This is a genomic window from Flagellimonas onchidii (assembly GCF_004804315.1).
Lineage (GTDB): Bacteria > Bacteroidota > Bacteroidia > Flavobacteriales > Flavobacteriaceae > Flagellimonas > Flagellimonas onchidii.
This window is the reverse complement of record NZ_SRXX01000014.1, coordinates 1-57671: the sequence shown is the minus strand read 5'-3', so window position 1 is coordinate 57671 and position 57671 is coordinate 1. Positions and strand designations below refer to the sequence as shown.

Sequence of the window (57671 nt, the reverse complement as noted above, 5' to 3'; positions counted from 1 at the left end):
GTAGCTGAATTTGTAACAAATCAGCATAACCAAATACTAATACTTCGAACTAAATACCAACCGATGTTCAAGCGATTTATAGACCTTCAGTGGAAAGCCTTTTTCAGATCTTCTTCCTTTGGGAAGAGCCTAGCGCTAAAAATTATCATGATTTTCTTTGGGATTTGGATGCTTGTTTCCTTGTTAAGCATGGGAGCTGGTCTATATTTTATTTTGCGGGATGTGTTTCCTCACGAGAACCCCATGTGGATATTGAGCAAGTACCTAGTGTATTGGGTGTTAATCGAACTCTTTTTTAGGTATTTCATGCAAAAATTACCTGTAATGGACGTTAAACCCCTGTTGTCCATGCCCATTAAAAAAAGTAGCATTTCACATTATATTTTGGGACGTTCCGGTTTCTCGGGGTACAACATTTTGGCCCTGTGTTTCTTTGTTCCTTTTGCTATTGTTTTAATGATCAAGGGATATCCCTCCTTAAATGTAGTGTTCTGGCTGGTTTCAATATTGTTCATTGTATTATGCATCAACTATGTAAATTTTATTGTTAACAAAAGTGATAAAGCCTTGATTGTTATAGGCGGAATAATTGCGGTTCTCTATGGGCTTGATTACTTTCAGGTTATTGCTGTAAAAGATTTCTTTGGACCCATTTTTCATGGGCTTTACCAATATCCCATAGCCGTGGCTGTTCCCATTTTGTTGGCAATCATAACCTACTGGATTAACTTTAGGTATTTGAAGAATAAGTTGTTTTTGGATGCCTCGTTACACATCAAAACAAAAGTGGCCAAGACTTCAGAATTGGCTTGGACAAGACGTTTTGGAGATATGGGCACCTTTTTACAGCTGGACCTTAAGATGATCTGGCGGAATAAAAGAACAAAAGTGCAAGTCTTTATTTCCTTGTTGTTTGTATTCTATGGACTCATTTTTTACCTGCAAGACATTTACGCCACCATGGTGCCCATGTTTGCATTTTTGGGGATTTTTATGACCGGTATTTTCGTTACCAACTTTGGACAATTCATTCCAGCTTGGGATAGTAGTTATTATAGTATGATGATGTCGCAAAACATCCCACTTCGTAAATATTTGGAGTCAAAAGCAAGCTTAATTTCCGTAAGTGTGATTACCATGTTTTTACTTACCATTCCTTATGTATACTTTGGATGGGATAAATTGGCCATAAACTTTGGAAGTGCCCTTTACAATTTAGGGGTCAATATTCCGATGATCCTATACTTTGGTTCCTATAATAAAAAACGAATTGATCTTGAGAAAAGTCCGGTTGGGAACATGCAGGGTTCCAGCGCAATCCAATTTCTAGTAATAATTCCAGTTTTGGGATTGCCCATTTTAATTTTTTCAGCATTTTATTACCTGATTTCTTTAGAAGCTGCAGTGTTGGCCCTCTCTCTTTTAGGAATCATTGGATTCGCTCTAAAGAACAAATTGTTGAATACAATAACCGAGCAATATCGAAGAAAAAAATATGGGATGATAGCCGGATTTAAAGAAAAGAATAGTTAAAAATATTGTTCCCGATTACTGAGCGTAGTCGAAGTATGAGAGAGCACTTAAAACATTGATAAATTATAAGATATGCGTCATTCTGAACTTGTTTCAGAATCTCAATCGATTAATTGTGAGACCCTGAAATGAATTCAGAGTGACGCAATAATTTGAAAATAAAAACTATATGATTACAACTCAAAATCTAACCAAAAAATATGGCTCACAACTGGTATTGAATGTCGAAGCCTTGGAAATCCCGAAAGGACAAAGTTTTGGATTGGTTGGAAACAATGGAGCAGGGAAAACTACTTTTTTTAGCTTATTGTTGGATCTAATTCAACCCACTTCAGGCAAGATCATCAACAATGAGGTGCAAGTAGACCAGAGCGAGGCATGGAAACCTTTTACATCGGCCTTCATCGATGAAACCTTTTTGATCGGTTACCTTACTCCAGAAGAATATTTTTACTTCATAGGGGACTTACGGGGTGCAAATAGGGCAGATGTTGACAAACTGCTATCCTCTTTTGAAGATTTTTTCCATGGTGAAATCCTTGGACAGAAGAAATACCTCCGAGACCTTTCCAAAGGAAATCAGAAAAAAGCAGGTATTGTTGCCTCATTTATAGGTAATCCGGAAGTGGTCATTCTGGATGAACCTTTTGCTAATCTTGACCCAACAACCCAGATTCGGTTAAAAGCCATTATCAAGGATTTGGCCGCTAAGCAGGATGTCACCGTTTTAATATCAAGCCATGACTTGATGCATGTGACGGAAGTTTGTGAACGTATCGTGGTTTTGAATAAAGGTGAAATTGTAAAGGATATCCAGACCTCTGCGGAAACCCTGAAAGAGCTTGAAACCTTTTTTGGAGAATAAAAAAGGCGATGGAACACATCGCCTTAATTGATTTAATATCTAAGGTTATGCGCCAAATACGGATGGATCATAAAAAAATTGTGCCTTTTTTATTTTTCCGTTTTCCACTTGGTACATGCAAAACTCTTCCATATTAACTCTTCCACCTTCTTTAAAAGTGACATCACTTGTCATGGGTACTACAAAGTGATTGCCCACAACAATCGGGTCTCCCACGGTTCCTCCATGGGCTTCTTCAATGGAACTGGCCCAATACTCATAACCTTTTAAAATATTATCGCGCCCTGTTGTGACCTCATTGGGTACTCCTGTCATTTCTACGCTAGTAGCGTCATCGGCGTATAGATTATACGCTTCTAGGTGTTTTCCTTCCCGGCAAAGACTTACTAATTTGTTTGCGACTTCTTGTGTTGTCATTTTGTACTTGTTTTTATGATTAATAAATAAACTTGTTGTCATTCGAACGCTTGGTTCAAATAGGTGTTCAAAGGTTTGATGGCCTTAAAATGGTTCAAGATCTCCTCTTCCAAATTTTCTGAATCGTAAAATGGCTCTAGTGGAAATTCGGCCATGGCGTAAAATTGTTTGTTATAGATCAAATCTGTTTTTTCTGCCGTCGGAAGCAAACTTTTATCCAATCGTTTTGCTTTTTCTCCACTTAACTGCCCAAAATTTTGAACAAATGCTGAATCGGTTGTGATTTTGATTAATTCGGAAGCGCTGGCCGCAATATGGTTTCTCAGCTTTGAAAGCTCAGGGGGGCGTAGCATAAAAAGACCGCCCCCAACATGGATACTAGTGGCATCAATGCCTAAATAATATCCCGGAAGGATGGATTTTTTTCCATTAGGTGAAAACCCCGCCTTTAAAATGTTATGGTATGGGGTTTTGTCTTTGGAAAAACGAACGTCCCTATTAATTCGGAACATAGCTTTTTTTGGGTCGGCAAGAATACGGTGATCCCAATTAGTAAGATTGCTCAATAAGGCTTCTAGAAGACCAAGAAAAGGTTCTTTGACATCATTTTCATATCGCTTTTTATTGGCGTGGAACCATTCCTTATTGTTGTTCTTGGCTAATTCTTTGAAAAAAGAAGTGTAGGTTTTGCTAATCATATGACCTGCATTTTAGTTGATTTCATTTTGGGTAATCGGTTTGGGCATAATTTCACATAAGGGATATAAGACATCCGTAAATTCCCGACAGTACGTGCTCTTTTTATGAAGCATTTCTGCTTCCGAATCCGTAAAGGTCATCACATGGGTAAAATAGGTTGGATCATCCTGTTGCTGAAATGATTTGTAAAACAAAGTCCCAGGTTCATTTTTTTCAATTTTTGAAATAAATTTCCCTACAATTTCTTTTACCGTTTCAATAGAATCCGGCCTCACCTTATAAGGTACAAAAACATGGATCATAGCTTATAATGTTTGAATGGTTTTGAGTGCTAAATGGGCCAGGTTTTCCCAATTGTCATGGTATTTATAGTCAACCTCGAACCATCCGGCCAAAGGCTTTTTCTTTTTGAACGGGTTGAATTCGGACACCTCAACGGTAAGCTTGTCCAAGGGATAGTCTTTCCCGAACCTGAACACCATTTTCTGTTTTCTGGAGAAGAAAGCAAATACCTTTTTGTTGTAATGAATAGCTGGAGAACTCATCATTTTACCTTCGGTTACCTCAGGGTACTTTAAGCAAAACTGTTCTCGGATTTCCATAAATTTTTCTAACTCCATATCCCAAAGCTACAAAAGAGGTTAAGGTCAGAATAAGGGGAAATAAGACACTTTTAAGGGTTGAATGTGCCAAGTATTACCATTACATTTATAACTTTAAATGTGTTGATTATGAAACATGTAAGTATTTTGGTGCCAAAAGGCAATGCCATTTTGAGCAATGTAGTGGGGCCATTTAAGATATTGATGGCAGCAAACCAGTTTTTGAAACAAACAGGAGCGAGAGAAGATGATTTTTTTGATATCCATTTGGTTGGATTGGAAAATGACTATCCCTTGTACGATGGCTTATTCAGTATTCATTGTAAAAGTACCATTGGAGATATAGAAAAAACTGATTTAATCCTTATACCAGCCCTTAGACCGGATAAGTTGGATGACGATTTGGAACAGAACAAAGATTTTATTCCTTGGATATTGCATCAAAGAAACGTTCATAATGCTGAAGTAGCAAGTATGTGTATGGGAGCCTTTGTCCTTGCGCAGACTGGACTGATAGATGGAAAACAATGTGCCACACATTGGGCAGGGATGGAGCTTTTCAAAAAAATGTTTCCCAAAGTGCATTTGGTTTCGAATAAAATTGTCACAGACGAAGATGGCATCTATTCCAGTGGAGGGGCATTTTCTTTTCTAAACCTTATGCTTCACCTTATTGAAAAATATTGCGGTAGGGCAGCAGCAATTTATCTTTCCAAGTTTTTTGAGATAGATATGGATCGTGTGGATCAAAACCAGTTTGCCATTTTTCAAGGCCAGAAAGATCATGACGACTCGGCAATCAAGGAGGCTCAAAAATATATTGAAAGCAATGTAAAGGATAAAATTTCGGTGGAAAAATTGGCCAAAAAGTATGCGATAAGTAGTCGAAACTTTGTCCGCAGATTTAAGAAGGCTACTCAAAACACTCCTCTGGAATATATTCAACGCGTTAAGATTGAAGCGGCCAAACGAAGCTTGGAATCCACGGAGCAAAATGTCAACGAGGTCATGTACCAAGTAGGCTATGCCGATCAAAAAGCCTTTCGCACCGTTTTTAAAAAATATGCAGGAATATCTCCTGTAGCGTACAAATCAAAATACAATCGTAGTAGGGTCAATTTTGAACGTCCCACAGCTTGGTAATGTGTAGTTTTAGATGATTGGATTAATGGAATTTTGAGGTGAAGATTTCCCAGAAATAACTGTAAATCGAGCGGAAGTGCGTTTTGCATAGCAAAAAGGAGCATGGAGCGAATGAATTTACCAGTGGTTTTGTGATTTTAACACAAAAATTTCCTTGAAATCTTCTTGAATTTTTGGTTCGTTTTGTTTCAAGACAAAATGAACGAATCATCCAACGAACCAGAGCGTGATAGCCAAATAATATCTAAACGAAATTATCTTGAACAGATGTTGTTTAGTCGCATGTTTAACTGATAAGATAAAATAATTGCATTTTACCGATGAGCCTTATAATAAACTGAGCGTTTTTCAGTTAAGGTAAAACACGATTACCTATAATTTTGAAGCTTCAACATCAAGTTTTTATAATCTCTCTATTGGCGGGAGTCTTTTTTAACTCCTGTTCCACAAAAAAGGATGCCTTTATAAATCGTAATTGGCATGCCCTAAAGACCAAGTACAATGTGTTGTACAATGGCAATATTGCCTTTGAGCAAGGAAGAGAGGAACTTAATTCAAACTACCGAGATGATTTTTGGGAAATCCTTCCCGTAGAACGCCTCGAGGTTACAGAGGAAATCAAACTAGATTCGGAGGACAATAACCCCAACTTTATAATTGCGGAGGAGAAGGCCACAAAAGCCATTCAAAAACATAGTATGGACATTAAGGATGAGGAACGCAACCCTCAGACTGATGAGGCATTTTTGTTATTGGGAAAGGCACGATACTTCGACCAACGCTATATTCCAGCTTTAGAATCCTTCAATTATGTGCTTCGAAAATATGTTGAGAGTGATAAATTAAATGAAGCCACTATCTGGCGTGAAAAGACCAACATGCGCTTGGATAATCCAGAGTTGGCCATCAAAAATCTAAAAAGACTTTTCAAATATGAAAGCCTAAAAGATCAGGAATATGCAGATGCCAATGCGGTATTGGCCCAGTGTTATATTGATTTAAAAGTCAGGGATACGGCGATACAAAAATTAAAGATAGCCCAAGCTTATACCAAAAAGAATGCTGAAAGAGGAAGATACCTATTCATCATTGGGCAGCTATACAACCAACTAAGACATAAGGATAGTGCTAATTATGCTTTTGACAAGGTGATTGCGTTGAACAGAAAATCGCCACGGGTTTATATGATCAATGCACATCTCAAAAAAATTCAGAACACTGAGGTTACCGATGCAAATCGAGAGGAACTGTTGGAGTACTTGACCGACTTGGAAGAAAATCGCGAAAATCGACCCTTCCTTGATAAAATCTATCGGGAGATTGCCCAATACCATATGGCCAATGAGTCCGACAGCCTTGGCATAGCTTATTACAATAAATCCTTGTCCACCAATAAAACAGAGCGCAAATTAAATGCGTTGAACTATCAAAGTCTGGCCGATTATTATTTTGACATGGATGAGTACAAAACAGCTGGAGCTTATTATGATAGTACGTTGACCAACCTTGTGGTAAACACCAAAAAGCACAGGAGCATAAAAAAGAAGTTGGACAACCTCGAGGATGTAATTAAATATGAGGACATTGTACAGCATACCGATAGTGTGATCACCTTATATGAAATGCCGGAAGCAGAACGCAAAGCTTATTTTGAGGATTTCATTGCCGAACTCAAACGCAAGGAAGAGGAAGCGACCCAAAAAGAATTGGAAAGAACAACGGCTGGGTTTGCGGCCTTTGCCGAAACCAAAGGAGGAAAAGAAAATAGAGGGAAGTTCTATTTCTATAATATTACCAGCTTGGGCTATGGCAAAAATGAGTTTAGGACCCGTTGGGGCAATCGTGCACTGGAGGATGATTGGCGCTGGAGCAATAAAGCAAGGTTACTGCCATCCGAAGCTACAGGACAGGATGTTGCAGCTGGAGTCCAATCCAATACCGACATATCTGAAGATCAGAAATACTCCGTAGATTTTTATTTGGAACAAGTACCTACTGACTTTACCGTTATTGACAGTCTTAGAGGCGAAAGGAACTTTGCTAATTATCAGTTAGGACTGATTTATAAGGAAAAATTCAAGGATAACCTGCTGGCCGCTGCAAAGTTGGAACGGGTCTTAGACCTTGAACCAGAAGAAAGGCTGATACTTCCATCCAAATACAATCTTTTCAAAATTTATGAGGAAACAGGAAGCCCTTTGGCCGACAATATGAAGCAGGATATTATCACTAATCATCCTAACACCCGTTATGCCGAGATATTGCTCAATCCACAAGTGGTTTTGGAAGGTAATGCCGATAGTCCAGATGCTCAATATGCTGCTCTTTATAAATTATATGAAAAGCAACAGTACCTTCAAGTAATAACCCTGTCCCAGGAGTTTATCAATAAATTTACCGGAGACCCGATTGTTCCAAAATTTGAAATGTTGAAGGCAAATGCAATAGGACGTCTACAAGGGTTCGAAGCCTTTAAAGAAGCTCTCAATTATGTGGCATTGACCTATCCGAATAACGTCGAAGGCAAAAAAGCCGAACAAATTGTGGCCAATCAGTTACCTAAATTGGAATCCAAAGTCTTTTTGGATGATGCATCAAAAGGGAATTGGAAAGTAGTATTTCCATTCAAAATACGAGATAACGAAAAAGCTTTGAAACTTAAAAAACGATTGGAAGAATCGATTAAGGATTTGAACTACAAAAACGTTGTTTCCAAAGACATATACAATTTGGAAGATCAATTTGTCGTGGTTCACGGTTTTAGATCTAAGGATTTTGCCCTAGGCTATGCAGAGCTTATAAAAAAGAATAAGGACTACCGAATCAACGATGAGAATTTTGTAGTTTTATCCAACAATTACAAAATCATTCAGGTCCACAAGAATTTAGAATCATACAAAGAACATATTTCAACCCCAAAACCCTAGAACACAATGTTTTCAGATAACAAAAAACCTCGACCTATGACAGAATTTGGAGGACAGCCCAATAGAATTGAAAAGAACACCAAAATAAAAGGAAACATCACTTCCGAAGCAGATTTCAGAATTGATGGGAAATTAGAAGGTAACGTGAAAACCTCAGGCAAGATAGTTATCGGTAAAGATGGCTACATCAATGGAAAAGTAGAATGCGTAAATGCGGATATTGAAGGAAAGTTCAACGGTGAATTGGCTGTTAAGGACTTGCTTTCGCTAAAGGCATCTGCCATCATCGAAGGTACGGTAAGCGTTTCTAAATTAGCTGTTGAGCCAGGTGCTACATTTAACGCAGCCTGTACCATGGGCAAAGGAGTAGTCGAAGCTGCTTCAAGCACATCTAAGCTGCAGTCTGCCAAAGCAAATGAGCCAGCAAAAGTCTCCTAAGAAGAAAAAACCCTTAAATTCCTATGCAAGATTTTCGGGAATTGCCTTCCAAATGATTGCAATTATTGGAGGGGGAACTTATTTAGGTGTTTTTTTAGACGAAAAGTTTCCTAACGAACACTCTGTTTATACTGTTATTTGTTCTTTATTTGCGGTTTTAATTTCTATATATTTTGTGATTAAGCAAATTATAAAGATGTCTAATCGTTGAATACCATGGCAGATTCTTTTAAAAAGCGTCAATTGCTTTTTATAGTGCAATTAGTTGTTGGAGCTGTAATTCTTTATTTGCTACATGCATATTTATTGAATGCCCTGTTTTCTGAAGAGGAACTTATCATACCCTTGTGGAATGTCTATGTCTTTCACACAATATCAGTATTAATAGTCTATTCTATTATTAATTTTCGATTTTCAAATGGGCAAACTCAAGTCTTTAATGCGTTTATTTTATTGATGGTGTTAAAGATGTTTTTGGTTGTTCTATTTCTTTTGCCATTGTTCCTTTCCGAGGCTCCAAATAAGATTGGAGACGTCACTAATTTTTTTATTCCTTATTTCGTTTTTTTAGCATTTGAAGTTTACAGTATTAATCAATTTTTAGCCCATAAATAATCGGTGTTATTATTGTTTGTCAGTTAATATAATGTGATGTACATTTGCACCGAATTTTTAGAAGGGTATTTTTTAATCTGACGAACGAATGCGAATAAGTACTTTTGGCGCAGTTTTTTTAGGACTTTTACTTGCACTGCCTATTGCTGGTTTTGCCAACTATAAAGATGACACAGAATCAGATAAAAAATTTGACCCCAATAAAATGATCATGCATCACGTAAAAGATGCTCATGAATTTCATGTTATCGACTTCAACGGCAAACCTATTTCAATTTCTTTGCCCATAATTTTATGGACGGATAATGGCCTGACATCATTCATGTCAAGTAAGTTTCATCATGATGATAGCGGTAAAGTGGTCGTGGAGAAAAATGGCGAAAAATTTGTCAAGTTCCACGAGAAAATATACAAGTTAAATGAAGGTGCGGCTTCAATAGAATTTGATGACAAACACCATCCTGTAAATGCCTCAAAACCATTAAACATTTCAATTACTAGAAATGTATTGATGATGTGGGTTTCTGTATTGGTGCTTATTATAATATTTACTTCAGCTGCCAGGGTGTATAAAAAATCAGAAAATAATGTGCCTACAGGTATCGCCGGATTTATTGAGCCTTTAATTGTTTTTGTTAGGGACGATATCGCAAAGCCAATGATAGGTGAGCATAAGTATAAAAGGTATATGCCTTATTTGTTGACTATTTTCTTTTTTATTTGGATTAATAATGTTTTTGGACTTATACCAATCCTAAACGGAGCTAACCTAAGCGGTAATATCGCATTTACACTTACGTTGGCTGTTTTCACTTTTATTATTACAATATTTAGTGGCAATAAAAATTACTGGAAACATATTTTCTGGATGCCCGGTGTGCCAGTGCCAATGAAAATATTTTTAATGCCAATAGAATTGATAGGCATTTTTACAAAGCCGATTTCTCTTATGATTCGTCTTTTTGCCAATATAACAGCAGGTCACATTATCATCTTGGCCTTAATGTCATTGATTTTCATTTTTGAAACGATAGCGGTAGCACCAATTTCTGTTTTGTTCTCATTGTTTATTACAGTTATTGAAATTGTTGTGACAGCTATACAAGCATATATTTTTACAATATTGTCTGCCCTTTATTTTGGAATGGCAACAGAAGAAGAACATCATTAATTTAAATTTTGTAGTATGACTATTTATGGAATCGCAGCTATTGGTGCTGGTTTAGCGGCTATCGGAGCCGGTGTTGGTATTGGTAACATCGGAGGAAGAGCTATGGAAGCAATGGCTCGTCAGCCAGAAATGCACGGAAAGATTCAGTCTTCTGCGCTAATTCTTGCTGCTTTCGTTGAAGCGGTAGCGTTATTCGGTGTGGTTGTTGCTCTATTGCAAGCAGCTCCTGCAGCCTAAATGATTTTGATAAGGAAGCAACGGTTGGTTGCTTCCTTATCTATTGCTTATAATAGTTAAGACAAAATTTGAATTAGTTAAAAACACTAAGAAATGGATTTAGTAAGCCCAGGGTTTGGATTGGTCTTTTGGACAGCAATTACATTTTTAATCCTTTTGGGGATTTTAAGAAAGTTTGCGTGGAAACCTATTTTAGGTGCCGTAAGTGAAAGAGAGGAGTCTATAAAAAGTGCATTGCAGTCTGCTGAGGATGCCAAAAAAGAAATGCAAAATCTTCAGGCGGACAACGAACGTATCCTGAAAGAAGCAAGAGCTGAAAGAGACGCTATGCTCAAAGAAGCAAGAGAATTGAAAGAAGGTATCATTTCCGAAGCAAAAGAGCAGGCTAAATCTGAGGGAGATAAGATGATTAAGCAGGCCCAAGCTACTATCGAAAGCGAAAAGAAAGCAGCCGTTGCCGATATCAAAGAGCAGGTAGCCAATCTTTCCATCGATATTGCGGAAAAAGTAATCAAAGAAGAATTGTCCGATAAAAAGAAACAACAAAAGTTGGTTCAGGATATGTTGGGTGATATCAAATTGAACTAGGAAGATGAACGAGAGTAGGGCAGCCATACGCTACGCAAAAGCAACCTTGGATTTCGCTATCGAAAAGAAAGCGGCAGATGCCGTTGAAAAGGATATGCGGGAGATTTCAGCCACCATTTCTGAAAACACGGAGCTCCAGAATCTTTTGGAAAGCCCTGTGGTAAAAGGGGAGGTAAAGAAAAGTTCCTTGCAAAAGATTTTTAAGGGGTCCAGTGAAATCACAAAAGGCCTAATCGGAACTTTGACCGATAACAAACGAATTGCGTTGCTGCAAGAGGTGGCCTTAAAATATATCATTCTACATGAGCAGTTAAAAGGTGAAGATGTAGCCTACGTGACTACTGCGGTTCCTTTGACAGCTGATTTAGAGAAAAAGATTTTGGGAGAGGTAACTAAAATTACTGGCAACAAGGTTACCATTGAAAATAAGATTGATGAAAGCATCATAGGAGGATTTGTACTTCGCGTTGGCGATTTGCAATATGATGCAAGTGTTGCCAACAAATTGAACGGATTAAAAAGAGAATTTACAAATAGTCTATAAAAATGGCAGGAGTAAAAGCCGCTGAGGTATCAGCAATTTTGAAAGAACAATTAGCAGGTTTTGAAGCTACCGCTTCCTTGGATGAAGTAGGTACCGTATTGCAAGTGGGTGATGGTATTGCCCGTGTGTACGGACTTTCCAACGCTCAATATGGTGAGCTTGTGGAGTTCGATGGCGGTATGGAAGGTATTGTTTTGAACTTGGAAGAAGATAATGTTGGTGTTGTATTGTTGGGCCCATCCAAAGAAGTTATGGAAGGCGCGACCGTAAAAAGAACGCAACGTATCGCATCTATCAATGTTGGTGAAGGAATTGTTGGCCGTGTGGTTGATACCCTTGGTAATCCAATTGATGGAAAAGGACCTATTGCTGGGGACACTTACGAAATGCCATTGGAGCGTAAAGCACCTGGGGTTATCTACCGTCAGCCGGTAAACGAGCCTTTGCAGACTGGAGTTAAGGCAATTGACGCTATGATTCCAATCGGTAGAGGTCAGCGTGAGTTGGTTATCGGTGACCGTCAAACGGGTAAGACTACCGTTTGTATCGATACCATCTTGAACCAAAAAGAATTTTTCGATGCTGGTGAACCAGTGTACTGTATATATGTAGCTGTAGGACAAAAAGCATCTACCGTTGCTGCCATAGCAAAGACTTTGGAAGAAAAAGGAGCTTTGGCCTATACGACCATTGTAGCAGCTAATGCATCTGACCCTGCTCCTATGCAGGTATATGCTCCTTTTGCTGGTGCAGCGATTGGAGAATACTTTAGGGATACAGGTCGTCCAGCCTTGATTATCTATGATGATTTATCAAAACAGGCGGTTGCATATCGTGAGGTATCACTTCTTTTAAGAAGACCTCCAGGACGTGAAGCATATCCTGGTGACGTTTTCTACTTGCACTCAAGATTATTGGAGCGTGCAGCTAAGGTTATTGCTGATGACGATATCGCAAAAAACATGAACGATTTACCAGATGCATTGAAGCCAATGGTAAAAGGAGGAGGTTCTTTAACCGCTCTTCCAATTATCGAAACACAGGCAGGTGACGTTTCTGCATATATCCCAACCAACGTAATTTCGATTACTGACGGACAGATATTCTTGGAGCAAGATTTGTTCAACCAAGGTGTACGTCCTGCGATTAACGTGGGTATCTCCGTATCTCGTGTAGGTGGTTCCGCCCAGGTAAAGTCCATGAGGAAAGTAGCAGGTACATTAAAACTGGATCAAGCGCAGTTCCGTGAATTGGAAGCATTTGCTAAGTTCGGTTCCGATTTGGATGCCGCTACGTTGAACGTTATCGAAAAAGGACGTAGAAACGTGGAAATCTTGAAGCAGGCGCAGAATGACCCATTTACCGTTGAAGATCAGATAGCCATCATTTTCGCTGGTTCCAAAAACTTGTTGAAGGATGTTCCTGTTGAGAAGGTAAAAGAATTTGAAACTGATTTTATCGAATTCTTGAATGCCAAGCACAGAGGTGTATTAGATACTTTGAAAGCTGGTAAGTTGACCGATGAGGTTACAGAAACCTTGACAGCAGTTTGTAAGGATCTTTCAGGAAAATATAGAGCTTAAGCCCAATAGATAAATGGCAAATCTAAAGGAAATACGAAACAGGATAGCCTCGGTATCTTCAACGATGCAGATTACCAGTGCCATGAAAATGGTATCTGCTGCAAAGTTGAAAAAGGCCCAGGATGCCATTACAGCGATGCGTCCTTATGCAAACAAACTTACCGAGTTATTGCAAAGTCTTAGCGCAAGTTTAGATGGTGATGCCGGAAGCAAGTTTGCCGATAACAGAGCGGTAAACAAGGTTTTGATTGTAGCCATTACTTCCAACCGTGGATTATGCGGCGCCTTTAATTCCAACATTATAAAACAATCCAACGCTTTATTGGATCAAACCTATGCAGGTAAGCAGGTGGATTTTATTGCGATTGGAAAGAAGGGAAATGACATCATTGGAAAAAAGAACAATGTTGTTGCCAACCATAGCGAAGTTTATGATGACTTGACCTTTGAAAATGTGGCCGTAATTGCCCAAGATTTGATGGACCACTTTACGGAAGGGAATTATGATAGAATTGAATTGGTCTATAATAAATTCAAGAATGCTGCTACACAAATTGTAATGACAGAGCAATTTTTACCTTTAGTTCCTGTTGAAGGGGATACTTCAGGTGCAGCTGATTACATTTTTGAGCCGTCTAAACCCGAAATCGTAGAGCAGTTGATTCCAAAGTCATTGAAGACACAATTGTACAAGGCGATTCGTGATTCCTTTGCCAGTGAGCACGGAGCACGTATGACAGCAATGCACAAAGCAACTGATAATGCTACTGAGCTTAGAGATCAGTTAAAACTGACATATAATAAAGCAAGACAAGCAGCTATTACTAATGAAATCCTGGAGATTGTTGGAGGTGCGGAAGCACTTAACAATTAGATTAAGCAAGGTCTTTTAATATAAAACGGTGCAATTCTTAAAGTTAGAGTTGCACCGTTTATTTTTTGTTCGGATTTTTAGGGAACAATGGGAGTGTAATTGAATTCTTATCAATGGGGAATTTTAATTGTTTCGTTATTTGCGTTTTGCTATTACTCTCTATTTTATTGGGTTCTTGTCTAAACTCGGTTTCTCATGATGAAAACGGGCAACCCAACATTGTATTGATTTTGGCAGATGATTTAGGTTGGTCAGACATAGGGGCCTATGGCGGGGAAATTTTGACTCCCAGCTTAGATCAATTGGCCAAAAACGGAATAAGATATACCCAATTCAGTAATACGTCAAAATGTTTTCCATCAAGGGCAGCATTGCTCACTGGCTTATATGCTCATCAAGTCGGATTTGCAAACACCCACACCAATCCTATTAAAAATGCTATAACCTTAGGCGAGGTATTAAAAACTGCCGGCTATAGAACATTATGGTCCGGTAAGCACCACGGTATTGAAAACCCTTTATCCAGAGGATTCGACAGATATTTTGGACTAGTGGATGGGGCTTCCAATCACTTCAATCCAGGAGAGCAAAGAGAAGGAGAGCCAATACCAGCACAAAAAAAACCTGATAGAACATGGTATATTGATTCTGTCATGCATCGCCCGTTCACTCCAAAGAAAGAGTTTTATACAACAGATGCTTTTACGGACCATGCCTTGGATTGGATGGAAATGTATAAAAACGAAGCCTCTCCGTTTTTTCTTTACCTAGCCTATACAGCTCCCCACGACCCTTTAATGGCGTGGCCGGAAGATATTGCAAAGTATCGCGGAAAGTACAAGGTAGGTTATGAAACGATTCGTAAGCAGAGAATTAGAAAACAAAAAGAAAAGGGGCTTTTAGATGATGCTTTTGGAATTTCCGATGCAGTCTTTGACCCATGGGATTCACTTTCTCCCGAAGAACAGGACAAAGAAGATTTACGTATGGCGGTCTATGCCGCCATGATTGATAGAATGGACCAAAATATTGGAAGAATTATCCAAAAACTGAAGGAACTGAACAAGCTGGAAAACACTGTAATCCTTTTTATGTCAGATAATGGTGCTTCGAGTGAGGTGGTCAACATATCAGGAAATGGTAAAATTGGAACCGTCGGTCATTGGGAATCGTTGGGGGAAAATTGGGCAAATGTGAGCAATACCCCTTTCAAATTTTATAAAAATTATAGCTATCAGGGAGGCATTGGAACCCCCTTGATTATTTCTTGGCCAAAGGGAATAAAGAATCCAAATACGGTAAATGAATCTGTTGGACATTTCATAGATGTATTACCTACTTTGATGGAAGTTGGTGGGGCATCCTATCCGGAAAAACACAATGGACAAACAGTTGAACCCTTTGAAGGAGTGAGTTTTTCTCCTACTTTTTTAGGACTGACCATTAAAAGGGAGAAGCCACTATATTGGAAATGGTCCGATGGTAAAGCCTTGCGTAAGGCAGATTGGAAAATTGTTGCTGAAGGAAAAGATGCTCCATGGGAGTTGTACAATCTTGCCAATGACCCAGCAGAGACCAAGAATGTAGCCGTCGAAAACCCGGGAGTGTTAAAGCAGTTGGATTCGCTGTACCATTTATGGGAGTTGACCCATGGGCAATATGAAATCAAGTCTTCAAATTGATTCAATCAGTGTGCGGTCGCGGTCCTTGCCTTGTGCAAGTCAATATAATGCTGGTTGAGTTCGTCCGAATCTTTATATTGTACACGTAGTTCCTCTAGTTTTTTATGAAGCTCTTTGACCACGTCGGCATAGGCGGGGTCATTATAAACATTATTCATTTCCTGAGGGTCTTTTTTACGGTCGTAGAGCTCCCATTCATCAACATCATAATAGAAATGGGCCAGTTTATAATCAACAGTCACAATACCATAATGCCTCATTACTTGGTGTTCCGCTGGGTATTCATAATAATGATAGTACACAGCATCTCTAGACCAATCATTCTCGTTCGAGGTCAAAAGGGGCATTAGACTCTCACCTTGCATGTCATCCGGAGTTTCAATTTGGGCTGCTTCTAAAAAGGTTTGCGCAAAATCCAGATTTTGAACCATTTCTTCGCTGGTGATACCAGGCTTTATCTTATTAGGCCAACGAATCAACAAGGGAGTCTTAAAAGATTCATCGTAAATAAAACGCTTGTCAAACCAGCCATGCTCCCCTAAATAAAACCCTTGATCCGAAGTGTAGACAACCATTGTATTTTCAGAAAGGCTATTTTCATCCATATATGCTAATAATCGGCCTATGTTGTCATCCACTGAGGAAATACAAGCTAAATAATCTTGCATATAGCGCTGGTATTTCCAAATCATTTTCTCCTCAGAAGTCATCGACGGCCAGTTTTCCTCAAAATCTTTGCTTATGGCATCCAAAAATGGTTTGTATTGCGCTTTTTGTTCGTTAGTGGCACGGCTGTACATATTATTGAATGCGTTTACCAAATCGGGTACTTTGGGTGTTACGCCTCCCATTTTGGCGATGGTTTCTGGCCATACTTTGGTGTCATAGGAATACTTCATATGGGTCAGTAAATTCATTTCTGCCGTCTTTGCAGCTGACCCCCTATTGCTGTAATCATCAAAGAGAGACTCAGGCAAAGGGAACTCTTTTCCATAAAATTCCTCGAATTTTTCAGGTGTTGGCCACCAGGGACGGTGAGGTGCTTTGTGCAAATACATCAACATAAAAGGCTTCTCTGGATTTCGCTTTTTATCAAGCCAGTTCAAGGTAACATCTGTAATGATATCCGTTGCATAGCCAGTTATAGTAGTGTCACCGTTTTGTGTAATGAAGTCTGGGTTGATATACTGCCCTTGACCAGGAAGAATCATAAAATCATCAACGCCTTTTGGGTTATTTCCAAAATGTAGTTTACCGAACATGGCGGTTTCGTACCCCGCTTTTTGAAACAACTGGGGAAAGGTTACCTGTGTAGTATCGAAAGGCATCAAATTATCAACTTTGCCATTGATATGGGTGTGCTTTCCTGTTAAAATAGTCGCTCGCGATGGTGCACAAATGGAATTGGTTACACACGCATTGGTGAATACAATTCCTTCTTTCCCGATTCGGTCAATGTTTGGGGTTTGAATCAAATGATCATTATAAGCACTGATAGCTTGATAGGCATGATCATCAGACATTATAAAAATAATATTGGGCTTTTCAATTGAAACAGTTTTGTGCTCTTTACGCTTTTCAGCACATGAGATTAGGGCAATCGTAAAAAGGATGGTAAAAAATGGTTTTGAAAAGATATTCATTGATTGAATTTTTTTAATGTTGAAAAGGTACAAATTGTTATGGAAATGATGCAACTAAAGGGTTTTCCGTAACTTGTGCGAACCTTATTGATGATTATATAACAAGAGTCTCCATTGAACCCTCTTAAACGGCTTTTTAAACAGACTTTCATCTATGGTTTGGCCACGGTTTTGCCACGGGTGTTATCTTTTCTTTTGTTGCCATTATATACGGCAATACTAGAAAGCGCAGCGGAATATGGGCAATACACTAATATTTATGCGTGGATTGCCATTTTCAATGTGTTTTTGGCCTATGGGATGGAGACCGCCTTTTTCCGATTTTTTCATAAAGGAGAAGACAAGAGAAAGATAATATCAACATCATTGATTTCATTATTAGGGTCCTCACTGTTGTTTTTGGTATTTGCACTATCAATCAAAGACACGCTGGCCAACATAACCAATATTAATGTGGATTACTTAAAATACACCACTTATATCTTGGTTTTGGATGCATTGGTCATTATTCCATTTGCATTGCTTAGGGCGCAGGAAAAACCAATGAAATATGCCGTTTTAAAAAGTGCCAATGTCGTCATAAACTTTTCATTGAACATATTCTTTTTGTTTCTTCTTCCCAAAATGGCACAGGAAAACAGTGAGGGATTTTATTCGGGCATTTACAAAGAAAACTGGGAAATCCATTACGTTTTGATTTCCAATATTATTGCTAGTGGAATCACCTTATTGTTGTTGCTGCCCACATATTTTAAGGTCACTTACAATTTCGATTTTGGAATCTGGAAACAGATGCTTAAATATGCTGGCCCCATTATGGTGGCGGGGGTAGCCTTTACTATTAATGAAGTTTTTGATAAAATTCTATTGACAGAGATGCTACCTGGTGAAGAGGGGGAAATAGCATCGGGGATTTATGGTGCTTGTTATAAACTAGCCCTTTTTATGACTTTGTTTGGAACAGCGTTTCGAATGGGAGTTGAACCTTTTTTCTTTAGTCATTCCAAAACTGAAAAACCTCAAAAAACGTATGCTCAAATTACCAATTACTTTGTAATCCTAGGGAGTATAATCTTGCTTGGAGTTGTGGTCTTTGTTGAGGTGTTGGGAAAACTATTTTTAAAAAAGGAAATCTATTGGGAAGGACTCGATGTTGTCCCAATCATTCTGTTGGGCAGTTTTTGTCTAGGGATATATCATAATCTGTCGGTTTGGTACAAAGTCACTGATCAAACCAAATATGGAGCCTATATTTCTTCTATAGGCGCTTTGATAACATTGGTCATCAACATCGGACTTATCCCTAAAATTGGATATACGGCTTCTGCGTTGGCTACTCTAGCCGCATATGGAAGCATGATGCTTCTCTCTTACTATTTTGGAAGAAAATACTATCCAGTACCTTATAATATGCGCAAGATTATCTTCTATATGTCCACTTCGGTCTTGTTTTCAGCGCTTTCCTTCTACGTATTTCACAGAAATTTAATAGCCGGTAGCATACTACTTTTCTTATTTTTGGGGTTAGTATATAAAATGGAAGGAGATAAATTAAAAGCCATATTTCTAAGACGTGAAAATTAAGATAATAAACAAGTCAAAACATCCATTGCCCCATTATGAAACTGCGGCTTCCGCAGGAATGGACTTAAGGGCAAATATTGATGAACCCATTACTTTAAAATCATTGGAAAGAACCATAGTGCCCACAGGACTTTTTATGGAACTGCCCATTGGTTATGAGGCTCAAGTAAGACCGAGAAGTGGCTTGGCCGCTAAAAAAGGAATTACTGTCTTAAATGCCCCTGGAACAGTGGATGCCGATTATAGAGGAGAAGTTGGGGTCATTTTGGTTAACCTATCTTCAGAAGATTTTATAATTGAAAATGGAGAGCGTGTTGCCCAAATGGTTATCGCCAAACATGAACGTGCGGAATGGGTTAAGGCCGAAGTTCTTTCAGATACCGACAGGGGGGCTGGTGGTTTCGGTAGCACTGGAGTGCAATAAAACTAAACACCAAATACGTTATACTAAAAAACTTATGAAAATTATAGTACCTATGGCGGGAAGAGGTTCCCGTTTAAGACCACATACATTGACAATTCCTAAGCCTTTGATTCCAGTTGCTGGAAAGCCAATTGTTCACAGATTGGTGAGTGACATAGCAAAGGTTTTGGGAGAACAAATTGAAGAGGTAGCCTTTATTTTGGGAGACCCTGCTTTTTTTGGAGATGATGTTGTCAACAGTCTTATACAATTGGCAGAAGGTTTGGGAGCCAAAGGCTCCATTTACAGACAAGATGAGCCTTTGGGTACAGGACATGCCATAATGAGTGCCAAAGATTCTTTGAGTGGTCCAGCGGTTATTGCCTATGCTGATACCCTTATTCGCGCTGATTTTGATTTGGACAAATCAGCTGATAGTGTTATTTGGGTAAAGCAAGTCGATAGGCCAGAAGCGTTTGGTGTGGTGAATCTAAACGATCAAAATGAAATCGTTGAATTGGTAGAAAAACCTAAGGAATTTGTTTCAGATTTGGCGGTAATCGGAATCTACTATTTTAAAGATGTCGGTGTTCTTAAGAACGAGTTGCAATATGTTCTGGATAATGATATCATAAATGGTGGGGAGTATCAGATAAATGATGGCATTAAACGCATGATGGACAAAGGCATGAAGTTTGTTCCAGGAAAAGTTGATGAATGGATGGATTGCGGAAATAAGAACGTAACTGTGGAAACCAATCAGCGTATGCTCGACTTTTTAGAAAAAGACGGTGAGGACTTGATTGCAAATTCTATAAAAACGGAGAATGCCAATATTGTTGAACCATGCTTCATAGGAGAAAATGTAATATTGAAAAACACCACCGTCGGTCCATACGTGTCAATAGGAGACAATACAGTATTGGAAAACTCAACGGTAAAAAATAGCTTGATACAAAGTAAGAGTAAAATTTCTAACGCCAATTTGGACAATGCCATGATAGGGAACCACGTGGTTTTTGATGGCAACTTTGAAGCTATTAGCATTGGGGATTATTCCGTGTTGGAATAATTGCCCTTTTTTCTCCAAAGGAGAAAACAGTATTTATATGAAGAGATTTGTAATTACATGTTTGTTTGTTTTTATATGTTTCTTTTGGGCTTACACCCAAGAGGAAGAACAAAGTGCTGAGGTCTTTTTGGAAGAATATACCGATGAGTTTCAAGAAAACTTTTTTGAAGCGCTAAAACAAAAGGGGATACAAAACTACGACCGTGCGGTTGAGCTGTTCTTGAAGTGCAAAAATTTGGACCCAATGAACAGTGTTGTGGATTATGAGCTGGCCAAAGCCTATTTTTTGGATAAACAATACGTACAAGCGCAAGAATATGCCATTGAAGCCTTAATTTCGGAACCAACGGATTTTTGGTATTTAGAGAGTTTAGTAAACATTCTGGAAAAAGAAGGAGTTCCTTTTGATGTGGTTAAACAAAGAATCCCATATCAAGAAAATAAACTTCGAGAGAACCTCGCAGTGGTTTATTTTAAAAAGAAAAAGTACCAAAACGCCCTTAGCGTGTTGAAGGAAATAGAAAATTCTGAGTTTGCTTCTGACTTGACAAACAAAATCAATGATTCATTGCAACAAACGAGCAAAAAATCTGTTTCCGCGCCTACGGAACCTTCCAATAATGAAGACCCAATAACCAAATATAAAAGTAAGATAGATACCCTATTATCAGAAAGTAACTATCAACAAATGGAAATCACAGCAAAGGAAGCATTGGACCTTTATCCGTTGCAGCCCTATTTCTATTTTGCATATGGAACGGCATTGAATCGAACTTCAAAATCAACGAAAGCAATTGAAGTTTTGGAAAGTGCTTTGGATTATTTGTTGGATGAAGATGTATTGGCTAACAAAATTTACAAGGAACTATCAAAAGCCTATACCGCAATTGGAAATACCTTGAAAGCGCAGGAATATTTGGGTAAAGTAAAACCAGGTTTATAATGAAAAAACAGAATTTTTATAGAGTGGCAAAACCAACTTTCTTGCTTTTGATGCTCATGGTTTTTGGATCCTGTAAGTCGACAAAGTCAATCACAGGGGGAGATGTAGACAACAAACTTTCCACAAAACGAATCATTGAAAACCACTATGCTAATCAAACTGATTTTAAGACATTGAGCGGTAGGGTGAAGATTGATTATAGAAACGGCGATAAGGATCAGGGTGTCAACGTAAGCCTTCGTATGGAGAAAGATAAAGTTATCTGGATCAGTGCACCTTTTGGAGTGGTAAAAGCGCATATAACACCGGAAAAAGTGTCTTTTTACAACAAGCTGCAAAATGAATACTTCGATGGTGATTTCAGTTATTTGAGTAACCTTTTGGGAACTGAGCTTGACTTTGAAAAGCTACAGAATCTGCTTTTGGGAGAGGCTGTTTTCGATTTGAGAAAAGGAAGGTATGCATCAGAAATCAATCAAAGTACATATCAGTTAAAACCAAAAAAGCAACGGGAGTTGTTCAAGATTTTATTTCAAATTGAACCAAGGAATTTTAAAATATCCGCTCAAGAAATCGCCCAACCAGATGAGAATCGCATGGTTGCCGCAAAATATACTTATCAGGATATTTCAGGAAAAGCGCTTCCAGATGAGGTAAATGTGGTGGCCATCGAAAATATGAAAGAGACTACAATCGGATTGAGTTTTAAAAATTTGGAATTGAACAGAACACTTAATTTTCCGTATAAAATTCCGAAAGGGTTTGATGAAATTATATTAAAGTAATATGCCGTTTAAGAATTCATCTTACACATACTTACTTATTCTTGTACTTCTTTTAGGGAACTCATTATTTGCACAGACAAGTGAGCAAAAGGCCTTGGAAGCCAAGCGTGCACGGCTTCAGAAAGAAATAAAGGAAATAAACCGCCTTCTTTTTGCAGAAAAAAAAGAAAAAGGAAATGTGTTGGATCAGATGGAGGCATTGGACCAAAAAATCAATGTTAGACAAGAGTTGATCAGGGTAACAAACCAACAATCCAATTTGCTCAATAGACAGATCAATGTCAATATCCGAAGCATAAGTAAGCTTCGTGAGGATTTGAAACTTTTAAAGGAAGATTATGCCAGACTGATTCAAAAATCATATCAAAATAAAACCCAGAATAACAGATTGATGTTCCTCCTATCCGCGGAGAACTTCTACCAAGCTTTTAAGCGACTTCAGTACATGGAGCAATACGCAAAGCACCGAAAAAAACAGGGAGAGGATATTACCAAAAAAACACAAGAACTTAGTGAATTGAACAAAGATTTGGTGGCTCAAAGAAAATCGAAAGAAAGGTTGTTGGCAGAAAACAAGCGGGTAAAAAATGAGCTTTCCCAAGAAATTAAGGTGCAGAAAGATTTGTTGACAAGTATTAGACAGAATGAATCAAAATACACTCAGGCTATAACCCAAAAACGGAGAGAAGCGCGCAAAATTGATCGGGAAATTGAACGTCTTATTAAAAGTGCTATTGCGAGCACCAATAAAAAAGCAGGAAAAAAGGGAAGCAGCACTAAATTTGTTTTGACTCCAGAAGCTAGGTTGGTCGCCAGCAATTTTTCGGCGAATAAAGGAAAGCTGATTTGGCCAGTGGAAAAAGGGATTAAAAGTCAAGGGTATGGCGTTTATGCAGATAAACTCTATCCAGGCATAAAGCATAGGAACAATGGAGTCACTATTGCTACTGATGAAGGAAGTCAGGCAAGAGCCATTTTTGAAGGCGAAGTAATAGCCATATTAAGTGTTCCTGGTGGGAGCAGAGGTGTACAGATTAAGCATGGTAATTACATAAGCACCTACTATAATCTTTCCAAACTCTATGTAAAAAAAGGAGATAAAGTAATTGCTAAAGAGGTGATTGGCGATATAAATACCAATCGGTTTGATGGCACTACAAAACTTAAGTTTTATCTTTATCAAGACTCCAATCGTCTAAATCCCGAGGATTGGATTTACCAGCTTTAGGGTATACAATTACTGTACAGTTTTATGAGGTAAATAAAGCCTTGAGTTCGGTTGCTTTATTTGGTTCCATCTTGCCCGCCAAAACCAAACTTAATTGCTTTCTTCTAAGCGCTGCAGCAAATCGTTCCTTTTCCAAATCAGTTTCGGGCTGCAAAGGAGGTACTTCTGTAGGTGTTCCGGTCTCGTCAACAGCAACAAAGGTATAAATGGCTTCATTGGCCTTTGTGCGCTCGCCTGTAAAACGATCTTCCATCCAAACGTCAATAAAGATTTCCATAGAAGTTCTAAAAGCTCTTGAGATAGAAGCTTCCACGGTAACCACACTCCCCAAAGGAACGGATCGGTTAAAGGCCACATGGTTGACCGAAGCAGTAACGGTAATTCTTCGGCTATGCCTTCTGGCCGCAATACTGGCCGCTCTATCCATTCGAGCCAACAGTTCTCCCCCGAAAAGATTGTTTAAGGGATTGGTTTCACTTGGCAATACCATATCGGTCATTACGGTACGTGATTCACTTGGAGTTTTCGCGCGCATAAACTTTAAATTTTGCGCAAAGATATTGAAGCGATGATAGGTTTAAAAGAAGGAAGGATTATTTCTCAGAAAGCATCCATGCGTCAGCAGATTCGGTTCGTTTGACCTTTCTTAAAAATTGAAGTGCCTCTTTGGGGTTTTCAAAGCTATCGTATGCAACTTGATGTAGACCAAACCTGTTGGTTCCCAAATAAAATGCATTATAGCCTTTGTCTTTTAACTGAGCCACTTTCTTTTCGGCATTTTGCTCAATTCTAAAGGCACCTGCTATGATGTGGTGTTTGCCAAGTTTTCTTTTGCTCACATTAAGGTTTATAGCAGGCAATTCCAACGGAGCACTTTCAAAAAAGGTAGCCTCTTGGATTAAACGAGAAACTTCTTGCTGCGCATCTTGCTGTACTGTAACCTGTTTCTGTTGCAATTCATCATAGGCACGATACGAGGTTGAACCCAAAGAAACTGCTAACAAAATCACAGCAGCATACTTTAACCAAGGCCTAAAAGAAGATTGTTCCCGTTTTTCAGGAGTAATGATGAATGGAATTTTTTCTTCAAGTTCCTCAACTTCTTCCTTCAATGTTTCACGTTGAATAGGAGTGGCAGTAAATGCGGAAAGTCCAAAAGAGGAGGTTAAAAAGTTGGTTTTGTTCTCAGGTCGAAACTGAATTTTTCGCTCATGGTTCAACCACAGTTTTCCAATACCAAAAAGCTCAATGTTTTCACCTTGGTCCAATCTTTCTTTCCATAATCTGGCAACGCTCTCCACTTCTTCCAAAAGCGCTTCATAACCAAGATGCTTTTCTTTGGCAATATGTGAAACCAACAAACCATCGTTTTTGGTAAGCTGCGCGTTAAAAGAAATGGACTTAGTGGGCGGAATCAATGTGTTGTTGACGGTATCGAGTTCTGCTGATTTGCCATGAGCCAAAAAAGCCCCAAATCCGGGAACGACCACACAATTGTAATCGAACAATAATTTTTCTATGTATGACTCGATTCGCATTGCCACAAATATTGTAAAAAAAGCAAGAGAACGAAATATGCTGGATAACTTTTTATTAACATTTGAATTTCTGTATTTTGTGAACAACTGTTATCCCAAATCGAAATGACTGAACCTGAAATTATTGCGGCACTACGGCTGCAAAACATTCCAAATATTGGTGATATTACCGCCAAAAAATTGATTGCCCACTGTGGAAGTCCAAGTGCAGTTTTTGAGGACAAAAAGCAACATCTTTTAAAAATCGATGGGATAGGTCAAATGACCTTAAAAGGATTGCATGATACTTGCTACAAAAGAACAGCGGAAGCAGAATTCGATTATATTCAGGAAAACAGTATATCACTTTCTTATTTTGAAGATGATGATTATCCACGATACTTGAAACATTGTATTGATGCTCCAATAATTATCTTTCATGAGGGCAACATAAACCTTCAGGAAAGAAAAATTATCAGCGTTGTTGGCACCCGAAACATCACCAGCTATGGCACATCATTTTGTGAGGCCTTTATCGAGGAGATTGCCCCCTTGGATCCAGTTATTGTAAGTGGATTTGCATACGGTGTCGATATAACCATCCAAAAATTGGCCATGGAAAACGGATTACAGACTGTTGGCTGTTTGGCACACGGACTCAATCAGATATATCCCAAGGCACATAAAAAGTATGTTTCAAAGGTTGTTAAAAATGGAGGTTTTATCACAGAATTCTGGAGCACAAGCAATCCAGACCGGGAGAATTTTTTGAGACGAAACCGAATTATTGCTGGAATCAGCGAGGCCACAATTGTAATTGAATCAGCGGAAAAGGGGGGCAGCTTGGTCACTGCAGATTTGGCACATAGCTATAACCGAGATGTCTTTGCCGTGCCAGGAAGGTCAACCGATAAGTTCAGCAAAGGATGCAATGACCTAATCAAAAGACAAAAGGCGCAGATGCTCACTTCAGCAGCCGAATTAATCTATCTTTTAGGATGGGAGTTGAATCAAAATAAAGCGAGTACACCAGTACAAAAAGAACTGTTTGTGGAATTGGACAAAACAGAACAGTCAATCTATTCGTACCTACAGATGAACGGTAAACAACTACTGGACACCGTTGCTTTGGAATGTAAATTGGCTATTCCCAAAACTTCTTCAACACTTTTAGGTATGGAAATGAAGGGTGTAATTAGGCCATTGCCAGGGAAATTGTTTGAAGCAATCTAAGCCATACAAAAAGAAGGACTCAGTAAGTGCTTTATTCAGGTTTTGGATTAACTTTAGGACTTATTGAAATGAAATGAAAAAATATATACAACTCCTGCTTTGTTTTTATGCGTGTGTGCATCAGGGTTTTGGGCAAAGTGAACTAGAATATACTAGTCCTTCCCAAGTAGGGATGAATGAAGCCTATATTGACCACAAGGTAGATTCTATAATGACCTTAGGCATAAAAGAACATGCTTTTCCTGGAGCGCAGGTCCTGGTGGCGAAGGACCACAAGGTGATTTTTCATAAGGCATATGGATACCATACGTACGATAGTGTTCAACCAGTTGGGTTGAATGATATTTACGACCTTGCCTCTGTAACGAAAATCACCGGCCCTTTACCGGCCCTAATGAAGCTAGTGGATGAAAAGAAGCTGGATTTGGATACTCCTTTTAGTAATTACTGGAAACCTTGGGCCAAAAGAAAAGACAAGAAAGACCTTACCCTTAGGCAAATTTTGAGCCATCAGGCAGGTTTGGTTCCCTATATCATCTTTTTGGAAAGGGTAATGAAAAATGGAAAAGTCAAAAAAAGATTTATTCGAAACAAGCCGAACAAGAAGTTTCAAACTAAGGTTTATGATGGTATTTATGTAAAAAACAATTTTTTGAAAAAAATGCATCGTTTGATAAATCGTTCAGAAGTTTCCGAAGAGAAAAAATATAGGTACTCTGGGCTTACCTTTCTCGTTTTTCCTGAACTCATAGCACAACTAACGGGTACAGATTATGAAACCTATATAACGGAAACCTTTTACAAACCCATGGGCGCGCGTACGTTAGGGTTTAATCCCTCGAAAAAAGGTTATTCAAACAAAATTGTACCAGCAGAATTGGACACCGTTTTCAGAAAGACAGTGGTGCAGGGTTGGGTTCATGATGAAAATGCTTCTTTGCGAGGCGGAGTTTCTGGAAATGCAGGCCTGTTTGCCACAGCTGATGATATGGCAAAAATTATGCTTTTCTATCAAAACTATGGAAAAGTTAAAGGCGAGCAGATTGTCTCCGAAGAAACGGTAAAGGAGTTCACCACAATTCAATATCCCGAAAATGAAAATCGCAGGGGATTGGGCTTTGATAAACCTTTGATAGGCAACGATACCTTGCAGTTAAAAGACGCTTATCCAGCTCCGTTGACAAGCCCAAAGAGCTTTGGACATTCTGGATTTACTGGTACTTTTGCATGGGCAGACCCAGAATACCAATTGGTATTTATTTTTCTTTCCAACAGGGTCTACCCTTCTAGGGAACATAGAAAACTATATCAATTGAACATTCGAACGGCATTGCAACAGGTTTTTTATGAGGCTATGCAAAACGATTCGGCACAAAATTGATTCCTATTCATTACTTTAGTATAACTTTATTATATCCATGGGTTTACTCCTTTTTTACGCGTTTATTTCCATCTTTTTTTCTTTCCTATGCTCAATTCTAGAAGCAGTTTTGTTGAGCATTACCCCAACGTTCATTAATGTCAAGAAGCAAGAAGGCAAGGAATATGCTGCGGAGCTTGAGGGGTTAAAAAAAGATGTAGACAAACCGTTGATTGCCATCCTTACCTTGAACACTATCGCGCATACTGTTGGGGCTATTTTGGTCGGAGTGCAGGCAAAAGTGGCTTACGTTAACCTTTATGGCTCTAACACACGAACAATTTTTGGTCTTGAGTTTACAGAAGATTTGATGGTGGGTGTGGTTTCCACAATAATGACCATTTTAATATTGGTCGCTTCAGAGATTATTCCAAAAACCATTGGCGCCACCTATTGGAAACAATTGGCCAATTTCACCGCAAAAGCCCTAAAGTTGATGGTTTTTTTCCTGAAATGGACTGGATTGTTATGGTTGTTGCAACTTTTCACCAAATTGATTGGAAAAAAAGGGCATCATGGAAGCGTTCTGAGCCGAGAGGATTTTACCGCTATGACCGACATTGCGCACGAGGAAGGTGTTTTTCAAGAATCTGAATCCAAGGTGATCAAAAACCTTCTAAAATTTGACGAAATCCTTGCCAAGGACGTGATGACACCCAGAACGGTTATGAAAATTGCTTCGGAAGATACCACTATCCAAGAATTTTTCGATACAAATAGGCCGTTCAGGTTCTCAAGGATTCCGCTATATAAGGACCGTATGGATAACATTACTGGCTTTTTCTTAAAAGATGAATTGTTGGAAGCGATTATCAACAAAAAAGGAAAAGCGAATCTTTCCACATTGAAAAGGGAGATTTTGATTACCAATCGCAACAAACCGATACCAGAGCTTTTTGAAAAATTTGTGGAAATGAGAGAGCACGTTTCATTGGTTGTTGATGAATATGGATCAGTAAGTGGGTTGGTGACCATGGAAGATGTAATCGAAACCTTGCTTGGATTGGAAATCATGGATGAAAGTGACAACGTCGAAGATCTCCAAGTACTTGCTAGAAAGAATTGGGAGAGTAGAGCTAGACGATTAGGAATTATTGAAGCTGAAGATGAAATAAAATAGTGGAAGTTGCTTATCTACAAACCTCTATTGGGTTGGCAAAGTTTGAAGGCGATGAAAAAGGATTGGCTTCTATTAAGGTTTTGGATGGGAATAAACCTAACGGTATAACTCCAGAAGTTTTAGTGGAGGCGGTAAGCCAATTTCAAGAATATTTTGAAGGAAAGCGGCAATATTTCGATTTAAAATTAAATCCATCCGGGACTGATTTTCAAAAAAATGTATGGAAATTACTACAAGAAATTCCATATGGAAAAACAGTTTCGTATCTTGAGCTTTCCAAAAAATTGGGAGATCCCAAAGCCATTCGTGCAGTTGCCTCGGCCAATGGTAAAAACCCCCTTTGGATAGTAGTGCCATGTCATCGCGTAATCGGAAGTAACGGCGACCTTGTTGGTTATGCCGGCGGATTACACCGAAAGAAATGGCTTTTGGAACATGAGAGTCCTGTTAAGCAGACCACTCTCTTTTAATTTTAGATCATGCTTTACAAACTTAACCTGGAGAATATCCTTTTTTTGGATATTGAGACCGTACCCCAAAAACCCGATTTCGACCAACTTGATGAAACTGCCCAATTACTTTGGGAGCAAAAATCCCAATATCAGCGTAAAGATGAAATCACCGCTGAGGAGTTTTACGAACGTGCCGGAATTTGGGCCGAATTTGGCAAAGTAATCTGTATTTCTGTCGGCTATTTTACTTTTAAAGGAGATACTAGAAATTTTAGGGTCACTTCCTTTTCAGGAGAGGAAAAAGAACTGCTAACAGCGTTCAAACAATTACTTCAAGAGCATTTCAGCCTTGCAAAACACCTGTTGTGCGCCCATAATGGTAAAGAGTTTGACTTTCCATACATTGCTCGCAGAATGATTATCAATGGTATTAACCTGCCTTATAAATTGGATTTATTTGGCAAGAAACCATGGGAGGTTCCCCATTTGGATACCATGGAATTATGGAAATTTGGAGATTACAAGCATTATACCTCTTTAAAGTTGTTATCCCATGTATTGGGGATTCCTTCTCCAAAGGAGGATATGGATGGGAGTATGGTAAAGGATGTTTTCTATAAAGACAATGATTTGGACAGAATCGTCACCTATTGCGAATTGGATGTGGTCACTACTGCCCAAGTGTTTTTAAAATTGCGAAACGAGGAACTGCTCAATAATGATGACATCAAAAAAGTATAACCGAAATGACCTTCCAAAGAAATTTGGAGGTTTTTGAAGTATGAGATACAATTTTTAGATAGAACTGCTCCATATTAATTCTTGTAAAACTTGGTGCTTTTTATTCCAGAATGGTCTTGCACAACCAAAACATATAACCCTGAAGCCAAACCGGAAACATCTATGGATGAATGGGCCTTACCATTTTTAATGGTATTTCCTGAAGTTGTAACAACAGAGTATGCAGCATCGGGAGACAACTTTGCATCCAGGGTTAACCAATCCGTTGTAGGATTTGGATAGACCGAAATCTCCAATCCTTCATTATGGGAAAAGGTTTCGTAATCGAAAATTTCAGTATCGGTTCCCTTGAATACAAATTGAATCCCATCCGAAAAATCGGATACAATATTCTCCGTACAAATGGAACGAACCTTTACTTGATACGTTGTACCCACTTGCAAATCAGGAAGGATTATATTGTTTTCCCAAAGCAATTCGCTTTTCCATGTATCTTCATTTACGGCTTTGTATTGAATTTCAAAAAGCGTATCTAAGTTCTCTTCCCAAGAAATGGTTGCCGAATCTTCTTCTGTTGAAAGTAATCCAAATCCGGAGGGGCTCTCCGCTTTACAACTTGAAACCTGGGCTCCTGAAACAATTAAGGAAAAATCCTGAAAGCCGTTTTTCAAAGTGCCCTTGTGCGTAATGGTTATCAAGTACTCTCCCCTCGCATTGTCAATTTCAATACGCTCAAAAGGATCTACAAGATTATCTCCCGTGACGGCGGTATCTGTTGCCTTGGCGGGATTCAATTTCCATGGAGAAAACGTCTTTCCGTTTTGGGTTACCCTGACATCAAGGTCATTGATAAGTGCCGGAGTGGGGTCGTTCAGATTTCCCCTGTTGATAAATTCTCCTTCTGGATCCGTCCAGCTAATAGAAACCATCAAATCCTCTATACCATTTGCGGTAACTTTGAGTTCATAGGTTTCTCCTTCTGAAAGACTTTCCTCATGTATCAGGCTGGAGTAATCTTTGTTCTGTAAAAGCTCCGCAGCGGCTTTTGCGTTCATCACTCCCCATCCCATTTTATAATCCGGTCCTTTAGGACCCACATCATCTGCAGTATGAAGGGCAAGTCCTTTTAAGGTGGCTGCCTTCATATAGGAGTTGTATAATTCCTCATGATATTGCTGCAATAATAATAATGATCCTGTTACCCCAGGGGTTGCCATGGAAGTTCCCATAGAGGTATCGTAGCTGGAATTACTATTTGAACTGGTCGAAAATATAGAGGTGCCGTCACCGGCTAAGTCGGGTTTTATTCTACCATCATCTATGGGGCCTAAACTGCTATAACTTGCAACTGTGGCTTCTTTGAGATCCCCATAGTTTCCAATTTTTGTGTTGGCCGCTGCAACGGCAAGTCCATTTTTAGAGGTTGTAAATCCAAGTAATAGGTCAAATCCATCAGCAGTTTGTCCAAAACTTGGAGAAGCATTGTCATGTGACCGTTGTGCGTTGCCTACAGCTGCAACCATTAAATAATAAGGTGCATTGAACATAATTTCGTCCCAGTCTTGGGAAACTCTGATATAGGAACCAAAATACCAATCAGGAACCCTATCGGTTTTTATGCCATAGGAATGATTGCTTACCAAGAGTCCGTTTGCTGCTGCCTCGGCTACTTCAATTTTGTCCCTTGTCCAATCGTGGGACAATACCTCTGCGGCATAGGCTACTCCTTTTGCATTGGGCTTTATACCAGAAGAGATGAGGTTTCCGGTTACGCGGGTGGCGTGCAAGCTAACCTCGTCTGCATTGTCTACGCTTATGGCCCTGCGATCAAATTCTTGATGGGTGGTAAGTGCGCTTCCTGCGTCCCAAACCCCGATTTGCAATCCGCTTCCATCCATGCCCAAATCTAAAAGCCCGTTTGAATACAAAGTATTGGCCCTTGAAACCTGTTTGGAAGGATCATTAAGTGTGGTATAAAAAAGAGGTGTTCCGTCGGTTCCGATATCTTTCAAGGCGACCACGGTACCGTCTTGTTGTTTTTGGAAATGCTTCCAGTTCTTGGATTTTAATACTTCATTGATTTTAGTTTGTTTGGATTGATATTCCATTTCCATTTTGGAAACCAATTGAGAAATTTTCTGCTGGTTGTATTGCGATTGAATAAAATCTTTGTGGGATTTGGATTGACCAAACGCAAAAAAAATGCCGAAAAGGATTAATAAAACAGAAGGAAGAAATGTTTTTGCTGGTGTCGGTTTGTTGCAATCCATAAATCGTATTAAGTAGGATTTGGACTACAAATCTATTATTGAACCAAAAAATATCGATAAAAAACCCTTTTATTTCGATGAGTTGCACAGCTTTTTTAGTTAAGCTGTTGTGAAACCACAATTTTATGTTGTGTAGTATTTTTCTTTCTTTTATAAAACTGGCTTTTATCATCCCTACAAAGGCAAGAATCTTTTTTTAACACGAATTTTCACTGATTCAATAAAACGGGACAGTATTGGATTTCTCAGTCGTTCCACTTTTCGAAATGATGAAAAATCGACAATCATTCCGAATGAATGTGAGGAATCCCATAAAACATATTTTTCAATCCTTATGCTCTTTCAAAATGATGACGGGCTTTTGTTGTTTGACACGAATTTCACCAATTGGCATATTTTGTTCCTTCCCCGATTCCCTGAGCAATGTCACACTGAGCTTGTCGAAGTGAAGGTGGTTTGACCCTTTCCGTCCCGTAGTGCGGGACACCTTTCCCTCCCTTCGACAGGCTCAGGATGACATAAGGGAAAGGAGCTTTTTCTGCATCAAATGTGGGATGACGTAGAACCAACAAGAGAGATTTCTCAGTCGTTACACTTCTTCGAAATGACAAAAAACCGGTGATGTCATTCCAAACGTATGTGAGGAATCTTAGCCTTCATGTGGATTCCCATTTTCATGGGAATGACAGTTTTATATAAAAAACCACCGCACAACTTTAAAAGCATGCGGTGGCATATAGTTAATTTAAATTAAACAAGAAATGTTTTCGCTATTGTGCCTATTGGCAAGCTACACTTCCGCCATCGTTGATTGTCCAACCGTGGTTATTGGCCAGGCTGTCTTTGACCGCAAACATTAATTGTGATGCGCAAAAATTAACGTTTTCAGCTCCTAAAGTAATCCCCTGGGGAACTTGCTGTAAATTGTTCCACCCTGTCAAGGTATCCGAATAGTTTTCAGGGGACATTCCAGAATTATCGAACATATCGGTCATAGTTGTAACACTGCTAATGTCCCAAGTACCCAAGTTTTGGTCAAAAGACGTGGCATCAGTGAACATGAAGCTCATAGCGATGACACTGGACACCTCCCAACCACTGATATCTTGGTTAAAAGCTGTAGCCCCATCAAACATTGAGACCATGACGATTACCATAGAGGTCTTATCTCCCCAAGTTAGTGGTTGGTTAAAGGATTCTGCATTTTTGAACATACCGCCCATATCGGTCACATTGGACACGTTCCAACCACTGATGTCCTGGTTAAATGCAGTGGCCTCTCTGAACATCTCTGACATATCTGTCACATTTGATACATCCCAATTACCGATATCCTGGTTAAAGGATGTGTTCTGCCCAAACATGGTGTACATATTGGTCACGCTGGACACGTCCCAACCACTGATATCCTGGTTAAAAGATTCAGTATTTCTGAACATACTGGACATATCTGTAATGGTGCTCACGTTCCATTGGCTGATGTCCCCTTTCGCAAAATTGACATCGGTGTTGGAGAACATTCCGGCAAGGCTGGTCACCTTGGTCAAATCAGGGCTGTCCGTTGCATTGTACTCCAAATTAGTGACATTTAAAAATGCTGCTTCCAGATACTCCCATTCAATATTGCCCCATTGCTCCAAACCGGTCAATTTAACGGCCTCTTCGTGGCTTAATACCGGAAACTGCCCCTGGATGGCCACGGTATAGGTGCCGGGCTCGGTGTAGGTATGCTTGGCATTGCCGTCGGTGACGTTTTCCTCTACGGTGCCATCCCCCCAATCCACGGTAAAGTCAAATACAAACTCCCCGGTAAAGAAACCTCTGTTCAGTTCAATTTCAAAGTTCGCTTCCTCGGTGGTCCATTTGGTGATAAAGGAGTCGGGGCTGTCGGACAACAGGCCGTCATCAATCACATTTATGGTGATCTCTGCCTCCGTGGCGTTGGTGCCATCGCTAACGCTAACGGTCAGTGTATAAGACGAGGTGTCCTCAAAATCTAACGTTTTGCCATCGGCAAGGCTCAGTACTCCTTCCTTAGGCGAAATGGTGAAAAGGCCATCGGCTTCGTCCGTCTCGCTGGTCACAATCTCAAACATGAGTGTATCGCCATCGGCATCGGTAGCCACCACTCCTGGGTCTATATCCAACGGGCCGACGACATTCTCGTCCACCTCGAACACTTGGTCCGCGGCTATCTCCGGAGGGTTGTTCACATTGCCCACATTGATGGTCACCTTGGCATTGACCGTGGGGTTCTCTTTGTCGCTCACCCCGATGGTGATCTCATAGGACTTGGAGTCTTCCTGGATGTCGAAGCTCTTGCCGGCCGCAAGGCTTATCGCACCGCCCTCGCTGGTCTTGGTGACCTTGAAAAGGTCTTCGCTGTTGGCGACCATGCTGAAGGTAAGGTCATCGCCGTCCGCATCGGTGGCTTTCAAGGTTCCAATCACATCGGTGTCCGAAATGTCCTCCTGGGTGTTGAACGACAGCGTGTTCTGGTCGATCACTGGTGCGCTGTTCTCCTCTGGAGTTGGTGGAACAGGGTCTTCTTTTTTGCTACAGGATACGGCCCCGATAAGTAAAAGGGACAGCATCCATACTTTTACATTTCTCATAGAAATTGCGTTTTATGGTTATTAATTGGTACAAATGTGGAGAATATGCCCTCTGTTACAGGGCGCCAATTGACGGATGCCCCGTTTGGGTTGACGGATGGGGGTGTTTTGGGAATGGTTGACAGTTGACAGTCGTCGGAAATCAGAGGTCGGAAGTTGGAAGTCGGAAGTTGGAAGTGGATTAGTTGGTGGTTGGATAGATCCTTCGCCAGCCTTCTTCGCCAAAGTGACTTGGCTACGAAAGTCGAAAGGCTTCTGACTACAAGTGAAGAGTGGAAGGCTACGGACTAGGTGTGGAGGCTGAAAAGGTAAGTCTTAACTATTACACTTCGGACTATGGATAGGTTTTTAGTTAGCTGCTTGGAATTCTTGTCTGCCAAACCTCTGGTTGTGCATTTTATCGATCGTTCTGTTCGATGTTCCGTTTTCACTAGCTTGCACTTTATCGATGAAACCTTTCCACTAGAGGGAAGTTGACCCGTCCAAAAGAATTTTAACACTTTTTTTCATCCTTTTATCTGGTTGTTTTTCAATCCAATGGACTTAATCAAATCTTTGCTATGTCTTTAAATCTTATAAAATCTGACTTATGAAAAAACTACTACTTGTTAAGGAAATTTATTTGGAAGGGTTTAGAAACCTAGGCCATTTTATAATTGAAAAATACTTTAAAATCTTTGCTTGGTTCAGTTTTGTAATGTTCTTTATTGTGCTTTACGCATTTGTTTACAGAATTGCGACCGGATTCGCATTTGATTAACAATATCCCACAAGCATTTAAAGAACAGAAAAGCCCAGCAACATCTGGGGAGATATCACTGGGCTTTTTTGTATGCTTGTTTTATGGCTAAGACGTTATTTCGAAACTTAAAGTCTTTAGTATAGCCTCAAGTTCGAAAATGTAGTCGCGCTTTTCTTCGGAAGGGGCAAAGACAAATCCTTCCAACACCAATTTTCTGTTGTTCTCTTTATCATTTATGATATAAGTCAAGAACGGCCCTGCCATGGGGTATCCATTGATTTCCCAAATTCCACGTACCTCAGCAGCTTTTTTTCCGCCTATCTGTGCAGGATACACATATGGAGCGAATGCTTTTTCGGTCATCATATAAGTGCCTTCATAGGGGCCGGGAATATATTTTTTCCCAATGGAATCGCGCATCTTAACAATATCTTCCACAAAGGTAGAGTCAGCAGTAAAGCTGTCCCACGGCATTTCATAAGCCAATATGTTCATGGTGCCTTTCGGGATTTGAATATCCATCCAAACAAAGTTCTTCTCGTGTTTTCCAAGTTTGTACAGCGACGGGATTTTTAGCTTGATGCCGAATTCTTCCTCAAAAGCTTTTTCCTTGGTTAGCGAACGCAAAAACCGCTTCTGTGCTTCTTCCATCTCAACTTTTTTGAATGCGGCAATCGCCATTCCGGAAATGGAATCAATCTTCCTTGCAAAGTCGTTATAGGTTTCTCCCTTGATCACAGCCACTTTTTGTGGTTTGGCATATACATTTGTTTTAATATACGCTCGAGACAATGTGTCCTCTTCCACAAAAAGTACAGACCTTGAGTAGGCCGTGGCACCTTTAAAAACCTGTGGCGGAATTTGGGTAATGGTGAAAATGGATTGCTGAGGTGTAAGCCCCGGCGCCGGTTTTGCAAAATTCTCCCTTATCTTGTCTCCTACACTGCCTTTCCACAAATCGGTGTCAATCACTACCATTAGTGAATTAATGCCTCCGGTAGAAGGGGGAAGAAATCGTTTTTTTGGTCCAGAATCCTTACAAGATAACAGCGCCAACATTCCGATGGCGCAACATAGTGTTCCTAATTTTTTCATACCAAGTTAAATTTACGAAGAACAATCGCACAATTTTAATTTTGTGCCTGGTTTTAAATTGTTGCTGCTAAGACCGTTCCATTCTCGTAAATTTTCGATGGAAACTCCTGGATATTTTCTAGATATTGTCCAAAGTGAGTCCCCTTCTTGTACAGTATGGACCTTTGCACCACCTGCCACAGTTCCCGAAGCTGATTTCGAGCTGCTTTTTTTAGTGGCTTGTTTTGGAATATATGGCTTTCTTGGGAAAATGGTAAGCCGTTGTCCAATTCTTAAGTTATTGCTCCGAAGCCCATTCCATCTTTTGATTTGGCTTACCCCAACACCGTACCGTTCCGCAATCTTGCCAAGATAATCTCCACTACGTACCTTGTAGCGAATCTGGTTTTTGGTGTCTATGAACTTGGGCAATGGTTTTTCAAGGGAATCCAGTTCTTTTTTTGCATACGCATAAATCGCCTCTTCATTGTTTACAAACTTGCCTATTTTGGTAACTGGTAGTCTCAGGGCATATTGCTTTCCCTTTACCTTTGGAATGATGTTCAATTTATAGGCGGGGTTCAGCATTTCCAATTCTTCGGTGCTGATGTCCACCAGTTTGGATATTTGGTCGAATGTGATAAGGTTTTTTACATGTACTGTATCGGTTTCAAAATACGGTCTTTCCGCTTTTTTATACTGTAACCCATGTGCATCAGCATATTCAAAAATATACATGGTCGCCAAAAATGCCGGAAGGTATCCGGCAGTTTCACGTGGAAGGTTTCTTCTGATGTTCCAATAGTTGGTGTAGCCTCCTGAACGGCGAATGGCCTTGTTCACATTTCCTGGGCCAGAGTTGTATGCAGCCAGGGCCAAATCCCAATCGTTAAAAATATCATGAAGTTTGGCTAAGTACTTGCATGCGGCCTTGGTGGCCAAGATGGGGTCATGTCTTTCATCTACATAGCTGCTCACATCCAGACCGTACATTTTTCCGGTGCCATACATAAACTGCCACAGTCCCTTTGCACCTACGCGAGATCTTGCACGGGGATTCAAGGCAGATTCTATAATTGCCAAATACTTTATTTCGAGCGGAATATCATTATTGTCCAACTCTTGTTCAAAAAGCGGAAAATAGAATTGGCTGGCTGTAATCATTCGTTGCATCAAATCTTTTTTCCGCACCAAAAACGATTTGATCACACTTTCCAAAGATGGGTTGTACGAAATATTGAAAGGAGTTTTTTCATTCATCAGGGCCAACCTCGCCTTGAGTGTATCGGTAGGTAAATCCACAACGTTCAATTCTTCGGCCGAAGGGTTCTGAACTTCCAACAGCATTTCACTGAACAATTGCGCGCTTGAATGTAGTTCCTTTAACCAAAGACTGTCATAGTTTCTGGCTTCCTTAAGATCCCTAAGATGAAATTTATTGTCTTTGTCAGCTTTAATGACCTGCTGTTTCCCATCTAGTTGTTCAGGGTTTATTTTAAGTTCCAAAACCGGTTGGGGAGAAAGGGAGTCTTTATCTATATTCCCAGTCAAAACCTTTTCGGGTATTTGCTTATGTACAACCGTAGAATCGGTCTCTTGGGCAAAGAGGAACGAGGCTGAAAAGAGCGTGCTCGCCACAATGGCGATTTGAAATTTTTGGTTCATTTTGGACAAGGTTTGGTTTTGGGGCAAACGAAAATGGTGTTTTTTTCCGAAATATTAAAGTTTTCAGTCTAAAACATCTCTTAAAATAGCGCCTTGCCTATTACTTCATAACGTGGGGATTAGCCCAATATTGCCGCGATTCCTGGAAGCGTTCTTCCCTCCAGGCTCTCGAGCATTGCACCCCCTCCGGTAGAAACATAGCTGACCTTATCCTGAAAACCGAACTGCTTTACCGCTGCAACGGAATCCCCTCCGCCCACAAGGGAGAAAGCACCATTTTGAGTGGCTTCATCAATATAGTTTCCTATGGCGATAGTTCCCTTGGCGAAATTTTCCATTTCAAAAACCCCCACTGGGCCATTCCAAAGAATGGTTCTGGATTCAGAAATCACTTTTTTGAAGTTTTCCAAAGACTGTGGGCCAGCATCAAGCCCCTGCCATCCATCTGGAATCTTGTTGACATCAACAAACTGTGTGTTGGCGTTGTTGTCAAAATCATCCGCCGCTAACACGTCAACAGGAATGTGGATTTTTACCCCTTTTGCTTCGGCTTGCTTTAAAATATCCAGCGCAAGTTCCATTTTATCATCTTCACAGATGGAGTCCCCGACCTGACCTCCTTGTGCCTTGATGAAGGTGTAGGTCATTCCACCACCGATAATCAAATTATCCACCTTGTCCAGAATATTTTCGATGATGGTAATCTTTGAAGAAACTTTGGCCCCTCCCAAAATTGCGGTCACCGGTTTTTCACCTGTTTGCATAACCTTTTCAATGGCCTTGATCTCTTTGGCCAACAAATAGCCGAAGCACTTGTTGTCTGGGAAAAACTTTGCCACAATGGTTGTTGATGCATGCGCCCTGTGTGCCGTACCAAAGGCATCGTTCACATAAACATCTCCATTTTTGGAAAGTAATTCGGCAAAAGCTTCATCTCCTTTTTCCTCTTCTGCGTGAAACCTTAGGTTTTCCAACAATAGCACCTCTCCACTTTGAAGTTCGGCTACGGCCTGTTCAACTTTATCGCCCACACATTCGTCCACAAATTTTACCTGAACACCAACAATCTCCGAAACCTTTTCACAAATATGGGACAAAGACATATCGGGATTCACCTGACCTTTGGGTCTTCCTAAATGACTCATTAAAACTGCACTACCCCCATCTTCCAAAACTTTTAGTATGGTGGGTGTTGCTGCTTCTATTCTGCTAGTATCAGTAACATTGAACTCCCCATCCAATGGCACATTGAAATCAACACGGATCAGGGCTTTTTTATTTTCAAAATTAAAATCTTCTATGGTCTTCATCTGTTTGATTTTATGGAGAGATCAAATGTAAAACTTTCCTGCTTTTTAGATTAGTTGGCTGCATCATATTTTTCAAGTTTCAACAAAAAAAGCTTTGCCAGTACCAGAACCTAAAAAATGTATCTTTGAAATATGCTTTTTAAAGATGTTTTAGGCCTAGAGCACATTAAGAGCCATTTGGTGTCCACTGCTGAATCTGGCCGTGTTGCCCATGCCCAATTATTCATAGGAAACGAGGGTACTGGAACCCTTCCTATGGCCATTGCCTATGCACAATATTTGCTTTGCAAAAACACAAATGGTGAGAATCATGGGGAAAACGAGATCTGCAACGTCAAATGCAATTCGCTCTCCCACCCTGATTTGCATTTTGCCTTTCCTGTCTCCAATTCCGATAAAATAAAATCCCATGCGGTCAGCGATAATTTTTTAGAGGATTGGCGATTGTTTGTCAAGGAACAACCCTATGGAAACCTATTCGATTGGTACAGGCATATCGGAATTGAAAAGAAACAAGGACAAATTGGGGTTGATGAGGCTCAGGATGTGGTTAAAAAGCTTTCTCTGAAATCTTATGAAGGTGGTTACAAAATTTTGGTCATCTGGATGGCCGAGAAAATGAACATTGCGGCTTCAAACAAATTATTGAAACTGATTGAGGAGCCTCCCGCAAAAACAGTTTTGCTCTTGGTGGCCGAAGATGAGGAGCAAATTATAAATACCATTCGGTCTCGTTGCCAGATTTTACATTTTCCGCCACTTGCAGAAAGTGCCATTGCAGAAGCTTTAATTAAGAATGGACTCCAAGAGTCGGAGGCCAATTCCATCGCACATGAAGCCAATGGTAATTTCAACAAGGCTTTGGACCTTATGAACAAAGATTCGGAAGATCTTGTTTTCGAGCGTTGGTTTGTACAATGGGTTCGCAGCGCCTTTAAGGCTAAGGGAAACAAAGCAGCCATACAAGAACTGATTCTTTGGAGTGATGAAGTAGCCAAAACAGGCAGAGAAGTTCAAAAACAGTTTTTGAATTACTGCCTTAGGGCTATACGACAAGCGCTCTTGTTGAATTATAATGTCGATGAATTGGTTTATCTAAAAATACATGTGGAAAAATTTGACCTGTCAAAATTTGCTCCTTTTGTACATGAAAATAATATTGAGCAAATTGTTGAGGAATTGGAAAAGGCCATTTTTCACGTGGAGCGCAATGGCAATTCCAAAATCATATTCACCGATCTCTCAATAAAGCTCACAAGGCTTTTGCATGCCAAAGCAGCTTAAAACGAACTAACAATGGAACACATTACAGCAAACGCGGCCCAAATTCTTATTCTTCTTTTTTTGACCATTACCTTATTGCAAAGTGGTATTGATAAAATCATGGACTGGAGCGGCAACCTTGGTTGGCTCAAAGAGCATTTTTCGAAAAGTATTTTTAGCGGATTAGTGCCTCTACTATTGGCTATTGTTTTATTAATGGAAATGGTCTCTGGTATTCTATGTGCTGTGGGTGCTTTTCAATTTCTTGTGTCTGGCAAAAGCAATATGGCCTTATGTGGTGCACTGCTTTCTGCTGTCACCTTGTTGTTTTTGCTGTTAGGGCAAAGGGTTGCCAAAGATTATGAGGGTGCAAAGACCATTGTTGTCTATTTTATTCCGACTGTTTTTCTGATTTATTTGCTGCAGTAATAAATGAAGAAAATACTTGTTGTTCTAGGTTCTCCAAACTCCGTTTCAGGGGAGTTGGGACCTATAGCGAAAAGTCGACTTAATCATTGTCTGAATTTGTTTAGCGAAAAAGATTTTGTGATTTGTACTGGCGGGTGGGGTCCAAATTTTAATACTGCAGAACATCCTCATGCCCATTATGCAAAAACATATTTGATGCGAAAAGGGATGCCGGAAAGTGCTTTTTTGGAATTTGCCCTTTCAAAAAATACGGTAGACGATGCGGTTAAAACCAAATCGATATTATCAAAACTCGAAACTGATTTTTCATTCACCATAATTTCCTCAGATTTTCATCTGGAAAGGGTAAAATTGATTTTTGGAGAAATACTAGCTGGTTATACCCTAAACTTCGAAGGTGTAATTAGTAATCTGGACGACATGGAATACAAAAAAGTGTTATTGCATGAAAAAAAAGCTATTGCTACAATTCTACAAAATGGACTGTATTATTAATAATGCAAAGTACCTTGAAAACGGAAACTGGGAAGGACTTAGGTTGTTATAGTTTTGGGAAAGACTTAAATATTGTAGTTTTATAATATCCAAAGCCCATCAACCTCCACATAGTAGTTTTGGCAAGATTCGTTGTTTAAATCCAAAATAATCTCCATGAAAAGCTCAGTTTATTGTATGCTGTTTCTCTTTTTGATTTCCTGTAACTCTTCAAAAGAAAAACAACTTTATAGCGCTAAAGAGTACGGTGTTTACATTCAAGGAACTATCGCAGGAAAACTTTCTAGCTCCCAGGCAAAAGATGGTACATATATTTACTCTTATTCTTATAACGATAGAGGTAGGGGACCCGAAATTGAAGAGAAAATCAAACTAAATGAAAATGGGGTTATCTCGTCGCTTGAAATTTCAGGTGTAAACTACCTAAAGGATACCATTTCTGAGGTGTTTTCAGCCACGGATGGGAAAGCCAAATGGGAAAGCACAACCGAAAAAGGAGAAAAAGCTTTTGACAAAGAATTGTTTTATGCGAGCGTCAATGGCACATTGGGCGATACGGAATTGTTAATCAGAAAGCTATTGGAAAAGCCCGACCACTCCCTTGATCTGTTACCCATGGGAAAAGTGGCGTTGACCCATATTGAGGAGGTAATGGTCAACGACATCCCTTTGAAAATTGTTGAAATTTCAGGGCTTGAATTTGTGCCTTCCTATGTATGGTTAGATGACGATAACCGGATTTTTGCATCGATTTCATCATGGCTTACTATGATTGAAGAAGAAAATACCAACCTTTTGGAAGAGCTTTCCGAACTTCAGAAAAAAAAGGAAGATGCCTTCTTTAAGAAACTCGCCAAAGAACTGACAGAGATTCCTAAAAATGGTGTGGCCGTCAAAAATGTAAACATGTTCGACTCCAACACCGGAAAGATATTGCCAAATAGTACGGTATTGATCAAGGGAAATAGAATAGAATCCGTTTCTTTTGATAATCCTACTATTCCCGAAGGGATGACCATCATCGATGGCTCCAACAAAACTTTACTTCCTGGCCTTTTTGATAATCATTGTCATGTACAGCGTGAAGACGGAATTCTTCATTTAGCGGGTGGGGTAACTTCGGTTCGAGATATGGCAAATTCAAGAGAGCTTATCAAAATGAAAAAGGAATTTGACAGTAACACCAATATTGGGCCTAGAGTGGTGACCTTGGCGGGTTTTATAGACCAAAAAGGTCCTTTTGCAGGGCCTGGATTGACCATCTCAAATGTGAAAGAAGGACTAAAGGCTATTGAGGATTACAAAAAAGATGGGTATCAACAAATAAAATTATATAGTTCAATCGCTCCTTCTTGGGTAAAACCACTCGCACAAAAAGCCCATGAGCTTGGTATGAAGGTAAGTGGACATATTCCCGCCTATATGCTTGCGGAAAATGCCATAAAGGATGGCTTTGATGAAATACAGCATATAAACATGGTTGCGCTAAACTTCTTGCCAGATACCATTGACACTAGAACGCCTCTTAGGTTTTCTGCGGTTGCAGAATATACCCATGAACTGGATTTACAAAGCGAGGAATTTAAGGCTTTGATAAGGCTTTTGAAAGAAAGGGAAATCGAAATTGATCCAACCGTTTCCATTTTCGAAGGTATGTTCATTGCCAAGCCTGGCGAAGTCGACCCTCAATACGAAGTAGTTGCCGATAGACTACCTATCCAAATAAGTCGACGCTATCTTTATTCCAGTGGTCTGCCAATTCCCGAAGGAAAGGAGCAGCAATACAAAGATTCTTTTCAGAAACTTTTAGACATGGTTTACGAGCTTCATGTTAATAATGTGACCATTCTCCCTGGAACGGATGCCATCCCCGGTTTTGCACTGCATAAAGAGTTAGAAAATTACGTTCTGGCCGGTATTCCGGCAAACGAAGTATTGCAACTTGCCACATTGTCCTCCGCTAAAAACACAAATATGGAGCATGAATTGGGTTCCATTGAAAGTGGAAAGCTCGCTGATCTAATTTTAGTTGATGGAAATCCAGTGGAGAACATTAGTGACATTCGACGTGTGGTTCTCACCATAAAGGATGGCAATATTTTTAGGCCAGAAACATTATATGCATCAGTAGGCGTCAAGCATTTTGAAGAGTGAACGCCCTTTTCTTTAGTGACAATTATTTTGGTTTTTATTCCTCGACATAGAATGTGGTTTCGGCATACCCCAAGTGACCCAGATTGGAAATGGCTTCGACAACAATAACATACTCCCCTGGAATGTCACCATTATAGAAACTTGTTGATGCTTTTCCGTTGTCATTTGCATATAGTAATGGGTCCCAATGTACTAAAGATCTCAAATCGGGCTTTTGTTCATCCGCTGGTATTGGTTTGTCATATTTTGGCACATAAAATTCCTTTATAGGAGAAAATACCTCTAACATAGTATTTAAGGTTCCTGGTGTTGGTTTATCCCTGGCATAAAGGCCCACATTGCCCTTTGTGTTAACCGAGATAATATGACCTGTGGAAGGTAGCTCCATAATTGGAGTCTCTGGGAAAATCTCAAAATAACTATGTTTAAACCTCTTTGCAAATTTGATTATCTCCAGACTTTCTACAATTGCAGGAGGCATATGGGGCACATATGTATATTCTTCTTTTTGAATTAGCCGACCATCTACCATCAATAAAGTGGGGCCACCTGCTACATGAGCAAGCATAAAACCATCTGGAAATTGCTCGATTTGAACTTCGCTACCATAGTTGAACATAAGAATGCTGTATAAACCATAAGACCACTTTTTCTCCTTTTTCAACAGAGAGTCACCTGAAATCAACACATCTGGCATCCCATATTTATCATAAATCTTTTTCCGTTTGGGGGTCAATTTATAATCTTCAACAATAACCTCTTCCAATTGGGTAACTCCGTAAAGTGAGTCCAGAACAATTTCCATTCTTTTTCGATTCTGCTCATTCTTTAAAAGAGCCTTAGTAATGGTGTCCACTTTATAAGCAAATGGATCGCTTTTAAACTTCGTCTTAGGTTTAGGACAAGCATTAAGGGATATTTTTGGTTTTTTCTTTGCTCTGTCGCTATTGGCATGAAGCATTACACGCATATTTTTACCGTAGGTGTCATCCAACAAAAATTTAAAGTTTCCTAAACTGTCACTGGTCGCTGAATATATTGATGTTTCTTTTCCAAACATAGCTAAGGTTAAATCAATATTTTCTTTTTTATGTTTGAAAGAGTTATGGATTGCCTTTCCCCTTATTACTAGGCCTTCCTGTGGCCAATAAAAGATGTCGTCTCGTCTTTCACTTGGGTGTTTGTAGTTGCGCCAACCCTGGGTCAGCAATAACACATCAATATCTTTTAGGCGATCAGGGTTGCTTTTGTCAAAATAACGTCCTGGGTTTTCTATGTTCCCCCTTATCTCCGACTCTAAAAGAAAATACGACCGGATATCACCATCCACTCCCCTCCGCCATTGATTTTTGTGGACAACTTTTGTGGACAAGCTTGCCATTATCGTATCTTTTCTGGGCTTTAAGACCTGAATATCCAAAGAGGTCTTTTCTCTTTTTGAATAAGAAGTTTTAACCGTTTCAAGCTTTATTTCTAATTGCTCTTTTCCTGACTCGTTATAAAAAAGGCGTTCAGCGATTGATCTATCCTGCTCATCCATTAATGTAAAAACCACAATTCCGTCAGGAAGATCTTCTGCGGGAATTTCAGAGGTCAATCTTCCATTTTGTAGTAATCCTTCAATCCTATAATAATCCGTTCCTCTACAGCTAGCGTTAATCGTAATACCATCTTTTTGTTGGTTCGAAGCTATCCGAAATCTTACTTTATCCTTTACCTTATAAACAGAAAGTAAGGTTCCATGGTTGTGGACCTTGGGCAATGAATATGTTTTTACCTTCGTTTTTTCTTCTTCAATTGGCCTTACTTTGGCGTAATAGGTTTCATCGCGACTTGGGGTCAAATGAAAAAAACCCATGCCCAATGCGTTACTTTGAAAATCCGTTATCACTTTTCCCCTGCTGTTATAGACGGTACCTTGGATTTTTCGTCCCCTACCATCAAATCCCATAGCTTTGAACCCTATTTTATTTTGTAATGCTTGTATCATTTTCCCACTTTCAGGGAAAAATTGAACATCCAAAGAGGTATCTTCTATTACAAAAGTCTTGGAATGGTTCAATCCATTTTGATCCGCTAAGGAAACTTTAACCCATGAGCTTTTCTTTGGAATTTCTGACTTTAAAAAATACGTAGTTATTCCATTTTTTTCTGCAATTACCTCCTTTCCATCTGCTCCCCAATCCAGATAGGCATTAAGTTTATCTGAACCTTCATGGTTTTCATCATCAAAATTTAAATTGCCAGATAAAACTTTTTCCCCTTCTTCATTCTGTACAATCACCAGTTCTTCAAAGAGATTCTTATCTCTTTCTTCTAACCCATGTACTGTAATATATTCTTGAAATATAAAATCATCGCCAAAATTCTGGTTCCATTGTGTATAGGCTCTTATTAAAAAACGACCCTGATATCCATTTTGTAAATCAATGTTGCCATGGCCAAGCCCAACATTCAATTTTACAAGTTTATGCTCTATGATTTGATTATCATCATTTATCAAATCGACATAAAGAACCCCACTGAGTGTTGAAGGGGTATGATCCCTAGAATCTGTAACAATAGCCTTAAACCAAATGGTTTGATTCGAAATGTATTCGTTGGAATCGAGCTGCAGATAAATCTTTTCCGGTGTATTGAAAACTGAGGTAGTGTCGCTAGAGCTTTGGGAAAAGCTACAAATACTCCATAGCAAAAAAGCTATCAAAGACAGGTTTTTCATTCTTTTAAAAGCAAATTGGCATATATAATTGTTCTGGGGAAGTTTAAATGAAACTACAAAATCCGAAAGAAACCTTAATCGACTTTTACAATTTATTAGGAAAAATGGATGCAAAAAAAAAGGCCCGTCCTTTAAGGATGGGCCTTTCAGCTTACTTCGTGTCGCTATTTACTTCTTATAGTTGTCGTTCAATATTTTCAGAACGGCATCCGTAAGGTTGTGTGCATCCTGACCATAGAGGACCGCTCCTCCATCGCCACCACCTAGGATATAGGTAAAACCATTGGCTTTTCCATACGCCTTTATCTCTTTTTTAACCTTGCTAACCAATGAGTCCATTTCGGTTTGGCTGTTCTGTTGTAATTGCTGTTCTTCTTGCTGCAGTTGTTGACCTACAAACTGTCCTTTTTGCTGCAACAAAGTATATTCTTCTTGTGCGCTTTTCTGGGACATTTTCTGTGCCTTTGCCTGAAACCCTTGGAGTTCCAACTGAAACGCCTGCGAAATACTATCTCTTTTTTTTGTCAAAGCATCAACCTTAGTCTTGAACTTTGCTTCTATATCAATTTTTTCTTGATAGCCGTCCATTAGTTTTACGTTGTCTACATATCCAATTTTGTTTTGTTGACATGCAACGGTGACTAATGCAACTAGTAATACAATTCCTTTTTTCATTTCTCCGATTTAATGATGCGCAAAAATAGGAAAGCTTTTTTAATGACTATGATTATCCCATTGTTAATCTTAAAAACCAAGGCTGTTTGTAAAATAGATAATGTTTATTGAAGTTGGCAATTCAAATAAAGTTTAATTATTCTAAAGAATTTTTTAAACCATTTTTAAGAGCATTTCTTAGACCTTCGGCCCTATTTAGTATGGTTAAGAAAAAGGGCGCTTCAAGGCTCTGAAAATGTCTAATTTCTCTTTTTTATAATATATATGTGGGATGAGTACTCTTTGGAAAAGTATGCTTTAACGTTTGACCAAAGTCCTATAAAAAAAGCATTGACCAGATACAATTTGTTTTGCTTGTATTTTTCAGAAAGTAATGAAACATAAAATGCATCAAATATCATTGGCTTTATAGAAAGTACTTCCATGTCATGCTTTTCAAAAAGTCGAATAATTGACTTTTTTGAAAAGTGCCACAAGTGTCTAGGCACATCGTAAGCCGCCCAATATTTTCCGTAATAGGTTGCATCAAACGATCTATAATTTGGAACAGCCACTACCAATATACCATTTGCATCTAGCAGATTGCAAATCTCTTCAACTTTCTTCTCTAGATTAGGCAGATGTTCCAATACGTGCCATAATGTTATAACATCATAGGACTTCTTGTCCAATGTACTGATGTCTTTCACCAGCTGTAAGCCTTTCATTGCCGCATTGGCTCTAGCCTTTTGGTTAGGTTCTATTCCAGAAACAATATAATCCTTAGACTTGGCTTTTAGTAGAAAATCACCGGTTCCAGCTCCATAATCCAACAAAACATTACCGTTAACATTCTGATTATCAACTAGTTGAATCTTTTTTTTAAGACTAAAATGCTTCACCCATTGATATAGCCTATCAGTAAACGTAGCCCGAGAATCCGTATGCGAAATATACACCTCGCTGTTATAGTACACTGAAAGATTCTCTGGTTGTGGTTTCGTAACCAGCATATCCATATTATCATCGTAAAGTAACTCGAAGTCTTCCCCGGAAACGGAGTAGTCCCTAGTTTTTAAAAACAACTTCATTGTAGTTGACAGTGTTCAAGTATTCGTTTTTCAGTTGTGTAAGATACGCTAAAAGCTGAGGTCTAAAAATTGAATCTTCCTGTAAACAATCCTTTTGATTATCACTAAATATCTCAATAGCTACATACCAATTTCCAATACGTGATGTATGAACTTCCTCCAACATGGGGTCCATTTCTGTAGTTTGACTTAAAATACCATCAATCATTAAAGGAATCAAGTTAATCGTCTTTGTGGGAATCTCTACTTCGTAAAAAGAAAAATAAAACTTTTGGCCATTTACCATAAAAGGAACTTCAACATCCACGTAATAGTCTTCTAGTTGAAATTTAGTGTTGATGTAATTGTAAAATTCATTTTCATCTTTAGGGTCTTCAAAAATGAACATGGACTTTTTAGGCAAGCCTCTTTTAAATCTTTTGCCTTTAGTTATTTTATAATCTTTAATGATCGGAGCTATTCTTAATGGAATACAAGAGGTTAAAAAAACTAAAGAAACTCCCAGAAGTAATCTTCGATTCATTGCTTTTTGGTTTGACTGATTAAGTCAATCAAAAACCAAGCCATGACTTTTAAGTATGATTAACCACTCCCATGTTCCACGTGGAACAAAATATACCTATCGCCCCAAAAAAACCAATAATACGCTTATGTCCGATGGAGATACCCCGCTGATGCGAGACGCTTGAGAAATAGTAACGGGTCTAATTGCCTCTAACTTCTCCCTTGCCTCATAAGAGAGTGATTTAAGTTTAGAATAGTCAAAGCTTTCGGGAATCTTGACATTTTCAAGTCTATGAAGCTTATCTGCATTATTTTTTTCCTTCTCAATATATCCCGAATATTTGACTTGGATTTCTGCCTGCTCCAAGACCTCCGAATTTAACTGGTTCTCTTTAACAAAATCCGAAACAGAGTTCAAGCTCAACATGTGATCCATTGTAACTTTCGGTCTTGAGAACACTTTAAAAAGTTTGTCTGATTGTTTGACGACCGCGGAAGAAACTTCCTCTAATATTGGGTTGATTTCATCCGGCACAAAACTGGTTTTCTTGAAAAATTCCACAAACCTTTGAGACTTGTCTTGTTTCTCTTTCATTCTCCCCATTCGTTCTTCCGTAGCCAATCCAAGTTCGAAACTTTTTGGCGTAAGTCTTAAATCCGCATTATCCTGTCGAAGCAACGTTCTATATTCTGCCCTTGAAGTAAACATTCGATAAGGCTCTTCCGTGCCCTTAGTAATCAAATCATCTATCAAAACACCAATGTACGCCTCGTCCCTCTTTAAGATAAAAGGTTCTTTTTCGTTAATCTTCAAATGAGCATTTATTCCCGCCATTAGCCCTTGAGAAGCAGCCTCCTCATAACCTGTAGTTCCGTTAATTTGACCAGCAAAATACAAGTTATTTACCAACTTTGTTTCTAGAGTATGCCTCAACTGAGTGGGTGGAAAATAATCATATTCTATAGCGTATCCAGGTCTAAAAAACTTTACATTCTCAAATCCCTTGACAGACTTTAGTGCTCTATACTGAACATCCTCAGGAAGAGAAGTTGAAAATCCGTTCACATAAACCTCAACAGTGTGCCATCCTTCGGGTTCAACAAAAATTTGATGTGCGTCTTTTTCCGCAAATCTATTGATCTTATCTTCAATGGACGGACAATATCTTGGGCCAAGGCTTTTTATTCGTCCATTAAACATTGGAGAGCGATCAAACCCTTCTCTCAATAAATCATGAACCAAAGCACTGGTATGTGTCATATGACAGTCCCTCTGTTCTTTCAAAATCGGGGTGTTCAAATACGAAAATTTCTCTGGATAAACATCTCCAGGTTGTGGAATCATTTTACCATAATCAAGCGATCTTCCATCAACTCTAGGGGGGGGTTCCTGTCTTCATCCTTCCACTATCAAAACCAAAGTCTACTAACTGCTCTGTAATTCCCGTTGCAGCTTTTTCTCCAGCTCTGCCCCCTCCAAATTGTTTTTCTCCAATATGAATTAAGCCATTCAAAAAAGTTCCATTTGTAAGAACAACTGCCTTAGCCCGAATATCAACACCCAATGAGGTTCTTACCCCAACAACTTTGTTGTTTTCAACCAACAACCCAGAAACCATCTCTTGGTAAAAATCAGCGTTTGGTGTACTTTCCAAAGCCAATCTCCATTCCTCAGCAAAACGCATCCTATCATTCTGCGCTCTAGGACTCCACATGGCGGGGCCCTTAGATTTATTAAGCATTTTAAACTGAATCGCAGATTTATCAGTTATTATTCCGCTATAACCTCCAAGTGCATCAATCTCTCTTACTATTTGTCCCTTTGCTATTCCACCCATTGCCGGATTACAAGACATCTGGCCAATATTCTGAAGATTCATAGTAACCAACAGTGTTCTGGAACCCATATTTGCAGCAGCGGCTGTAGCTTCAGCACCGGCATGACCACCACCAACAACTATAACATCATATTCTTTTTCAAACATACCTATGGTTCCACGTGGAACAATTTTATCTTTTCCTCTTCTTTTGTTCGCATCACACTTTGCTCATCTTCCGTCTTATCTGCGTAACCCATCAGGTGCAATACTCCATGACTCATAACCCGTAAAAGCTCATTTTCGAAAGTAACGCCATACGTTCTAGCATTCTCAGAAACCCTGTCGGAGGAAATAAATATATCTCCAGAAAGTGTTCTTCCACTAGAATAGTCAAACGTGATAATATCAGTAAAAGTGTCGTGATTTAAGTACTGCTGATTAACATTTAGCAAATAATCATCAGTACAAAAGATATAATCAATTTGTCCCAATTGAAAGCCTTCAGATTCAATAATCCTACTTATCCAATCGGAGAATTTCGCTAAGTCTTTCAGCTTTAGTTCTGACTCAAAATGAAAATCAATCATTCTTAAAATAAACCTTGACCTTTTTGTCGTAATCCTGCCGCAAAGGTAACGCTTGTCTATTTAATATTTCAACATTGTTATTGTGATACTCAAGGATTTCAGGTTTGGTGATAACAGGGTTTTGAAATTTATTGTCATTTGTATTACTCTCCCTTTTACTTTCTTTTCCCTGTTTTAAAGAAGCATTTTCAAGCTTCATTAACTGATGTTGAATTGTATTGACCTTATTAATTGTTCTCTGAGTAATTCCATTCTGTAACAAATCGTTTTCAAAATCTTCAATTTGCCTAACCAACTTTTCAGCCAAATTTCTTTCCCCCTCATTTATCATATCTTTCAACTGCTCCTCTAACTGTTTCCTCAAAAATTGTTGTTCCTTATATATCTCGTAAATCTCATTTAATCCCATCTCCTCTCCGTCGGGCCCGTTCAAACCACCCTGGCCACTTTGACCTAAAGACTCCCCTTTTTGACCCCTATTTCCTTCACCCTGGCCATCTCCTTGTTGCTTGTTTCCCATGGCATTACCGCCTTCTTCCCCGTTTCCTTTCTTACCTTCTTTACCCTCTCCACTCTTACCAGCATTATTCATTCCCTCCTGTATTCCCTTTTGTCCTTGGATAATATCAGGAAGTTGAAAGCCTCCTTTTCCCTGCCCGTTTCCCTTTCCACTGCTCATGCTTTCTTGCATATTATCAAGTATGTTGGCCAAAAAATCCGCCAACGCATTTGTGGCATTTATAATATACTGTTGATGTGAGGCTCCTCGAAAAACCTGATTATCCGCAATACTCTCGAGTGCTTTATCAATATTATAATACACCTCGGTTATTTGTTCATTTACAAATTCAGATAACTCAGCTCTGCGCAACGACAAGGAAAAAAGACTGTCATCAACATGTTCAAATAGGCCCCTTAATTCTTTCTGATCCTTTACCATTTTTGAAAACTGAGAAATCTCTATATCCGAATTTTCAACATTCTCAAACAATCCTTCTTGTTTGAAAGAAAACGTAACCAAGTTATCCAAAATCTGTCGCAACATTTCGGCATCTTCTGTGACCGATGATCCCCCACCACTCATTGAGGTTTCTGACAAAGAATTGCTCATCTCCTTCATTTTTTGAGCTGCTGCCTTTTGTTTTTGTGAGATACGATTTCCTGCTCGTTCTTTCTCTTCACCATCCGATGATTCCTGATTACCCTGATGCTTGTTTATCTCCTCTTCTGCATCCCTTTGATCTTGTTTAACAGCCCTCTGTTCTCCAGGAGTTATATCAAAATCGAGCGGTTTTTTGAGCGCTTTATTATCTTTTCTCAAGCTATCAATCTCGCCAGATAAATTGTCGAATTCTTTACTAAGTTCTTCCTGTAACTTTTCGTCAAGTTTATCCCCCAATTCCATTTCCGACAATTGTCTTTGTTTCTCGGAAAGCTTATCCAACTCTTCCGCTAAATGAGTCATCTTTTCGGTAACATAGTATCGCTTGGTCAATTCCAAAATCTGTTCTAGATTTCTAGTCGCGTTGCGTTGGTTCTTCTCAATCTCTTCAAGCTTTTTCTTTAATTCGTCCTTATCAATTTTATCAGATAGTTTGTTTAATTCTTCCAGGAGTTTCTCGTTTTTCTTTGCCTCCAATTCTTGACGTTCCAACCTTTCCTTAAGCATCTTCTTCCTTTCATCCGATAACCCATCTTTATCAAGGCTTTTATTAAGCTGTTTACTAAACTTTTGCATTAATTGCTCCTGTAGTTCTTGTTTCTTCAGAAAATCCTTTATCTCGTTTTGCTCTTCAAAATTTAAATTAGCTTCATTTTTTTGCTTCTGGTTAATCTCAGATAATCTCTCACTTTGCTCCTTATATTTGCTCAACGATCTATCCCAATTCTTTAAAGCACTGTTTTGAAAATCTAACTCTTTGTTTTTCAGTTGATTATCATCCAGTAAAGCAGTTTTGAACACTTTACTTTTCTTTACCTTTCCTCCTCTAATCTCATCATTATCAACTACTTCAAAAAACAAACTATAACTTTTACCTTCTTTTAGTTTAAATCCAGATGGAAATGTATAATAAAACTGATGTACGTTATTTTTCGGTGACTCCAACACAATTCTTTGAACATCCTGTGCATCATCCGAAGGAAAACAAACCGCCCTAATTTCATTTACCTTATAATCATCCGAGGCCTGTCCAACAAAAAAAGTCTGATTAGGGTTTATTGAGTCCAAAATCTGCTCAACCTCAACCAAAGGGTACGCATCTTTAATAACCTCCACCTGATATCCTAAAACTTCGAAATCCCTCACATTAGAGTTAGAGCTTTTTAATTCATATGATAAGCTATTGTACACTTTCATATTATTATTGAAGTAATCTTCATTTTTTTTAAAAGTGACAACTGTATCAGACATATCCATAACTATTTCATCAACATGCCTACCAATAACTTTCCAAGTAATTTCGGTTCCCTCAGGAACAACAGCGTTACCCGTACCAATGATTTCTTCGGGCGAACGCAAAGTATAATTCGGATAGGTTAAATTCAGTCTAAAATCCTCCAGAGACGGTGTGCTAAAGCTCCTAATCAAGTATACTCTGGAATCCCATCCATTTGCTGTTAGAAAAAAAGAATTTTCCCCAACCGGTGCCTCAATTGAATGAGTAAAAACTCCACCCCTTTTCTGAAGCAATAGTTCTTCTCCATCTATAACTATAAAAATGTTTTCCGGTCTCACATCACCAACAGTCTCTACTTCAATAACAAGCTTCTCATTATCCAAGACTTCCAATTTTTCATTCAAAACACGAAATTCAAAAGGTGCAGGTTGCTCGTAAGCCAAATCATAATTAACCACTCTATTATATGATCCAAAAAAAGAAGCAATGTTTCCTGAAATCCAAACAAGTACAACTATGCCGACCGGTACCAGTAGATACTTAAGGTAGCTCCAGCTTTCCTTTAATTTTACCGCCTTTACAAAAGCAAAATCATTTAGGTTCCTACTTTTTTGTTCAATACTTGCCAATAATAATTCAGAACTTTCACCAACCTGGCCAAGTTCTAAAAGGTTATATAGTTTGTCATCTATACTTGGAAAATGAACACCTATTAGGCTGGCAGCTTCCTTATTACTAAGCCCCTTCTTAATCTTAAACAGGTAAAACATGGGCACAAGAACAAACCTGAACAACAACAATAGCTCAACCGCAATGAACGCAAAGAACAATATAAACCTCCAGTCTTGGTTTAACCATAACATGTACTCCAAAAACATGACAGTGAATAGAAAGAGCAGCCCAAGTGATAAAAAAAGCAAACTCCCCTGAATCAATTGTTTCAAGTAATACCTGGTAGTAAACTCGTTAAGTTTCTTTAAAATCTCGTTATAGCCTTGCAAATTGTAATATTTATAACCAATATACCCGAAAGCCCAGTATACTCCTTAAAACTTTTTGTTAAAACAGCCATTGTCAACTATTTTCTGCTGTATTGTCAAATACTATCTTTGCGGTTCAAAATTGACCCATGAATCAAAAAATAAGGGTGCGTTTTGCACCAAGTCCAACAGGTCCATTACACATAGGTGGTGTGCGCACAGCACTTTTTAACTACCTATTCGCTAAAAAACATAACGGAGATTTTGTGCTCCGTATTGAGGATACCGATCAAAATAGGTACGTAGAGGGAGCTGAGGAGTATATTATTGAAGCATTAAACTGGTGTGGCATCCCATTTGATGAAGGGCCTGGGAAAGAAGGTTCAGTTGGGCCATACAGACAAAGTGAGCGAAAACATTTATATAAAAATTATGCGCTAGAGCTAATTGACAAGGGCCATGCCTATTATGCTTTTGATACTCCTGAAAAACTTGATTTTCACAGAAAAGATCATGAAGCCAAAGGAAAAACGTTCATATACAACTGGCATAACAGACTAAAATTGAACAATTCGCTTACTCTTTCTGAAGATGAGGTAAAGGACAAAATAGACGCCGGTCAAGATTTCGTGATTCGTTTTAAATCGCCACAAGATGAGACTTTAATCCTTAATGATCTTATTCGTGGTGAAATCAAAATTGACACCAATATCTTGGACGATAAAATTCTATTCAAGAGTGATGGAATGCCAACTTACCACCTTGCCAACATCGTTGATGACCACCTAATGCAAATATCCCATGTGATTCGTGGTGAAGAATGGTTGCCCTCTTTGGCGCTTCACCAATTACTCTACAACGCCTTTGGTTGGAACGCTCCACAATTTGCTCATTTACCTCTAATCATGAAACCGGTTGGAAAAGGAAAATTAAGTAAACGAGATGGTGAAAAAGGAGGTTTTCCCGTTTTTCCGTTGTCATGGAACGAATCCCAAGGTTACAGGGAAGCAGGTTATTTTCCAGAAGCAGTGGTCAACTTTTTAGCCTTATTGGGCTGGAATCCCGGAACAGAACAGGAGATTTTTAATCTTAATGACCTAGTTGAAGCTTTCAGCCTAGATCGCGTCAACAAATCAGGAGCACGATTCGATCCAGAGAAAACAAAATGGTATAACCATCAATATTTGCAAAAAACCAATGATGTCGAACTAGCCGAATTATTCCAAAAACAGTTTGCCACAAAATTAGGCCCTGATAATTCTCAACTGGATAAAACTCTTATTGAAAAAGTGGTTTCCCTAATTAAGGAACGTGCAAATTTTGTTTCCGACTTTTGGGGGTTATCCAGTTATTTTTTTGAAGCACCTTCTTCCTTTAATGAGAAAATGGTGAGAAAGCAATGGAAAGAAGGTACGCCAGCACTAATGCAAAGTGTTGCCTCTATTTTTGACAATTGTGATGATTTCTCTTCTGCTCGTGTTGAACAACAAGTCAAAAACTGGATTACCGAACAAGAGCTTTCCTTTGGAAAAGTTATGGGTCCCCTACGATTGATTATTGTTGGAGATATGAAAGGGCCACATTTGTTCGATATTTTGGAGCTTATTGGAAAAAAAGAATCCCTGGCTCGTATCGAAACTGCCATTACTTCGCTTTCCAATTAAGGTTGTGTAACAAATCCGTCAAATTATATACATATCATTAAAAGGTGTTTTGTACCTTATTCCACTAATCATAAATCAAATCGCTATGGGTTACTTTTGGATTCCAGCCTTAATTATTGCTGGATTATTATTTTTCTCTTTTGTTTTTATCGTAAAACAGCAAACCGCAATTGTAATTGAGACATTTGGAAAGTTTACCAGTGTTAGAAATTCAGGTATTCAATTTAAGATTCCTATAGTTCAAAGAATTGCAGGTAGATTGAGTCTTAAAATCCAACAATTGGATGTTATTGTTGAAACCAAAACTTTAGACGATGTTTTTGTAAAACTCAAGGTTTCTGTTCAGTATGTGGTTATCAGAGAAAAAGTTTATGAAGCTTTCTACAAATTGGAGTATCCGCACGACCAAATTACCTCTTATGTATTTGATGTGGTTCGTGCCGAGGTTCCAAAAATGAAACTGGATGACGTATTTGTAAAAAAGGATGATATTGCCATTGCGGTAAAAAGTGAACTACAAGACGCTATGTTGGAATATGGATATGACATTATTAAAACCCTGGTAACTGATATTGATCCAGATGCACAAGTAAAAGAAGCCATGAACCGAATCAATGCTTCTGAACGAGAAAAAATTGCTGCACAGTTTGAAGGTGATGCCGCAAGAATTTTAATTGTTGAAAAAGCAAAAGCAGAAGCAGAAAGTAAAAGATTGCAAGGACAAGGTATTGCCGATCAGCGACGCGAAATTGCAAGAGGGTTGGAAGAATCCGTTGAAGTATTGAACAAGGTTGGCATCAATTCGCAAGAAGCTTCTGCTTTGATTGTTGTTACCCAGCATTATGATACTTTACAATCAATCGGAGAAGAAACCAATACAAATTTAATTTTGCTCCCCAACTCACCACAAGCTGGAAGCGATATGCTGAATAATATGGTTGCCTCATTTACCGCTAGCAACATGATAGGTGAGCAAATGAAGAAAACCGGAACAACCAAGAAAAAAGAGTAAATCGTTCAACATTTTGCATAATTAAAAAGGGAACCTAAAGTGTACTAGCCACTACTTAACCTGACAGTTGTGGTTAATCTGACACTTGAAAAGAACCTTTAAGCTCATTGTATTCGATGAGCTTTTCTTTTGCTAAAAGTATGGAATCCTCAAAAGTCTGCA

50 protein-coding genes and 1 pseudogene are annotated in these 57671 nt (G+C 39.1%); 32 read left to right on the top strand and 19 right to left on the bottom strand.

Features of this window, described 5'->3' with window-relative positions; translation table 11 throughout:
- Window positions 1-63 precede the first annotated feature (63 nt).
- Both E4661_RS14575 and E4661_RS14570 read left to right on the top strand, forming a co-directional pair.
- A complete protein-coding gene (locus E4661_RS14575; RefSeq protein WP_136468194.1) occupies window positions 64-1533 on the top strand; it encodes a DUF5687 family protein in 1470 nt (489 codons plus the stop codon).
- A gap of 169 nt (window positions 1534-1702) precedes the next feature.
- Window positions 1703-2398, top strand: a complete 696-nt coding sequence (locus E4661_RS14570) for an ABC transporter ATP-binding protein (RefSeq protein ID WP_136468193.1) — start codon at window positions 1703-1705, stop codon at window positions 2396-2398.
- 45 nt (window positions 2399-2443) lie between these two features.
- Here E4661_RS14570 and E4661_RS14565 read toward each other — a convergent pair whose 3' ends face one another.
- From E4661_RS14565 to E4661_RS14550, 4 genes are read right to left on the bottom strand one after another with little or no spacing between them, the layout of a single operon-like run.
- Complete coding sequence (locus E4661_RS14565; RefSeq protein WP_136468192.1) at window positions 2444-2815, bottom strand: nuclear transport factor 2 family protein; 372 nt, start codon at window positions 2813-2815, stop codon at window positions 2444-2446.
- Between the two features lie 38 nt (window positions 2816-2853).
- Complete coding sequence (locus tag E4661_RS14560) at window positions 2854-3513, bottom strand: DUF2461 domain-containing protein (RefSeq protein WP_136468191.1); 660 nt, start codon at window positions 3511-3513, stop codon at window positions 2854-2856.
- Between the two features lie 12 nt (window positions 3514-3525).
- Entirely contained in the window at window positions 3526-3816 is a 291-nt protein-coding gene (locus E4661_RS14555) for a putative quinol monooxygenase (protein ID WP_136468190.1), read from the bottom strand.
- A gap of 3 nt (window positions 3817-3819) precedes the next feature.
- Window positions 3820-4134, bottom strand: a complete 315-nt coding sequence (locus E4661_RS14550) for a hypothetical protein (protein ID WP_136468189.1) — start codon at window positions 4132-4134, stop codon at window positions 3820-3822.
- 111 nt (window positions 4135-4245) lie between these two features.
- Between E4661_RS14550 and E4661_RS14545 the strand changes: the two genes are divergently transcribed.
- The 12 genes from E4661_RS14545 (at window position 4246) to E4661_RS14490 (ending at window position 15918) form a co-directional block, all read left to right on the top strand.
- Window positions 4246-5259 (top strand): GlxA family transcriptional regulator, encoded by a 1014-nt coding sequence (locus tag E4661_RS14545; RefSeq protein WP_136468188.1) that lies wholly within the window; start codon window positions 4246-4248, stop codon window positions 5257-5259.
- 380 nt (window positions 5260-5639) lie between these two features.
- Window positions 5640-8186, top strand: coding sequence for a type IX secretion system periplasmic lipoprotein PorW/SprE (porW, locus tag E4661_RS14540; protein WP_136468187.1), 2547 nt, complete (start codon window positions 5640-5642; stop codon window positions 8184-8186).
- 6 nt (window positions 8187-8192) lie between these two features.
- Entirely contained in the window at window positions 8193-8624 is a 432-nt protein-coding gene (locus E4661_RS14535; protein WP_136468186.1) for a bactofilin family protein, read from the top strand.
- Window positions 8602-8835 (top strand): AtpZ/AtpI family protein, encoded by a 234-nt coding sequence (locus E4661_RS14530; protein WP_136468185.1) that lies wholly within the window; start codon window positions 8602-8604, stop codon window positions 8833-8835. The genes E4661_RS14535 and E4661_RS14530 overlap by 23 nt, the downstream gene beginning before the upstream one ends.
- A 5-nt stretch (window positions 8836-8840) precedes the next feature.
- On the top strand, window positions 8841-9239 hold the full coding sequence (locus tag E4661_RS14525; protein WP_136468184.1) for a hypothetical protein: 399 nt from the start codon (window positions 8841-8843) through the stop codon (window positions 9237-9239).
- 88 nt (window positions 9240-9327) lie between these two features.
- Window positions 9328-10410: a F0F1 ATP synthase subunit A gene (atpB, locus tag E4661_RS14520; protein ID WP_136468183.1), complete on the top strand. Its 1083-nt coding sequence runs from the start codon at window positions 9328-9330 to the stop codon at window positions 10408-10410.
- 15 nt (window positions 10411-10425) lie between these two features.
- Window positions 10426-10647: an ATP synthase F0 subunit C gene (atpE, locus tag E4661_RS14515; protein ID WP_054559962.1), complete on the top strand. Its 222-nt coding sequence runs from the start codon at window positions 10426-10428 to the stop codon at window positions 10645-10647.
- A 93-nt stretch (window positions 10648-10740) separates the two neighbouring features.
- Window positions 10741-11235, top strand: a complete 495-nt coding sequence (locus E4661_RS14510; protein WP_136468182.1) for a F0F1 ATP synthase subunit B — start codon at window positions 10741-10743, stop codon at window positions 11233-11235.
- Window positions 11236-11239: 4 nt separating this feature from the next.
- Window positions 11240-11779, top strand: a complete 540-nt coding sequence (gene atpH, locus E4661_RS14505) for an ATP synthase F1 subunit delta (RefSeq protein ID WP_136468181.1) — start codon at window positions 11240-11242, stop codon at window positions 11777-11779.
- Window positions 11780-11781: 2 nt separating this feature from the next.
- Window positions 11782-13362, top strand: a complete 1581-nt coding sequence (atpA, locus tag E4661_RS14500; protein ID WP_136468180.1) for a F0F1 ATP synthase subunit alpha — start codon at window positions 11782-11784, stop codon at window positions 13360-13362.
- Between the two features lie 13 nt (window positions 13363-13375).
- On the top strand, window positions 13376-14236 hold the full coding sequence (gene atpG, locus E4661_RS14495; protein ID WP_136468179.1) for an ATP synthase F1 subunit gamma: 861 nt from the start codon (window positions 13376-13378) through the stop codon (window positions 14234-14236).
- 113 nt (window positions 14237-14349) lie between these two features.
- Window positions 14350-15918, top strand: coding sequence for an arylsulfatase (locus tag E4661_RS14490; RefSeq protein ID WP_136468178.1), 1569 nt, complete (start codon window positions 14350-14352; stop codon window positions 15916-15918).
- 5 nt (window positions 15919-15923) lie between these two features.
- Here E4661_RS14490 and E4661_RS14485 read toward each other — a convergent pair whose 3' ends face one another.
- On the bottom strand, window positions 15924-17561 hold the full coding sequence (locus E4661_RS14485) for a sulfatase family protein (protein ID WP_136468177.1): 1638 nt from the start codon (window positions 17559-17561) through the stop codon (window positions 15924-15926).
- Between the two features lie 114 nt (window positions 17562-17675).
- Between E4661_RS14485 and E4661_RS14480 the strand changes: the two genes are divergently transcribed.
- The 6 genes from E4661_RS14480 to E4661_RS14455 are packed head-to-tail and all read left to right on the top strand — an operon-like array spanning window position 17676 to window position 23576.
- Window positions 17676-19145, top strand: coding sequence for a lipopolysaccharide biosynthesis protein (locus E4661_RS14480; RefSeq protein ID WP_136468176.1), 1470 nt, complete (start codon window positions 17676-17678; stop codon window positions 19143-19145).
- Window positions 19135-19569: a dUTP diphosphatase gene (dut, locus tag E4661_RS14475; protein WP_136468175.1), complete on the top strand. Its 435-nt coding sequence runs from the start codon at window positions 19135-19137 to the stop codon at window positions 19567-19569. The genes E4661_RS14480 and dut overlap by 11 nt, the downstream gene beginning before the upstream one ends.
- A gap of 34 nt (window positions 19570-19603) precedes the next feature.
- Entirely contained in the window at window positions 19604-20620 is a 1017-nt protein-coding gene (locus E4661_RS14470; protein WP_136468174.1) for a sugar phosphate nucleotidyltransferase, read from the top strand.
- Window positions 20621-20657: 37 nt separating this feature from the next.
- A complete protein-coding gene (locus E4661_RS14465; protein WP_136468173.1) occupies window positions 20658-21563 on the top strand; it encodes a tetratricopeptide repeat protein in 906 nt (301 codons plus the stop codon).
- Window positions 21563-22348: a lipoprotein insertase outer membrane protein LolB1 gene (gene lolB1 / locus E4661_RS14460; protein WP_240751490.1), complete on the top strand. Its 786-nt coding sequence runs from the start codon at window positions 21563-21565 to the stop codon at window positions 22346-22348. The genes E4661_RS14465 and lolB1 overlap by 1 nt, the downstream gene beginning before the upstream one ends.
- A 1-nt stretch (window position 22349) precedes the next feature.
- On the top strand, window positions 22350-23576 hold the full coding sequence (locus tag E4661_RS14455; RefSeq protein WP_136468172.1) for a murein hydrolase activator EnvC family protein: 1227 nt from the start codon (window positions 22350-22352) through the stop codon (window positions 23574-23576).
- 22 nt (window positions 23577-23598) lie between these two features.
- On the opposite strand, the gene E4661_RS14450 is transcribed toward E4661_RS14455, so the two are convergent.
- Entirely contained in the window at window positions 23599-24111 is a 513-nt protein-coding gene (locus tag E4661_RS14450; RefSeq protein WP_136468171.1) for an acyl-CoA thioesterase, read from the bottom strand.
- 58 nt (window positions 24112-24169) lie between these two features.
- Window positions 24170-25114: an HU domain-containing protein gene (locus E4661_RS14445; RefSeq protein WP_136468170.1), complete on the bottom strand. Its 945-nt coding sequence runs from the start codon at window positions 25112-25114 to the stop codon at window positions 24170-24172.
- 105 nt (window positions 25115-25219) lie between these two features.
- Here E4661_RS14445 and dprA point away from each other — a divergent pair, with 105 nt between their 5' ends.
- From dprA to E4661_RS14420, 5 genes are all read left to right on the top strand, one after another.
- Window positions 25220-26326: a DNA-processing protein DprA gene (gene dprA, locus E4661_RS14440; protein WP_136468169.1), complete on the top strand. Its 1107-nt coding sequence runs from the start codon at window positions 25220-25222 to the stop codon at window positions 26324-26326.
- A 73-nt stretch (window positions 26327-26399) separates the two neighbouring features.
- Window positions 26400-27707, top strand: a complete 1308-nt coding sequence (locus E4661_RS14435; RefSeq protein ID WP_136468168.1) for a serine hydrolase domain-containing protein — start codon at window positions 26400-26402, stop codon at window positions 27705-27707.
- 37 nt (window positions 27708-27744) lie between these two features.
- On the top strand, window positions 27745-28866 hold the full coding sequence (locus E4661_RS14430; protein ID WP_136468167.1) for a CNNM domain-containing protein: 1122 nt from the start codon (window positions 27745-27747) through the stop codon (window positions 28864-28866).
- Window positions 28866-29336 carry a methylated-DNA--[protein]-cysteine S-methyltransferase gene (locus E4661_RS14425; protein WP_136468166.1) on the top strand — a complete coding sequence of 157 codons (471 nt, stop codon included), beginning with the start codon at window positions 28866-28868 and terminating at the stop codon, window positions 29334-29336. Before E4661_RS14430 ends, E4661_RS14425 begins: the two co-directional genes overlap by 1 nt.
- 9 nt (window positions 29337-29345) lie before the next feature.
- Complete coding sequence (locus tag E4661_RS14420) at window positions 29346-30059, top strand: 3'-5' exonuclease (protein ID WP_136468165.1); 714 nt, start codon at window positions 29346-29348, stop codon at window positions 30057-30059.
- A 74-nt stretch (window positions 30060-30133) separates the two neighbouring features.
- Here E4661_RS14420 and E4661_RS14415 read toward each other — a convergent pair whose 3' ends face one another.
- A complete protein-coding gene (locus E4661_RS14415) occupies window positions 30134-32329 on the bottom strand; it encodes a S8 family serine peptidase (protein WP_136468164.1) in 2196 nt (731 codons plus the stop codon).
- 779 nt (window positions 32330-33108) lie between these two features.
- The gene (locus E4661_RS14410) at window positions 33109-34944 is read right to left on the bottom strand and encodes a BspA family leucine-rich repeat surface protein (RefSeq protein ID WP_136468163.1); all 1836 of its coding nucleotides are present in this window, start codon (window positions 34942-34944) and stop codon (window positions 33109-33111) included.
- A gap of 589 nt (window positions 34945-35533) precedes the next feature.
- On the opposite strand from E4661_RS14410, the gene E4661_RS19095 reads away from it, so the two are divergent.
- Entirely contained in the window at window positions 35534-35704 is a 171-nt protein-coding gene (locus tag E4661_RS19095) for a DUF6747 family protein (RefSeq protein ID WP_168796380.1), read from the top strand.
- Between the two features lie 87 nt (window positions 35705-35791).
- Here the strand turns inward: E4661_RS19095 and E4661_RS14405 are convergent, their stop codons facing one another.
- The 3 genes from E4661_RS14405 to E4661_RS14395 form a co-directional block, all read right to left on the bottom strand.
- Window positions 35792-36781, bottom strand: a complete 990-nt coding sequence (locus E4661_RS14405) for a DUF4837 family protein (RefSeq protein ID WP_136468162.1) — start codon at window positions 36779-36781, stop codon at window positions 35792-35794.
- Window positions 36782-36793: 12 nt separating this feature from the next.
- Window positions 36794-38425 (bottom strand): lytic transglycosylase domain-containing protein, encoded by a 1632-nt coding sequence (locus E4661_RS14400; protein ID WP_136468161.1) that lies wholly within the window; start codon window positions 38423-38425, stop codon window positions 36794-36796.
- A 119-nt stretch (window positions 38426-38544) separates the two neighbouring features.
- Complete coding sequence (locus tag E4661_RS14395; protein WP_136468160.1) at window positions 38545-39735, bottom strand: phosphoglycerate kinase; 1191 nt, start codon at window positions 39733-39735, stop codon at window positions 38545-38547.
- Window positions 39736-39867: 132 nt separating this feature from the next.
- Between E4661_RS14395 and E4661_RS14390 the strand changes: the two genes are divergently transcribed.
- From E4661_RS14390 to E4661_RS14375, 4 genes are all read left to right on the top strand, one after another.
- Window positions 39868-41019 carry a DNA polymerase III subunit gene (locus E4661_RS14390; protein ID WP_136468159.1) on the top strand — a complete coding sequence of 384 codons (1152 nt, stop codon included), beginning with the start codon at window positions 39868-39870 and terminating at the stop codon, window positions 41017-41019.
- 12 nt (window positions 41020-41031) lie between these two features.
- On the top strand, window positions 41032-41427 hold the full coding sequence (locus E4661_RS14385) for a DoxX family protein (RefSeq protein WP_136468158.1): 396 nt from the start codon (window positions 41032-41034) through the stop codon (window positions 41425-41427).
- Window positions 41428-41430: 3 nt separating this feature from the next.
- Complete coding sequence (locus E4661_RS14380) at window positions 41431-41922, top strand: YdcF family protein (protein WP_136468157.1); 492 nt, start codon at window positions 41431-41433, stop codon at window positions 41920-41922.
- 156 nt (window positions 41923-42078) lie between these two features.
- Window positions 42079-44076, top strand: a complete 1998-nt coding sequence (locus E4661_RS14375) for an amidohydrolase family protein (protein ID WP_136468156.1) — start codon at window positions 42079-42081, stop codon at window positions 44074-44076.
- Between the two features lie 34 nt (window positions 44077-44110).
- On the opposite strand, the gene E4661_RS14370 is transcribed toward E4661_RS14375, so the two are convergent.
- From E4661_RS14370 to E4661_RS14340, 7 genes and pseudogenes are all read right to left on the bottom strand, one after another.
- On the bottom strand, window positions 44111-46798 hold the full coding sequence (locus E4661_RS14370) for a hypothetical protein (RefSeq protein WP_136468155.1): 2688 nt from the start codon (window positions 46796-46798) through the stop codon (window positions 44111-44113).
- A gap of 168 nt (window positions 46799-46966) precedes the next feature.
- On the bottom strand, window positions 46967-47473 hold the full coding sequence (locus tag E4661_RS14365) for an OmpH/Skp family outer membrane protein (RefSeq protein ID WP_136468154.1): 507 nt from the start codon (window positions 47471-47473) through the stop codon (window positions 46967-46969).
- Between the two features lie 239 nt (window positions 47474-47712).
- On the bottom strand, window positions 47713-48543 hold the full coding sequence (locus tag E4661_RS14360) for a class I SAM-dependent methyltransferase (RefSeq protein WP_136468153.1): 831 nt from the start codon (window positions 48541-48543) through the stop codon (window positions 47713-47715).
- Window positions 48521-49066, bottom strand: coding sequence for a hypothetical protein (locus tag E4661_RS14355; protein ID WP_136468152.1), 546 nt, complete (start codon window positions 49064-49066; stop codon window positions 48521-48523). The genes E4661_RS14360 and E4661_RS14355 overlap by 23 nt, the downstream gene beginning before the upstream one ends.
- Before the next feature lie 96 nt (window positions 49067-49162).
- A pseudogene (gene mnmG, locus E4661_RS14350) lies at window positions 49163-51032 on the bottom strand (tRNA uridine-5-carboxymethylaminomethyl(34) synthesis enzyme MnmG).
- Between the two features lie 2 nt (window positions 51033-51034).
- Entirely contained in the window at window positions 51035-51454 is a 420-nt protein-coding gene (gene ybeY, locus E4661_RS14345; protein ID WP_136468151.1) for an rRNA maturation RNase YbeY, read from the bottom strand.
- The gene (locus tag E4661_RS14340; RefSeq protein ID WP_136468150.1) at window positions 51447-54854 is read right to left on the bottom strand and encodes a DUF4175 family protein; all 3408 of its coding nucleotides are present in this window, start codon (window positions 54852-54854) and stop codon (window positions 51447-51449) included. Before E4661_RS14340 ends, ybeY begins: the two co-directional genes overlap by 8 nt.
- 128 nt (window positions 54855-54982) lie before the next feature.
- On the opposite strand from E4661_RS14340, the gene gltX reads away from it, so the two are divergent.
- Both gltX and E4661_RS14330 read left to right on the top strand, forming a co-directional pair.
- On the top strand, window positions 54983-56497 hold the full coding sequence (gene gltX, locus E4661_RS14335) for a glutamate--tRNA ligase (RefSeq protein WP_136468149.1): 1515 nt from the start codon (window positions 54983-54985) through the stop codon (window positions 56495-56497).
- An 85-nt stretch (window positions 56498-56582) separates the two neighbouring features.
- On the top strand, window positions 56583-57509 hold the full coding sequence (locus tag E4661_RS14330; RefSeq protein ID WP_136468148.1) for an SPFH domain-containing protein: 927 nt from the start codon (window positions 56583-56585) through the stop codon (window positions 57507-57509).
- Window positions 57510-57671: the final 162 nt, after the last annotated feature.

Bases quoted from the DNA above. Each gene is read 5' to 3' on its own strand.
- E4661_RS14575 (WP_136468194.1), top strand. From the start codon at position 64: ATGTTCAAGCGATTTATAGACCTTCAGTGGAAAGCCTTTTTCAGATCT.
- E4661_RS14570 (WP_136468193.1), top strand. From the start codon at position 1,703: ATGATTACAACTCAAAATCTAACCAAAAAATATGGCTCACAACTGGTA.
- E4661_RS14565 (WP_136468192.1), bottom strand. From the start codon at position 2,815: ATGACAACACAAGAAGTCGCAAACAAATTAGTAAGTCTTTGCCGGGAA.
- E4661_RS14560 (WP_136468191.1), bottom strand. From the start codon at position 3,513: ATGATTAGCAAAACCTACACTTCTTTTTTCAAAGAATTAGCCAAGAAC.
- E4661_RS14555 (WP_136468190.1), bottom strand. From the start codon at position 3,816: ATGATCCATGTTTTTGTACCTTATAAGGTGAGGCCGGATTCTATTGAA.
- E4661_RS14550 (WP_136468189.1), bottom strand. From the start codon at position 4,134: ATGGAGTTAGAAAAATTTATGGAAATCCGAGAACAGTTTTGCTTAAAG.
- E4661_RS14545 (WP_136468188.1), top strand. From the start codon at position 4,246: ATGAAACATGTAAGTATTTTGGTGCCAAAAGGCAATGCCATTTTGAGC.
- E4661_RS14535 (WP_136468186.1), top strand. From the start codon at position 8,193: ATGTTTTCAGATAACAAAAAACCTCGACCTATGACAGAATTTGGAGGA.
- E4661_RS14530 (WP_136468185.1), top strand. From the start codon at position 8,602: ATGAGCCAGCAAAAGTCTCCTAAGAAGAAAAAACCCTTAAATTCCTAT.
- E4661_RS14525 (WP_136468184.1), top strand. From the start codon at position 8,841: ATGGCAGATTCTTTTAAAAAGCGTCAATTGCTTTTTATAGTGCAATTA.
- atpB (WP_136468183.1), top strand. From the start codon at position 9,328: ATGCGAATAAGTACTTTTGGCGCAGTTTTTTTAGGACTTTTACTTGCA.
- atpE (WP_054559962.1), top strand. From the start codon at position 10,426: ATGACTATTTATGGAATCGCAGCTATTGGTGCTGGTTTAGCGGCTATC.
- E4661_RS14510 (WP_136468182.1), top strand. From the start codon at position 10,741: ATGGATTTAGTAAGCCCAGGGTTTGGATTGGTCTTTTGGACAGCAATT.
- atpH (WP_136468181.1), top strand. From the start codon at position 11,240: ATGAACGAGAGTAGGGCAGCCATACGCTACGCAAAAGCAACCTTGGAT.
- atpA (WP_136468180.1), top strand. From the start codon at position 11,782: ATGGCAGGAGTAAAAGCCGCTGAGGTATCAGCAATTTTGAAAGAACAA.
- atpG (WP_136468179.1), top strand. From the start codon at position 13,376: ATGGCAAATCTAAAGGAAATACGAAACAGGATAGCCTCGGTATCTTCA.
- E4661_RS14490 (WP_136468178.1), top strand. From the start codon at position 14,350: ATGGGGAATTTTAATTGTTTCGTTATTTGCGTTTTGCTATTACTCTCT.
- E4661_RS14485 (WP_136468177.1), bottom strand. From the start codon at position 17,561: ATGAATATCTTTTCAAAACCATTTTTTACCATCCTTTTTACGATTGCC.
- E4661_RS14470 (WP_136468174.1), top strand. From the start codon at position 19,604: ATGAAAATTATAGTACCTATGGCGGGAAGAGGTTCCCGTTTAAGACCA.
- E4661_RS14465 (WP_136468173.1), top strand. From the start codon at position 20,658: ATGAAGAGATTTGTAATTACATGTTTGTTTGTTTTTATATGTTTCTTT.
- lolB1 (WP_240751490.1), top strand. From the start codon at position 21,563: ATGAAAAAACAGAATTTTTATAGAGTGGCAAAACCAACTTTCTTGCTT.
- E4661_RS14455 (WP_136468172.1), top strand. From the start codon at position 22,350: ATGCCGTTTAAGAATTCATCTTACACATACTTACTTATTCTTGTACTT.
- E4661_RS14450 (WP_136468171.1), bottom strand. From the start codon at position 24,111: ATGCGCGCGAAAACTCCAAGTGAATCACGTACCGTAATGACCGATATG.
- E4661_RS14445 (WP_136468170.1), bottom strand. From the start codon at position 25,114: ATGCGAATCGAGTCATACATAGAAAAATTATTGTTCGATTACAATTGT.
- dprA (WP_136468169.1), top strand. From the start codon at position 25,220: ATGACTGAACCTGAAATTATTGCGGCACTACGGCTGCAAAACATTCCA.
- E4661_RS14435 (WP_136468168.1), top strand. From the start codon at position 26,400: ATGAAAAAATATATACAACTCCTGCTTTGTTTTTATGCGTGTGTGCAT.
- E4661_RS14430 (WP_136468167.1), top strand. From the start codon at position 27,745: ATGGGTTTACTCCTTTTTTACGCGTTTATTTCCATCTTTTTTTCTTTC.
- E4661_RS14420 (WP_136468165.1), top strand. From the start codon at position 29,346: ATGCTTTACAAACTTAACCTGGAGAATATCCTTTTTTTGGATATTGAG.
- E4661_RS14415 (WP_136468164.1), bottom strand. From the start codon at position 32,329: ATGGATTGCAACAAACCGACACCAGCAAAAACATTTCTTCCTTCTGTT.
- E4661_RS14410 (WP_136468163.1), bottom strand. From the start codon at position 34,944: ATGAGAAATGTAAAAGTATGGATGCTGTCCCTTTTACTTATCGGGGCC.
- E4661_RS19095 (WP_168796380.1), top strand. From the start codon at position 35,534: ATGAAAAAACTACTACTTGTTAAGGAAATTTATTTGGAAGGGTTTAGA.
- E4661_RS14405 (WP_136468162.1), bottom strand. From the start codon at position 36,781: ATGAAAAAATTAGGAACACTATGTTGCGCCATCGGAATGTTGGCGCTG.
- E4661_RS14400 (WP_136468161.1), bottom strand. From the start codon at position 38,425: ATGAACCAAAAATTTCAAATCGCCATTGTGGCGAGCACGCTCTTTTCA.
- E4661_RS14395 (WP_136468160.1), bottom strand. From the start codon at position 39,735: ATGAAGACCATAGAAGATTTTAATTTTGAAAATAAAAAAGCCCTGATC.
- E4661_RS14390 (WP_136468159.1), top strand. From the start codon at position 39,868: ATGCTTTTTAAAGATGTTTTAGGCCTAGAGCACATTAAGAGCCATTTG.
- E4661_RS14385 (WP_136468158.1), top strand. From the start codon at position 41,032: ATGGAACACATTACAGCAAACGCGGCCCAAATTCTTATTCTTCTTTTT.
- E4661_RS14380 (WP_136468157.1), top strand. From the start codon at position 41,431: ATGAAGAAAATACTTGTTGTTCTAGGTTCTCCAAACTCCGTTTCAGGG.
- E4661_RS14375 (WP_136468156.1), top strand. From the start codon at position 42,079: ATGAAAAGCTCAGTTTATTGTATGCTGTTTCTCTTTTTGATTTCCTGT.
- E4661_RS14370 (WP_136468155.1), bottom strand. From the start codon at position 46,798: ATGAAAAACCTGTCTTTGATAGCTTTTTTGCTATGGAGTATTTGTAGC.
- E4661_RS14365 (WP_136468154.1), bottom strand. From the start codon at position 47,473: ATGAAAAAAGGAATTGTATTACTAGTTGCATTAGTCACCGTTGCATGT.
- E4661_RS14360 (WP_136468153.1), bottom strand. From the start codon at position 48,543: ATGAAGTTGTTTTTAAAAACTAGGGACTACTCCGTTTCCGGGGAAGAC.
- E4661_RS14355 (WP_136468152.1), bottom strand. From the start codon at position 49,066: ATGAATCGAAGATTACTTCTGGGAGTTTCTTTAGTTTTTTTAACCTCT.
- ybeY (WP_136468151.1), bottom strand. From the start codon at position 51,454: ATGATTGATTTTCATTTTGAGTCAGAACTAAAGCTGAAAGACTTAGCG.
- gltX (WP_136468149.1), top strand. From the start codon at position 54,983: ATGAATCAAAAAATAAGGGTGCGTTTTGCACCAAGTCCAACAGGTCCA.
- E4661_RS14330 (WP_136468148.1), top strand. From the start codon at position 56,583: ATGGGTTACTTTTGGATTCCAGCCTTAATTATTGCTGGATTATTATTT.